This is a genomic window from Arminella tubonensis (assembly GCF_003240585.1).
In the GTDB taxonomy this organism is placed as follows: domain Bacteria; phylum Pseudomonadota; class Alphaproteobacteria; order Rhizobiales; family Rhizobiaceae; genus Rhizobium; species Rhizobium tubonense.
Window position 1 is genome coordinate 339,121 of record NZ_PCDP01000035.1, and the last position, 57,671, is coordinate 396,791.

Annotated in this window: 53 protein-coding genes (2 of these 53 only partly in view); 29 read left to right on the forward strand and 24 right to left on the reverse strand. The window is 60.4% G+C overall.

Annotated elements, in window-relative coordinates; genetic code table 11:
• Positions 1-544, forward strand: partial view of a DUF2076 domain-containing protein gene (locus CPY51_RS13310; protein ID WP_111160988.1) — the 3' portion only. 233 nt of this gene lie to the left of the window's left edge; 544 of the gene's 777 nt are visible here — the last part of the coding sequence; its start codon lies off the left edge, out of view; the stop codon is at positions 542-544.
• 72 nt (positions 545-616) lie between these two features.
• Here the strand turns inward: CPY51_RS13310 and queF are convergent, their stop codons facing one another.
• The 5 genes from queF to CPY51_RS13335 form a co-directional block, all read right to left on the reverse strand.
• Positions 617-1,081 carry a preQ(1) synthase gene (queF, locus tag CPY51_RS13315; protein ID WP_111160686.1) on the reverse strand — a complete coding sequence of 155 codons (465 nt, stop codon included), beginning with the start codon at positions 1,079-1,081 and terminating at the stop codon, positions 617-619.
• Positions 1,082-1,083: 2 nt separating this feature from the next.
• Entirely contained in the window at positions 1,084-1,998 is a 915-nt protein-coding gene (locus CPY51_RS13320; RefSeq protein WP_111160687.1) for a cation diffusion facilitator family transporter, read from the reverse strand.
• Positions 1,999-2,378: 380 nt separating this feature from the next.
• Positions 2,379-4,568: an anthranilate synthase gene (locus tag CPY51_RS13325; RefSeq protein WP_111160688.1), complete on the reverse strand. Its 2,190-nt coding sequence runs from the start codon at positions 4,566-4,568 to the stop codon at positions 2,379-2,381.
• Positions 4,569-4,967: 399 nt separating this feature from the next.
• Positions 4,968-6,497 (reverse strand): ABC-F family ATP-binding cassette domain-containing protein, encoded by a 1,530-nt coding sequence (locus tag CPY51_RS13330; RefSeq protein ID WP_111160689.1) that lies wholly within the window; start codon positions 6,495-6,497, stop codon positions 4,968-4,970.
• Positions 6,498-7,033: 536 nt separating this feature from the next.
• Positions 7,034-9,253 (reverse strand): TonB-dependent hemoglobin/transferrin/lactoferrin family receptor, encoded by a 2,220-nt coding sequence (locus tag CPY51_RS13335; RefSeq protein WP_111160690.1) that lies wholly within the window; start codon positions 9,251-9,253, stop codon positions 7,034-7,036.
• Between the two features lie 266 nt (positions 9,254-9,519).
• On the opposite strand from CPY51_RS13335, the gene CPY51_RS13340 reads away from it, so the two are divergent.
• The 3 genes from CPY51_RS13340 to CPY51_RS13350 all read left to right on the forward strand — a co-directional run bounded on the left by CPY51_RS13340 (position 9,520) and on the right by CPY51_RS13350 (position 11,054).
• Positions 9,520-10,428 (forward strand): extensin-like domain-containing protein, encoded by a 909-nt coding sequence (locus tag CPY51_RS13340; RefSeq protein WP_420820693.1) that lies wholly within the window; start codon positions 9,520-9,522, stop codon positions 10,426-10,428.
• A gap of 114 nt (positions 10,429-10,542) precedes the next feature.
• Positions 10,543-10,767, forward strand: a complete 225-nt coding sequence (locus CPY51_RS13345) for a CopG family ribbon-helix-helix protein (protein WP_195909526.1) — start codon at positions 10,543-10,545, stop codon at positions 10,765-10,767.
• Positions 10,764-11,054: a type II toxin-antitoxin system RelE/ParE family toxin gene (locus CPY51_RS13350; protein WP_111160692.1), complete on the forward strand. Its 291-nt coding sequence runs from the start codon at positions 10,764-10,766 to the stop codon at positions 11,052-11,054. Before CPY51_RS13345 ends, CPY51_RS13350 begins: the two co-directional genes overlap by 4 nt.
• A gap of 38 nt (positions 11,055-11,092) precedes the next feature.
• Here CPY51_RS13350 and CPY51_RS13355 read toward each other — a convergent pair whose 3' ends face one another.
• On the reverse strand, positions 11,093-12,772 hold the full coding sequence (locus tag CPY51_RS13355) for a formate--tetrahydrofolate ligase (protein ID WP_111160693.1): 1,680 nt from the start codon (positions 12,770-12,772) through the stop codon (positions 11,093-11,095).
• Between the two features lie 206 nt (positions 12,773-12,978).
• On the opposite strand from CPY51_RS13355, the gene CPY51_RS13360 reads away from it, so the two are divergent.
• Positions 12,979-13,509 carry a TIGR00645 family protein gene (locus CPY51_RS13360; RefSeq protein ID WP_111160694.1) on the forward strand — a complete coding sequence of 177 codons (531 nt, stop codon included), beginning with the start codon at positions 12,979-12,981 and terminating at the stop codon, positions 13,507-13,509.
• On the opposite strand, the gene CPY51_RS13365 is transcribed toward CPY51_RS13360, so the two are convergent.
• Together CPY51_RS13365 and putA are read right to left on the reverse strand one after the other, a co-directional pair.
• Positions 13,493-14,554, reverse strand: a complete 1,062-nt coding sequence (locus tag CPY51_RS13365; protein WP_111160695.1) for a COG3904 family protein — start codon at positions 14,552-14,554, stop codon at positions 13,493-13,495. The two genes, CPY51_RS13360 and CPY51_RS13365, sit on opposite strands and share 17 nt — an antisense overlap.
• Before the next feature lie 85 nt (positions 14,555-14,639).
• Positions 14,640-17,759 carry a bifunctional proline dehydrogenase/L-glutamate gamma-semialdehyde dehydrogenase PutA gene (gene putA, locus CPY51_RS13370; RefSeq protein ID WP_111160696.1) on the reverse strand — a complete coding sequence of 1,040 codons (3,120 nt, stop codon included), beginning with the start codon at positions 17,757-17,759 and terminating at the stop codon, positions 14,640-14,642.
• Between the two features lie 112 nt (positions 17,760-17,871).
• Here putA and CPY51_RS13375 point away from each other — a divergent pair, with 112 nt between their 5' ends.
• Both CPY51_RS13375 and CPY51_RS13380 read left to right on the forward strand, forming a co-directional pair.
• Positions 17,872-18,333 (forward strand): Lrp/AsnC ligand binding domain-containing protein, encoded by a 462-nt coding sequence (locus CPY51_RS13375; RefSeq protein WP_111160697.1) that lies wholly within the window; start codon positions 17,872-17,874, stop codon positions 18,331-18,333.
• A gap of 155 nt (positions 18,334-18,488) precedes the next feature.
• Positions 18,489-19,220: a helix-turn-helix transcriptional regulator gene (locus CPY51_RS13380; RefSeq protein WP_111160698.1), complete on the forward strand. Its 732-nt coding sequence runs from the start codon at positions 18,489-18,491 to the stop codon at positions 19,218-19,220.
• A 12-nt stretch (positions 19,221-19,232) separates the two neighbouring features.
• Here CPY51_RS13380 and CPY51_RS13385 read toward each other — a convergent pair whose 3' ends face one another.
• The 3 genes from CPY51_RS13385 to CPY51_RS13395 form a co-directional block, all read right to left on the reverse strand.
• Positions 19,233-20,363 (reverse strand): DUF2333 family protein, encoded by a 1,131-nt coding sequence (locus tag CPY51_RS13385; RefSeq protein ID WP_111160699.1) that lies wholly within the window; start codon positions 20,361-20,363, stop codon positions 19,233-19,235.
• A gap of 120 nt (positions 20,364-20,483) precedes the next feature.
• Positions 20,484-21,497 (reverse strand): hypothetical protein, encoded by a 1,014-nt coding sequence (locus tag CPY51_RS13390; protein WP_111160700.1) that lies wholly within the window; start codon positions 21,495-21,497, stop codon positions 20,484-20,486.
• An 86-nt stretch (positions 21,498-21,583) separates the two neighbouring features.
• Positions 21,584-21,973, reverse strand: coding sequence for a c-type cytochrome (locus CPY51_RS13395; RefSeq protein ID WP_111160701.1), 390 nt, complete (start codon positions 21,971-21,973; stop codon positions 21,584-21,586).
• Positions 21,974-22,228: 255 nt separating this feature from the next.
• Between CPY51_RS13395 and CPY51_RS13400 the strand changes: the two genes are divergently transcribed.
• From CPY51_RS13400 to CPY51_RS34080, 9 genes are all read left to right on the forward strand, one after another.
• Positions 22,229-23,173, forward strand: coding sequence for a choline ABC transporter substrate-binding protein (locus tag CPY51_RS13400; RefSeq protein WP_111160990.1), 945 nt, complete (start codon positions 22,229-22,231; stop codon positions 23,171-23,173).
• A 180-nt stretch (positions 23,174-23,353) separates the two neighbouring features.
• Entirely contained in the window at positions 23,354-24,196 is an 843-nt protein-coding gene (gene choW / locus CPY51_RS13405; protein WP_111160702.1) for a choline ABC transporter permease subunit, read from the forward strand.
• Positions 24,193-25,248, forward strand: coding sequence for a choline ABC transporter ATP-binding protein (choV, locus tag CPY51_RS13410; protein WP_111160703.1), 1,056 nt, complete (start codon positions 24,193-24,195; stop codon positions 25,246-25,248). Before choW ends, choV begins: the two co-directional genes overlap by 4 nt.
• Positions 25,249-25,301: 53 nt before the next feature.
• Positions 25,302-26,051, forward strand: coding sequence for a HugZ family pyridoxamine 5'-phosphate oxidase (locus CPY51_RS13415; RefSeq protein ID WP_111160704.1), 750 nt, complete (start codon positions 25,302-25,304; stop codon positions 26,049-26,051).
• Between the two features lie 137 nt (positions 26,052-26,188).
• Positions 26,189-26,506 (forward strand): ArsR/SmtB family transcription factor, encoded by a 318-nt coding sequence (locus CPY51_RS13420; RefSeq protein WP_111160705.1) that lies wholly within the window; start codon positions 26,189-26,191, stop codon positions 26,504-26,506.
• Positions 26,507-26,841: 335 nt separating this feature from the next.
• Positions 26,842-28,170: an omega-aminotransferase AptA gene (gene aptA, locus CPY51_RS13425; RefSeq protein WP_111160991.1), complete on the forward strand. Its 1,329-nt coding sequence runs from the start codon at positions 26,842-26,844 to the stop codon at positions 28,168-28,170.
• Positions 28,171-28,371: 201 nt separating this feature from the next.
• A complete protein-coding gene (gene ade, locus CPY51_RS13430; protein ID WP_111160706.1) occupies positions 28,372-30,069 on the forward strand; it encodes an adenine deaminase in 1,698 nt (565 codons plus the stop codon).
• Between the two features lie 120 nt (positions 30,070-30,189).
• Positions 30,190-30,390 (forward strand): hypothetical protein, encoded by a 201-nt coding sequence (locus tag CPY51_RS13435; RefSeq protein WP_111160707.1) that lies wholly within the window; start codon positions 30,190-30,192, stop codon positions 30,388-30,390.
• Positions 30,387-30,641, forward strand: coding sequence for a ParE family toxin-like protein (locus tag CPY51_RS34080; protein WP_111160708.1), 255 nt, complete (start codon positions 30,387-30,389; stop codon positions 30,639-30,641). The genes CPY51_RS13435 and CPY51_RS34080 overlap by 4 nt, the downstream gene beginning before the upstream one ends.
• Positions 30,642-30,647: 6 nt before the next feature.
• On the opposite strand, the gene bglA is transcribed toward CPY51_RS34080, so the two are convergent.
• A complete protein-coding gene (bglA, locus tag CPY51_RS13445) occupies positions 30,648-32,291 on the reverse strand; it encodes a beta-galactosidase BglA (RefSeq protein WP_111160709.1) in 1,644 nt (547 codons plus the stop codon).
• A 295-nt stretch (positions 32,292-32,586) separates the two neighbouring features.
• On the opposite strand from bglA, the gene CPY51_RS13450 reads away from it, so the two are divergent.
• From CPY51_RS13450 to CPY51_RS13480, 7 genes are all read left to right on the forward strand, one after another.
• Positions 32,587-34,167: a peptide ABC transporter substrate-binding protein gene (locus CPY51_RS13450; protein WP_111160992.1), complete on the forward strand. Its 1,581-nt coding sequence runs from the start codon at positions 32,587-32,589 to the stop codon at positions 34,165-34,167.
• A 48-nt stretch (positions 34,168-34,215) separates the two neighbouring features.
• Entirely contained in the window at positions 34,216-35,139 is a 924-nt protein-coding gene (locus CPY51_RS13455; RefSeq protein ID WP_111160710.1) for an ABC transporter permease subunit, read from the forward strand.
• On the forward strand, positions 35,136-36,053 hold the full coding sequence (locus CPY51_RS13460) for an ABC transporter permease (RefSeq protein WP_111160711.1): 918 nt from the start codon (positions 35,136-35,138) through the stop codon (positions 36,051-36,053). The genes CPY51_RS13455 and CPY51_RS13460 overlap by 4 nt, the downstream gene beginning before the upstream one ends.
• 1 nt (position 36,054) lies before the next feature.
• On the forward strand, positions 36,055-37,062 hold the full coding sequence (locus tag CPY51_RS13465) for an ABC transporter ATP-binding protein (protein ID WP_111160712.1): 1,008 nt from the start codon (positions 36,055-36,057) through the stop codon (positions 37,060-37,062).
• Entirely contained in the window at positions 37,055-38,041 is a 987-nt protein-coding gene (locus CPY51_RS13470; protein WP_111160713.1) for an ABC transporter ATP-binding protein, read from the forward strand. The genes CPY51_RS13465 and CPY51_RS13470 overlap by 8 nt, the downstream gene beginning before the upstream one ends.
• A gap of 88 nt (positions 38,042-38,129) precedes the next feature.
• Entirely contained in the window at positions 38,130-39,053 is a 924-nt protein-coding gene (locus CPY51_RS13475; protein WP_111160714.1) for a sugar kinase, read from the forward strand.
• A 161-nt stretch (positions 39,054-39,214) separates the two neighbouring features.
• Positions 39,215-40,279: a glycosyltransferase family 4 protein gene (locus tag CPY51_RS13480; protein WP_244598676.1), complete on the forward strand. Its 1,065-nt coding sequence runs from the start codon at positions 39,215-39,217 to the stop codon at positions 40,277-40,279.
• Positions 40,280-40,338: 59 nt separating this feature from the next.
• Here the strand turns inward: CPY51_RS13480 and der are convergent, their stop codons facing one another.
• The 3 genes from der to CPY51_RS13495 form a co-directional block, all read right to left on the reverse strand.
• Positions 40,339-41,763: a ribosome biogenesis GTPase Der gene (gene der, locus CPY51_RS13485; protein WP_111160716.1), complete on the reverse strand. Its 1,425-nt coding sequence runs from the start codon at positions 41,761-41,763 to the stop codon at positions 40,339-40,341.
• Positions 41,764-41,778: 15 nt separating this feature from the next.
• Positions 41,779-42,462 (reverse strand): tetratricopeptide repeat protein, encoded by a 684-nt coding sequence (locus CPY51_RS13490; RefSeq protein WP_111160717.1) that lies wholly within the window; start codon positions 42,460-42,462, stop codon positions 41,779-41,781.
• Positions 42,463-42,581: 119 nt separating this feature from the next.
• On the reverse strand, positions 42,582-43,169 hold the full coding sequence (locus tag CPY51_RS13495; protein WP_111160718.1) for an NnrU family protein: 588 nt from the start codon (positions 43,167-43,169) through the stop codon (positions 42,582-42,584).
• Between the two features lie 125 nt (positions 43,170-43,294).
• Here CPY51_RS13495 and CPY51_RS13500 point away from each other — a divergent pair, with 125 nt between their 5' ends.
• Entirely contained in the window at positions 43,295-44,308 is a 1,014-nt protein-coding gene (locus tag CPY51_RS13500) for a polysaccharide deacetylase family protein (protein ID WP_111160993.1), read from the forward strand.
• Positions 44,309-44,528: 220 nt separating this feature from the next.
• Here CPY51_RS13500 and sbmA read toward each other — a convergent pair whose 3' ends face one another.
• Entirely contained in the window at positions 44,529-45,794 is a 1,266-nt protein-coding gene (sbmA, locus tag CPY51_RS13505; protein ID WP_111160719.1) for a peptide antibiotic transporter SbmA, read from the reverse strand.
• A 428-nt stretch (positions 45,795-46,222) separates the two neighbouring features.
• On the opposite strand from sbmA, the gene CPY51_RS13510 reads away from it, so the two are divergent.
• Positions 46,223-46,795 carry a PadR family transcriptional regulator gene (locus CPY51_RS13510; RefSeq protein WP_111160720.1) on the forward strand — a complete coding sequence of 191 codons (573 nt, stop codon included), beginning with the start codon at positions 46,223-46,225 and terminating at the stop codon, positions 46,793-46,795.
• A gap of 14 nt (positions 46,796-46,809) precedes the next feature.
• Here CPY51_RS13510 and map read toward each other — a convergent pair whose 3' ends face one another.
• From map to CPY51_RS13545, 7 genes are all read right to left on the reverse strand, one after another.
• Positions 46,810-47,562 carry a type I methionyl aminopeptidase gene (map, locus tag CPY51_RS13515; RefSeq protein WP_111160721.1) on the reverse strand — a complete coding sequence of 251 codons (753 nt, stop codon included), beginning with the start codon at positions 47,560-47,562 and terminating at the stop codon, positions 46,810-46,812.
• A gap of 43 nt (positions 47,563-47,605) precedes the next feature.
• The gene (locus CPY51_RS13520; RefSeq protein ID WP_111160722.1) at positions 47,606-48,667 is read right to left on the reverse strand and encodes an LLM class flavin-dependent oxidoreductase; all 1,062 of its coding nucleotides are present in this window, start codon (positions 48,665-48,667) and stop codon (positions 47,606-47,608) included.
• A gap of 142 nt (positions 48,668-48,809) precedes the next feature.
• Positions 48,810-49,223 (reverse strand): DoxX family protein, encoded by a 414-nt coding sequence (locus CPY51_RS13525; RefSeq protein WP_111160723.1) that lies wholly within the window; start codon positions 49,221-49,223, stop codon positions 48,810-48,812.
• Between the two features lie 29 nt (positions 49,224-49,252).
• A complete protein-coding gene (locus tag CPY51_RS13530) occupies positions 49,253-49,729 on the reverse strand; it encodes an SRPBCC family protein (RefSeq protein ID WP_111160724.1) in 477 nt (158 codons plus the stop codon).
• A 103-nt stretch (positions 49,730-49,832) separates the two neighbouring features.
• Positions 49,833-51,092, reverse strand: coding sequence for an RNA polymerase sigma factor (locus CPY51_RS13535; RefSeq protein WP_111160725.1), 1,260 nt, complete (start codon positions 51,090-51,092; stop codon positions 49,833-49,835).
• Entirely contained in the window at positions 51,089-51,463 is a 375-nt protein-coding gene (locus CPY51_RS13540; protein WP_111160726.1) for a YciI family protein, read from the reverse strand. The genes CPY51_RS13535 and CPY51_RS13540 overlap by 4 nt, the downstream gene beginning before the upstream one ends.
• 83 nt (positions 51,464-51,546) lie before the next feature.
• Positions 51,547-52,416 carry a sigma-70 family RNA polymerase sigma factor gene (locus tag CPY51_RS13545; protein ID WP_111160727.1) on the reverse strand — a complete coding sequence of 290 codons (870 nt, stop codon included), beginning with the start codon at positions 52,414-52,416 and terminating at the stop codon, positions 51,547-51,549.
• A 147-nt stretch (positions 52,417-52,563) separates the two neighbouring features.
• Here CPY51_RS13545 and CPY51_RS13550 point away from each other — a divergent pair, with 147 nt between their 5' ends.
• A complete protein-coding gene (locus CPY51_RS13550; protein ID WP_111160994.1) occupies positions 52,564-53,022 on the forward strand; it encodes a carboxymuconolactone decarboxylase family protein in 459 nt (152 codons plus the stop codon).
• 72 nt (positions 53,023-53,094) lie between these two features.
• A complete protein-coding gene (locus CPY51_RS13555) occupies positions 53,095-54,303 on the forward strand; it encodes a TIGR03862 family flavoprotein (protein ID WP_111160728.1) in 1,209 nt (402 codons plus the stop codon).
• Between the two features lie 60 nt (positions 54,304-54,363).
• Here CPY51_RS13555 and glpK read toward each other — a convergent pair whose 3' ends face one another.
• The gene (gene glpK / locus CPY51_RS13560) at positions 54,364-55,857 is read right to left on the reverse strand and encodes a glycerol kinase GlpK (protein WP_111160729.1); all 1,494 of its coding nucleotides are present in this window, start codon (positions 55,855-55,857) and stop codon (positions 54,364-54,366) included.
• Between the two features lie 206 nt (positions 55,858-56,063).
• Here glpK and CPY51_RS13565 point away from each other — a divergent pair, with 206 nt between their 5' ends.
• On the forward strand, positions 56,064-56,837 hold the full coding sequence (locus CPY51_RS13565) for a 3-hydroxybutyrate dehydrogenase (protein WP_111160730.1): 774 nt from the start codon (positions 56,064-56,066) through the stop codon (positions 56,835-56,837).
• A gap of 66 nt (positions 56,838-56,903) precedes the next feature.
• A protein-coding gene (gene xdhA / locus CPY51_RS13570; RefSeq protein WP_111160731.1) for a xanthine dehydrogenase small subunit crosses the window boundary here: on the forward strand, positions 56,904-57,671 show its 5' portion. The gene runs 699 nt beyond the window's last position; 768 of the gene's 1,467 nt are visible here — the first part of the coding sequence; the start codon lies at positions 56,904-56,906; its stop codon lies off the right edge, out of view.

Below are 57,671 nucleotides of genomic sequence, written 5' to 3' on the forward strand. Positions count from 1 at the left end.
CAACCAGCCGCAGCCGCAGGGCGGCGGCAGTTTTCTCGGCGGTCTCGGCTCGTTGTTCGGCGGCGGCCAGCCGGCCCAGCCGCAACGCCCCGTCCCGCAGCAGAATTATGCGCCCCAGCCAGGCTACGGCGCCCAGCAGGGATATGCACCGCAACAAGGCTATGCGCCGCAACAGCAGCCGGTGGGTCCCTGGAGCCAGCAGCCAGCCGCCCCGTCCGCCGGCGGCAGCTTCCTGCGCGGCGCGCTCGGCACGGCAGCGGGCGTTGCCGGCGGCGTGATGCTGGCGGAATCGCTGAGCAGCCTGTTCAGCCCGCATCTCGGCGGCCTCGGCGGCCTGACAGGAGCCTCGTCGCTCGGCGGCCTGGCCGGCAATACCACGCCGGCAGTCGAAGAGACCGTCGTCAACAACTACTACGGCAAGGACGACAACAAGGACCAGAACGACAACGACGCCAACGACCAGACCCTGGTCAGCGACGACGACAATGACGACGACAATTTCGACGACAGCTCAAACGACGGCGACGACAGCTTCAACGTTTGAAGCGTCTTTGGAATTCAAAGTAAAAACGCCGCGTTTCCATTTGAAAACGCGGCGTTTTTATTGAATGAAAAGCTACCCCCGCCCACGATAGGGCTGGACACCCTGATCCGGCAGCCACACGCCTTCGGGCGGCTTGCCGGTCTGCCAGAAGACGTCGATCGGGATGCCGCCACGTGGATACCAGTAGGCGCCGATCCGGAGCCATTTCGGCTGCAGCAGGTCGACGATCCGCTTGGCGATATAGATCGAGCAATCCTCATGGAAGGCGCCGTGGTTGCGGAAGGAATGCAGGAAAAGCTTCAGCGATTTGGATTCGACCAACCATTCCTGGGGGATGTAGTCGATGACGATGTGGGCGAAATCGGGCTGTCCCGTCATCGGGCAGAGCGAGGTGAACTCCGGCGCAGTGAAGCGAACCACGTAGTCGGTGCCCTGGTGGCCGGATGGCACTTTTTCCAGGATCGCATCTTCGGGGTTGGTCGGAGCGTCCGTGTGACTGCCGAGCATCGACAGGCCGGAAACATCGGTACTTGGCATGGTCAAGCCTCCTTGATCACTTTGACGCGGATACCATGGGCCTTGGCGCCCTCAGGTTCCACATGGATGGTTATTTCGGCGCCCGCATGGATCGCCCGTATGGCATCTTCAAGGCGGTCGCAGATATTGTGCGCATCGCCGACCGGCATGCTCGACGGTACGACGAGGTGGAAATCGACGAAAGTCACCGATCCGGCAATCCGGGTCTTCAGGTCGTGCACCCCGAGCGACCCGGCCGCGTGATGGGCGATTGCTTCCTTGATCGCGACTTCCTCACTCGGCAGCACTGCTTTGTCCATCAATCCGTCGATCGAGTGGGAGATCACGGCATATCCTTGATAAAGGATATTCAGCGCCACGAAGATAGCAAGGATCGGGTCGAAGATCGGGTATCCGGTCCAAAGCGCCAGCAGAAGTCCGGCCAGAACGCCGACCGAAGTCACGACGTCTGACATGATGTGCTGCCCGTCGGCCACCAGCGCCACCGACCGGTGCATACGGCCCTCGCGGATGAGGATACGGGCCCAGAGCAGATTGATGATGCCCGCCACAAAATTGATAGCCAGACCGAGAGCCGGCGCCTCCATCGGCAGCGGATGACTGAGATGGCCGACAGCCGCCTGAACGATCAGCAGCGCCGCCACGACGATCAGCACCCCCTCTGTCACCGCCGACAGATATTCCGCCTTGTGATGGCCGAATGGATGGTCGGCATCGGCAGGCTTCTGCGCATAGCGGATGACGAAGAAGGCAATGAATGCCGCAACGACATTGACGAAGGACTCAAGCCCGTCCGAAAGCAGCGCGACCGAACCGGTCACCCACCATGCGGCCATCTTGATACCCATGACGCCGAGCGAGATCGGAATGCCCCAGAACGCCAGTTGCTGGATGCCCTGATTGCCTGTCGCGGCCATGCCATTCTCCATGCGGATGCGAATGAATTGCAGAAAAGCAGCCCTTTAATGCAAAACCGCGTGCCCGAAATTTCGGGCACGCGGTTCATTACGCGTCATATCGGACAAAACTCCGCATCTGTCAAAGATTCTCTGCAACCACTCCATTGCAGTTCTCCCGAGCGACCGGCAAACACCGGGGCCACCTTCTCCCCTCGGGGAGAAGTGCCGAGCAAAGCGAGGCGATGAGGGCGCGGCACGGCGGGAGGGTTCCGCGTTCGCCGCGCGCGTCCATCAGGTTGTACGCTGCCCGGGCGAGGTCCCCTCATCCGCCTCCCGAGTTAATCGCGGGGCGGGCACCTTCTCCCCGAGGGGAGAAGGGGGCCAACACACACACCTCCTCAAGCCGCCTTCGTCTTCGCCCGCCGTGCCAGATGCGCCACAACATTTTCAATCATCCGCATTCCGGCGTCGCCTCCGAGCGTCATGATCGATTCGGGGTGGAACTGGACTGCTGCGACCGGTTCCTTGACGTGCTCGATGCCCATGATCGTGCCGTCTTCGCTTTCAGCCGTGATCATGAAGTCTCGCGGCAGGGTCGAGGGGTCGGCGAAGATCGAGTGGTAGCGGCCGACGGTGACCTCCTTGGCAAGGCCCGAAAACACGATGCCGGGTTCGAGCACGCGAATGCGCGAAGGCTTGCCGTGCATCGGGATCGCCAGCTGGCGCAGATCGCCTCCGTACGCCTCGGCGAGCGCCTGAAGGCCGAGGCACACACCGAAGATCGGCAGGTTGCGTGCCCTCGCCTTCTTGATCGTCGCCTTGCAGTCGAAATCCTTGGGATTTCCAGGACCCGGAGAGAGCACGACCAGATCTGGATCGAGCCGATCGAAAATCTCCTCGGACACCGGCGAGCGAACCGTCGAGACCGTTGCCCCGGTCTGGCGGAAATAATTGGCGAGCGTGTGGACGAAGCTGTCCTCGTGGTCGACCAAGAGGATCTTCACGCCATGGCCGACGGCCGCGACGTCGCGCACGGTCTTGGCTGAATTTCCGGCCTTGGCGTCACGAATGGCAGAGAGCATGGCAGAGGCTTTCAGTTCGGTCTCGGCTTCTTCTTCCTCGGGAATGGAGTCGTTCAACAGAGTAGCACCGGCGCGCACTTCGGCAATGCCGTCCTTGATGCGCACCGTGCGAAGCGTCAGGCCTGTGTTCATGTCGCCGTTGAAGCCGACCATGCCGATCGCACCGCCATACCAGGCGCGCGGACTCTTTTCGCGGGATTCGATGAAGCGCATCGCCCACAGCTTCGGCGCGCCGGTCACCGTCACGGCCCATGCGTGGCTGAGGAAGCCGTCGAAGGCATCCATGTCATCGCGAAGCCGGCCCTCGATATGGTCGACGGTGTGGATGAGACGGGAATACATCTCGATCTGCCGGCGGCCGATGACCTTGACCGAACCCGGTTCGCAAACGCGGCTCTTGTCGTTGCGGTCGACGTCGGAACACATCGTCAGCTCGGACTCGTCCTTCTTCGAGTTCAAAAGCTTGAGGATCTGTTCGCTATCGGCGATCGGGTCGTCGCCGCGCTTGATCGTGCCGGAGATCGGGCAGGTCTCGATGCGACGGCCGGAAACGCGCACGAACATCTCAGGCGAGGCGCCGACCAGATATTCCTGATTTCCTAGGTTGATGAAGAAGGAATACGGCGACGGATTGATCGCCTTCAGCCGCTTGGAAATATCGGAGGGCTTGCTGTCGCAGCGCTCCATGAATTTCTGCCCCGGTACCACCTCGAACAGGTCGCCCTTGCGGAAGCTCTCCTTTGCCTTGGTCACCAGCTCGGCGAACTCGCCCGGGCGGTGATCGCTCTTCGGCGGGATGGCGTCGGTATGATGGAATGGCTCGGCGGGAATGTCGCCTGCCTTTCCTTCGGTAGAGGCTCCGCCCTTTGCGAAATCGTAGCGGTCGATCCAGGCCTTGGCGGAATAGTTGTCGACGACGAGAATCTCGTCCGGCAGGTAGAGCACCATGTCGCGTTGGTCGGAGGGACGCGTCAGCTTCAGGTCGATCGCGTCGAACTGGAAGGCGAGATCGTAGCCGAAGGCGCCATAGAGCCCGAGACTGGCGTCCGCCTGCGAGTAGAAGAGATCGGTAACCGCACGAAGCACGGTGAAGACGGTCGGCATCTTCGAGCGCTCTTCCTCGGTGAAAACGCGGTCCGGTGTTTTCACCGTCAGATCCAGCCGGCGCGGCGTCGATGCGTCGAGCGAAATCTCCGAAACCGTCTTCAGCCGGGCTGCGATGAAACCGAGGATCACCTCCCCGCGCTCGTTATAGGCCTCGATCCAGACATTCCGGCCAAAGCAGGAAATGCCGATCGGCGGATCGACGACGGCGGTATCCCAGCGGGTGTAACGGCCCGGATATTCGTAGTTCGACGAAAACACCGCGCCGCGGCGCTCGTCGAGCTTGTCGATATAGGACGAAACGGCATCGGCGTAAGGAATAGGCCGGCGCTGGCGGGTCACTGTGATGCCGCCCCTGGTCTCGTAGATTTCCGCACCGTCATCCCGAAGGATCGTTACCATGACTTGTCTCTCCGCTCTCTCCATGCCCGGATGACAGGCGCTTTAAAAACAAAAAAAGCCGCCTGAAAGTTTCGGGCGGCTCACTCGTCGTCTTTGAACACGATTGGTCGAGGCCGCTTTTAGCGTGCCCACCACCAGGAAGCATTGTTCGAAGACTTGTTCATGGACGGAATTGTTACCGTGAGATGTAGCGATGCGCAAGCGGCAATTCAGGGGGAATTATGGGTCGGGATGTGGCGACGATTGGAACACCTGGAGACACACCCCCCTCTGTCACTTCGTGACATCTCCCCCACAAGGGGGGAGATTGGAGTATGCCGCACTCTCCACATGTTGATCTCCCCCCTTGTGGGGGAGATGTCGGCCCAGCCGACAGAGGGGGTGAAGCGGCGGATTCAGTCATGCCATCTGTCCCACAGCCGACGCAAAAAACTCCTCGGGTCCATCGACCTCGACCAGACGTCGTTTCTCAATCACCCAGAAGCGATTGCCGATCGCCCTCACGAAGCTGCGATCGTGCGAGACCAGCAGGCAGCTTGCCTCTTGTGTCAGGAGCTCGTCCTCCAAAGCCTCCTGCCCGTCGATATCGAGATGGTTGGTCGGTTCATCCAGCAGGTAGAAATTGGGAGCCTGAAGACGCAGGACCAGCATCGCAAGTCTCGCCTTCTGTCCACCCGACAATCGGCCGATGGCCCGGCTCTGCATGTCGACGCCGATCCCCGCACCGGCGAGAAGCGTGCGAGCGCGTTGCTCGCCAAGCTCGAACAACCGCGTGATGGCGGCAAGCGGCGTGTCGTCGTCGGCAAGGCTGGAGAGGTTCTGGTCACTATGACCAAGCACCAGCGACGGCGTCAGCCTGATGGCCTCTGGCACGCCGTTCTGGCCGATGATCGCTCTCCTGATCATCTCGACGAAGCGGGATTTTCCGGCGCCGTTTTTCCCAAGCAGCACGATGCGATCGCCCTGGCATATCCACTGCTTTCCGCTCTTGAAGAGCAAGGTCCCGTCTGATGTTTCGACCGAGGCATCATCAAGCGCGATCAGGACCTTTGCGTTGACGCCCCGGTTGGCAAGCCGGATCGCGCCGGCCGAACGCTCCAGAAAGCCCGGCCGCGCGGCGTCTTCCAGACGATCCGCCCGCTGTTTCAGCTGCTTCGTCTTGACGGTCAGGAGATCGCTGCCGGAATTGACGCCGATGTTGTTGAGCTTGGCCGCCTGCCGCCGCAACTGCTGCGCCGCCTTCATATCCCTATGATATCGACGCTCGTCGGACGCATCAGCCTGTTCGAGCGCTTCCCGCGCCCTGTTATAGGGCAGCGAAAAAACCTGGGACTGCTCCAATCGCAGAAAAAGCGTCCGATTGGTCGTGGCATCGAGAAATGCCCTGTCATGGCTGCAGATCAATACGGGGACATCCCGGGGAAGTGCGTTGAGCCAGTCCTCAAGCCGCGCGATCTTGGCAATGTCGAGATGGTTGGTCGGCTCGTCGAGAAGCAGCACATCGGGATCGGTTACCCATACGCGAGCAAGAAGGGCAAGCCGCTGCCAGCCACCGCTCAATTGAGAAAGCGGCCTCTGGCGCAATACCTCCGGCACGTCGAGCCCGTCGAGCACGACATCCGCGCGCCAGCTTTCGCTGGCAGCTTGTTCCGCAGACAAGACCTGACGGACCACATCGGCGAACGGCAGTTCCATAAGCGCGATCGGGACATTCTGTTCGACGTAGCCGACACGCAGGCCACGCGACCGCGTGACCTCGCCGACCGTCGGATCCAGCCTGCCGGCGATGCAGTTGAGAAGTGTCGACTTCCCCCGGCCGTTTGGAGCAACAATGCCGACGCGGTCTCCGGCGCCGACGGTCAAATTGAGATTGGAGATAACCGGCCCACTCAGGGTGACGCCGAGATTGCGCAAAGTGATCAGTGCCATCATCGTTCTCTGGTCTGTCCGAGCAGACAGCATCGATCCGCGATCCCCAGGGGATTGCCATGGAATTCGGATGCTGGCGGCCAAACCCCGTCAAGGGCGTAACGTTTGGCCATTCGGCTCGGTGATTGTCATGAAGCAGTCGCACGAACGCGACGGTTCGGCGCTGCATGCCTTAAGGGGCAGACCAGGAAGGAGATAAGCGAGCTACAGCCTCTGATCAGCCCTGCAAACGCATCCGCAGGGCATTGTTCGGGCCGAACTGGCGATTGCGCCAGACATAAATGATCATGATACGGCCCTCCTTTCTCGCTTGAGAGACGCATATTGTTAACATCGACGACATCGCAAGACAACGCGGTGCGCTCGGCAAAAAAGAGCCCCCCACTTCTTGTCATCATGCTCGGGCCTGTCCCGAGCATCTGCAACTGTTCGATGTTACGCAGATAAAGCAGATCCTCGGCACAAGGCCGAGGATGACGACGGGTGGTCTAAGCGGCGCCGAAGCGCCGCCTTTTGTCTCGACGTGTAGCTGACGATCAGAAGGTCTGCGTCAGCGATACCTTGAAGGTGCGGCCCGGCTCCGAATAGTAGGAATAGGGCTGGGTCAGGGTGCCGTTGGTGTTGGTTGCGTTGTAGTAGGTCTTGTCGAAGACGTTGTAGACGCCGGCACGCAAGGTCATTCCCTTTACCTGTTCCGGCGCCGCCCATGCCGTCAGGTCGACGATGCCGTAGCCCGGAGTGCTGAGCTTGTCGCCTGACCTTTTCGGTTCGCTTGTTGCCGTGATGAAGGCAAGATCGGTGCCCCACGTCTCGGTGGCATAGCCGATGCCGAAGGCGGCCTTCGCCGGAACATCCGAGCTGATAAACTCGCCCGTTTCCGTGTCCTTGCCGTTCGAATAGGCGAACGCTCCATTGATATGGATGCCGTTGTCGAAGGTCTTGTGGATGTTGGCCTCGATACCGTAGATGCGGACGCTGGCCCGGTTGAAATACTCGGTAATCCCCAGCGGATATGTCCCCGTCGGATCGGCGTAATTCACAGAGTCGATGAAGTTCTTGTATCTGTTATAGAATACGCCGATATGCCCGCCGAAATCCTTGTCGCCGAGGTTCGTGCCTATTTCGATGCCGTTGCTGGTTTCCGGCTTGAGGTCGGGATTGCCGTAGCTGACATAGCCGCCGGGAACGCCGTAGTTCTCATAAAGCTCCGTGACATTCGGCGCGCGAAACGCCATCGCCCACTGCGCATAAATCTCGACGTCGTCCTGTGGCTGGAAGGCAGCCCGCAACTTCGGCGAGAATCGGCTGTCCGATTGCCCGGCGGGCATGCTGCTATAATTGGCGCTGCGGGTGTAGGCGTCGGTACTCTGAGGTGAATAATCGTACCAGTCGAAGCGTATACCAGGTGTCAGCGAGAAGGCGCTTGAACCGAGCGTGATCTTGTCATCGACGAAGCTGCCGACACGCTTGCCGTCGACGTCAGGCATATCGGACTGGTTGGTGTGAAGGAAGTTGCAGCTATAAGTGAACCGGACGTCGCAACTGTCTTCACCGGCGGAATACTGGTGCGTCTTGTCGAAGGAGACTGCCAGGCCAGCGGTTACCTTGTGATGCAGACTGCCGGTGTCGAAGGATTTTGAAACGTCGCCGCTGAAGCCGAATCCGCGATCCTCGATCTCGTTCCGACGCCAGTAGTCGCCGATGACGGAGGTATAGCGGTAACCGGAAGACCCGTTTTCCCGCAGAAGGTGCTGCCAGTAGAACACGGCATTTGCGCTGTCGAACAAGGCATCGTCGTCTGTCGCCTCGAACTTGTAGTCGAGCGAGACGCGGTCGCGCTTGGTGTCGTTGCTGCCGTCGTAATTTCCCGGGCGGAAGTTTCCTCTCACGCTCTCGAGCGTCTTGAGATCGGTGTCTATGTCCTTGGCGAAATGTTCCGCCGTCAGGCCGAAGGTGCTGCCGGAATCCGTGTACTGGCGGATCTTGAAGAGCATGTTCTTCTGGTCGTAGTCGGCCGGGTTCGGCTCTGTGCGCGTGGTGGAATAGCCGCCGACGTCGCCGTTGTTTTCGGTTTCATGGCCCTTGCGGTAACCGCCCTGGAACAGAACGGCGGTGTTCTCGATCCGTTTGGCGACGGCCGCCGATGCTCCAATGCTCCTGTCGTCGCCATCATAGTCGAGCTTGAACACGCCGCCCCAGGTGGCGCCAGGCTTGATCAGGTCGCCAGGCTCCAGCGTGCGCAGAACCACCGCGCCGCCGAGCATGCCCGAGCCGCCACGGCTGGAATCCGCCCCGCGGACGATATCGACGGTCGAGAGCGTGTTGAAATCGAAGCTGTTTGTGCCGCCGTCGGCATCGCGCGCACCGTCCAGCAGGAATGGAATCTGAATGCCGTCGATCGTCGTCAGGACACGATCGTCGTCGAGGCCACGAATGTTGGTACTGCCATCAGTGCGATTGAACCCGACGCCGACCTCGGTGCTGCGCCCCAGATCCTCGATGCTGTTTATCTGCTTGTCATCGATGGTCTTCGCCGTGGTCTCGGAGGCGAGCGGCGTATCAGCCAGCACGTCCTTGGACGGCTTGTCGCCCTTGACGACGATCTTCTTCAGCGTTGTAGCGGCATCGTCTTTTTGGGACGCGACGTCTGTTGAACTATCCTGTTTTGCCGTCTGCGCCAGGGAAGCTGTGCCCATTCCCAAGACCATAAACGCCGTGCACGCCAAGAGAACCGAGCGGGATCGCCGGAGAACCATAACCATTCCTTTCGAGTGATGTCACCGGGCTGGCTGGTTGGCGCGCTTTGATGCACCCAAGGGGCTGGCTGGGTCTTACTATCAGCAAGGCGGCTCGATCACCGCCTTCTTTCTGCCGCATAAAAAACATGACTAAGATTGTCAATATATACGCGCGATATAATCATGAATATTTCATTCAAGTTTATACACAGCCGCATTTCGTGGCTGAATTGCAACGAATTGCACCCTGAGCGCGTTTCCCCCGGACCTGATACCTAAAACGGGTGAACCGCTTGATATGTTTCCGGATTGCTTCCGCCGCTGCCTGCCTCTGCTTTTTGACTGCAGCATCCCTGCCGCAAACCGGCCCTCTGCCGGAGACAAAACCCGCACGGGAACAGTCCGACGCACCGGCCAACCTGCCGACGCCTGCGCCGAAGCCGACAGAGCCGGAAGTGAAAAGCCCGGCGCCCGACAACAAGCAGCCGGAAGCCGAAGCGCCGAAGGCCAGCAATCCGGCCGAACCCGAAACGGAAAAACCGCCGAAATTGAACGACGCATCCAAGCCGGAAACCGAGCCATCGGATGAGAGCGCCAAGCCGCCCGAACCGCCGCTGACGATCGAGCCTGAATCAGACCAGGATCATCAGGCCTGCATGAAGGACCTGCAGGCGATGGGCGCCGTCTTCAAGGATGCACCCCGGATCGACGACGGCAATGGTTGCGGCATCGACAAGCCGATCACGCTGACCGAGGCCCTGCCCGGCATCAAGTTCAAGCCAGAAGGTACGATGCGCTGCGAGGCCGCGCTGGCGCTCGCCCACTGGATGAAGCAAAGCGTCATTCCCGACGCGTCGGCGGCACTCAAGGACGCGGGCCCGATCACCACCATCAACCAGGCCTCCACCTATATCTGCCGCCTGCGCAACAATGCGACGACGGGCAAGATTTCGGAACACGCCCGCGGCAACGCCATCGACGTCGCAAGCTTCACTTTTCAAAACGGAACGACAGTCGCCGTCGAGCCACGACGCGAAGATGCCACCCTCACCGGCGCCTTTCAGCGCAGCGTCAGCGCCGCCGGCTGTCTCTACTTCACGACCGTACTCGACCCCGAAAGCGACGCCGCCCACGAACACCACTTCCATCTCGACGTGATGAAGCGATCAGGCGGTTTTCGCTATTGCCATTGAGACAAATTTCCAGGCATCGCCAACGCCTTACGATTCCGACTTGAATCAAATCGCTAAGGTCTTAAGCTCCTGGTTGAGTGTGAGATTTGATCCGTGACCGTATTCAGCTTTCAAATGCGTGAAACGACCGCTTCCCGATTGGCTCGCCTAGCCAAACGACGCGAGCTGTCATCTGTGGAGATGGCGGAACTCGCGATCGAGGAATTCGTCGAACGTGAGGAGTGGCAGCTCGCTGAGATCGAAGCTGCGGTCGCAGAGGCCGACAACGGCGAATTTGCTTCCGACAACGAGGTTGCTGCGATTTTCCGCAAGTATGCGATCGCCAAGCCCGCCAGATGAATTTACGTCTCCGGTGGACGGCAAGGGCATTGTCTCGGGTCGAGTATATCGGCAGCTACATTGCCGCCCAGAACCCGTCAGCCGCCGGCAGCGTCTTGGCTCGGATAGAAGCCCCAGCGTCTCTCATCTGCGATCATCCCGACAAAGGACGCGCCGGGCGCGTGGCGGAAACGCGCGAGCTCGTGCTTGCCGACATTCCCTACATTATCGTCTATCGTAGGGTTGGAAACACGATCGAAATCCTCACCGTCATGCACACTTCACAAAGGTGGCCCCTGACGTTCTGAAAGAGTCGATGGCACTCATCGACCTCCCGATTCAACCTCTAAAACAATCCCTCGATATATCCGGAATCATTGACGAAGATTCGTTCGGCCGCGGGGGATCTCGGCAGGCCGGGCATTGTTCTGATGTCGCCGGTTATGGCAACGACGAAGCCGGCGCCTGCAGAGAGGCGCACTTCGCGGACATGAACGACATGCCCCGCCGGCGCGCCGAAAACGGTGGGATCCGTCGAAAACGAGTACTGCGTCTTGGCGATGCAGACCGGCAGATTGCCGTAGCCCTGTTCCTCCCAGGCAAGCAGCTGCTCGAGCACTGCCTTGTCGGCTGTCACCTCCCCGGCGTTGTAGATTTCGGAGGCGACGATTTCGATCTTCTCGATGAGGGGAACATCGTCGGGATAAAGCGGCTTGAAGCGAGCCTTGCCAGAGTCTGCAAGCGCCACCACCTTGTGTGCAAGTTCCTCGATGCCGGCCGAGCCTTCCGCCCAGTGACGGCAGAGAATGGCCTCTACGCCGAGCTTTGCCACGTAGGACTTGACCGCCCGCACCTCCGCGTCGGTATCGGAGGTAAAGTGATTGATCGCGACCACCACGGGAACACCGAACTTTCGGACATTGTCGACATGGCGCGCGAGATTGGCGCAGCCTTCGATCAGCGCGGCAACGTTCTCCCGCGCAAGGTCCTCCTTGGCAACGCCACCATTCATTTTCAACGCCCGGATGGTGGCAACGATGACGGCCGCGTCGGGAGAGAGGCCGGCCTTGCGGCATTTGATATCGAAGAATTTCTCGGCGCCGAGGTCCGCCCCGAAACCCGCCTCGGTTACCACATAGTCCGCAAGCTTCAATGCCGTTCGCGTGGCGACGACCGAATTGCAGCCATGCGCAATATTGGCAAACGGGCCGCCGTGCACGAATGCCGGATTGTTCTCCAGCGTCTGCACAAGATTGGGCTGCATCGCGTCCTTGAGCAATACCGCCATCGCGCCGTCTGCCCCGAGGTCGCGGGCAAACACCGGCGTCTTGTCATAGCGGTAACCCACGATGATGGCGCCGAGTCTTTTTTCGAGGTCCTTCAAATCGTCCGCCAGGCAAAGGATCGCCATGACTTCGGACGCGACAGCGATGTCGAATCCGCTTTCGCGCGGAAAGCCGTTGGCAACGCCGCCGAGCGAGACGACGATGTCGCGCAACGCCCGGTCGTTCATATCCATTACGCGGCGCCAGGTTATGCGACGGATGTCGATATTCTGCGCGTTGCCCCAGTAGATGTGGTTGTCGACCAGTGCCGACAGAAGATTATGGGCGGAAGTGATCGCATGGAAATCGCCGGTGAAGTGCAGGTTGATGTCTTCCATCGGAATGACCTGCGCGTATCCGCCGCCCGCGGCACCGCCCTTCTGCCCGAAACAAGGCCCGAGCGACGGCTCGCGAATGCAAATGACCGCCTTCTGTCCTATGCGGTTAAGCCCGTCGCCGAGCCCAACGGTGGTCGTCGTCTTGCCTTCGCCCGCCGGCGTCGGATTGATGGCGGTGACCAGGATCAGCTTGCCGTCTTTCTTGGACGATTGCGCCTCGATGAATGCGGCGCTGATCTTGGCCTTGTCGTGGCCGTAGGGAACCAGCTCTTCCCGCGGGATGCCCAGCCTGGCGCCAATCTCGGCGATCGGCATCTTTGTTGCGGCACGCGCGATTTCAATGTCGGATTTTACCGTTCCCATTCGATCACAATCCCCTTTGCTCGGCACGACAGGCTGTTCGGGCTTTAGCGTAACGGTAAAGGACTGTGAATAGAAATGGCGCAAAGAGACGATCCAACGTCGATTTTCCACCAGGAACGTTGGTCATGTTTTCACGGGGACCACCCTTTCCCATTGACAGCAGGCGATCTATCTATGTGCGCTGCAGCAGCAACTTGGAGTGACGCATGAAGAGCCTGGAACTGATTGTCGAACGCATCATCTTGTCCAGCCGCTGGATATTGGTGGTCTTCTACCTCGGCCTCGCCGCAGCGTTGGCTCTTTATGGCGTGTCGTTCGTCTACAAGTTCTACAAGGTGGCGATCAGCGTCTTCAAACTCGAAGAGGACGACATGATCCTGGCCATGCTTGGCCTCATCGATGCGGCCCTGGTCGCAAGCCTGATCGTCATGGTGATGATCTCCAGCTACGAAAATTTCGTCAGCCGCTTCGACGAAGCCGACGACGAGGTTTCCTTCCTCGGAAAGCTGGATTCCGGCAGCCTCAAGATCAAGGTCGCCTCTTCGATCGTGGCAATTTCGTCGATCCACCTGCTGCAGGTGTTTCTCAACGCCAATCAGTACGAAAACGGCAAGATCATGTGGCTGACGCTGATGCATCTGGCCTTCGTCGTCTCGGCGCTGATGCTCGGCTATCTCGAACAGATCATGAGCAAGGCCAAGGGCAAGGACGCCAAGGAAATCAGGCAGCCCGAGTGATTTTTGCAAATGGGCCGGCCGCGGGAATTGCGGCCTGCTGTTCGCTCGGCTGCGGCATGCCCGGTTCCGGGGTATCCGGCAATGGTGGCGACGGAGGCGCAACGAAGGGCGGCGGCAGGACGGCGGGGGCGACCGCTGGAATGCAGCTTGCAAGCGTCTTTCCCGCCGGACAATTTCCCGCCATCACCAGCAGATCCGCTGTCGACATTTCCGTCGTCATTCCGAGATTAAGTGCCTCGACGGGAGACAGGATGCGGATCGATTGAGGCGTCGCGCTCATCATCAGGTCGAATAGAGAAGGATCAACGCCCATATTCTTGAGATAGGCGATCAAGGCAGACTTCTGCCGTGCGCCAAGCTTCGTCGTGTCGCGCTTACCGACCATCTTGCGGCCGACCTCGTGCTTGGACAGGATTTTCTTCTTGCCGTTCAGTACCTCGTATTCGGTGCGATACTGGACGCGCACCTCGCGATAGGTCGTGGTGATCTGATGCACGCCGATCGCCGCCCAGGAACTGGCGATCCTTCTGACGCCACCGGCCAGGATCAGCGGACATGCCGAAAGGCACACGGCGCCACTCGAATAGCTTTCGCCCTCGACCGAGCCATCTTTCTGGCGCGCCGCCTTGCAAAGAGGATCGGCATAGGGGCAATCGTCGGCCCGCGTGCCGCCGACGGCAACTGACAGGCCCCGCTTCCTGATGATCAGCCCCATCTGAATGGCCGCGGCAACGTCGCCACCTGGGGAGCGCACCAATATCGGCAGCTTCCGGTCGCCCAGACGCTTCAGGAGCTTCTGCAATTTTCCGGGCGAATCGGCAAAGATCTGCCCTTCTGCCGAGATCCAGTCGGCACAGGTTCCGTCCCCGCGACAATATCCGCTGTCGCCGTGAACCAGCAGGAACTCCATCGGCCGATCGAGCACCGGCGTCTCTGCAGCACGTGCCGGCACCATTGAAAGCAGGGCGAGAACAGTCGCCGCGACCAAGCCTGCGGCCCAAGTCGACCACCATTGCAGATGCTGTTTGAAGTACGCCAACGACATGAACCGGATAAGTCCGAAAGTGACTGCTAATCATGAATCGATAGCAACCGCAGGCTCTGATGGCAAGGCATCCAAAGTCGCAGGCTCAGCCGTCTCCCATGGCGATCAGGCTGGCATTGCCGCCGGCAGCCGCCGTATTGATCGAGATCACCTGCTCCTGCGCGAAGCGTTGCAGATAGGCCGGGCCGCCCGCCTTGAAGCCGGAACCGGACAGGCCGGAGCCGCCGAATGGCTGCGTCCCGACCACGGCACCGATCATGTTGCGGTTGACGTAGACATTCCCCGTGTCCAGCGCATCCGTGACCTTCCGGATTGTCGCTTCGATCCGGCTATGGACGCCAAGCGTCAAGCCGTAGCCAGAGGCCGTGATGTCGGCAAGCACGGATGGCAGGTCCTTCGCCTTCCAGCGCACGATATGGAGTACCGGGCCGAAAACCTCCTTGGTGAGCGCGCCAGGGCTGTCGAGTTCGACGATATGCGGCGCAAAGAAGCTGCCTCCATCAGGCGCCTTGCCTGAATAGCGGACCTTCTGCGTCTCGCGCATGTCGGCAATATGGGCCTCCAGCATCGCCTTCTGCTTGTCGTCGATGATGGGGCCAACATCGGTGGTGACAAGGCTCGGATCGCCGAGCTGCAGCTCACGGGCGGCGCCCTCGATCATCGTCGTCATGTTGTCGGCGATATCCTCCTGGAGGAACAGGAGACGCAGCGCCGAGCAGCGCTGGCCGGCAGACCGGAACGCCGAAAGCACGACATCGTCGGCAACCTGCTCGGCCAACGCCGTCGCATCGACGATCATGGCATTGAGCCCGCCGGTCTCGGCGATCAACGGCACGATCGGGCCGTCTTTTGCGGCCAGCGCCCGGTTGATACCCCAGGCAGTCCTCGTCGAGCCCGTGAAGGCAACGCCGGCAAGCGCCGAATGCGCGACGATCGCCGCGCCCACCTCGGGACCGCCGGGAACGAACAGCAGCGCATCTTCCGGAATGCCGGCCTGATGGAACAGCCTGATGGCTTCATAGGCAATCAGCGGCGTCTGCGGCGCGGGCTTGGCGATGACGGCATTGCCGGCAACCAGAGCGGCGGAAATCTGGCCGAGGAAAATCGCCAGCGGAAAATTCCACGGCGAGATGCAGGCAAAGACCCCGCGACCGCGCCAGAGGTAACGATTGTCCTCGCCGGTCGGCCCCGGCATCTTCGTGGCCGTGCCGAACAGGCGGCGGGCCTCGACGGCATAGTAACGGCAGAAATCGACAGCCTCGCGGATTTCGGCAATACCGTCGTCCAGCGTTTTGCCGGCTTCAGCCGCCAATAGCGCCAGGACGCGGTCGCGGTTTTCCTCAAGCAGATCGGCCATGCGCTCAAGGCAGGCCGCACGCGCGTCGACCGGCGTGCGCGACCACGTTCGAAAGCCCTTTGCGCCGACCGCAAACGCCTGTTCGACATCGGCAGCCGTCGCATTGCGCACCGATCCGACTTTCACGGCGTGGTTGGAGGGCGACTGCACCGGCACCTCGGCGCCCTTTGAGGAAACGCCTGGAATAAGTGGCACCGCCTGAACCGCAGGCACGCCCTTGACGACATTCGCCATCAGCTTCTCGAGACTGTCGCGATGACCGAACTCGAACCCGGCGCTGTTCTTGCGCCTGCCATAAAGATCGTTCGGCATGGGAATCTTCGAATTGCGGGCACCGCTACCGTGATCGAGCCCGAGCTTGACCGCCGGACGCTCCAGCAGCGCCTTGACCGGCACATTTTTGTCGCCTGCCATCGCCACGAAAGACGAATTCGCACCATTTTCCAGCAGTCGTCGAACGAGATAGGCGAGCAGATCACGATACCCGCCGACCGGCGCGTAGATGCGGCAGGCGACGCGGTCGTTGCCCGAGAGCAGATGATTGTAGAGCGCTTCGCCCATGCCATGCAGGCGCTGGAATTCGAAGCCGGAGCGGTCGTTACCGGCAAGTTCCAGGATGGTGGCCACCGTCAGCGCATTATGCGTGGCAAATTGCGGGAAGATGCGCGCGCGCTTGTCGAGAAGGCTCTGAGCGCAGGCAAGATAGGAGAGATCGGTCGCCTGCTTCCGGGTCCAGACCGGATAGTCGGCCAGACCCCGCTCCTGTGCGCGCTTGACCTCCGTATCCCAATAGGCGCCCTTGACGAGCCGCACCATCATCCGGCGCCCATGGGTGGCGCACAGCTGGTCGATGTAGTCGATCACCTCGATCGATCGCTTCTGGTAAGCCTGGATCGCCAACCCAAAACCATCCCAGTCAGCAAGCGACGGGTCGGCGAAGACGGCGGCAATGACATCGAGCGACAGTTCCAGTCGATCGGCTTCTTCGGCGTCGACGGTGAAATTCAGCTGGTGAGCCTTCGCCATCTGCGCAAGCTTGAGCAGATCGGGTACGAGCTCGGCCATCACCCGGTCGCGGTGGGTGGCAAGATAGCGCGGATGCAGTGCCGAGAGCTTGACGGAGATGCCCATCCGGTCGGGCAGCTGCTTGCCCTTGGCATTCTTGGCCATCCAGGAGCCGATCGCTTCGATCGCCATCGCATAGGACTGGAAATATCGCTTCGCATCTTCGGCGGTCCGAGCGCCCTCGCCCAGCATGTCGAAGGAATGGCGATAGCCCTTTTCCTCGCTTTTGCCGGCGCGGGAAAGTGCGTCCTTGATGGTCTCCCCGAGTACGAAATGGTGGCCGAGGAAGCGCATCGCCTGTTTCGTCGCATTGCGAACGGTCGGCAGCCCAAGCCGCTTGACCAGGCCTCGCACAACGCCCTCCGGCGTATCCCCGGGCTTGAGGATGCGTGCCGAAAGCCCGAGCGCCCAGCCTGACGCCGAAACGAACCACGTATCGCCCCGCGCCTCATGCTCGCTCCAGCCGCCCTCCTTGAGCTTATCCTCGATCAGCTTGTCCTGTGTCAGGGAATCCGGCACGCGCAACAGTGCTTCCGCAAGCACCATCAAGGCCAGCCCCTCTCGGGTCGAAAGCCCGTACTCCCTGAGGAAATCCTCGACACCGCCCATCGAGCCCGAATTGTTTCGGATGGCCTCGATCATGGCGCCGGCGCGCTTGTCGATGGCTGCATCCTGGCCGCTGTCGAGAGAAAGCCTTTCGACGAAAGCATGCAGAAGACGGTCATCGTCCCCGGCAAAGGCAGCGTTGAACGGAGGGCATGCGGAAGAAAGCTGGCTTGTCATGGGGACCTCTCTGTGATGCCGGCAACATAGCCACTAGTCTCTGGTGTTTTTCGCCAAAATAAGACAGGCTCTCCGAATGTTCCCCTATCCAGATTTACAATGACCGTGGAAAATGAAAGATCTTGATCGTCTCGACCGCAAAATCCTCCGCGCCCTCCAGAAGGATGGGCGATTGTCGAACACTGAACTCGCCGACGGCGTCCATCTTTCGCCCACGGCGACCGCCGAGAGGGTGAAGCGCCTGACGCGCGACGGCTACATTACCGGCTATATGGCGATCCTGTCGCCGGAGAAGCTTGGCCGCTCGCTGCTTGTCTTCGTGCAGGTGAAGCTCGACCGGACCACGCCCGACGTCTTCGATTCATTCTCCGAAGCCGTCAAGCGCAGCGACGATGTCATGGAATGCCACATGGTGGCAGGCGGCTTCGATTACCTGGTCAAGGCGCGGGTGGCGGGAATGGAAGCTTATCGGCAGTTCCTGTCCGAAGTGATCCTGCCGCTTCCCGGCGTCCGGGAAACCCACACCTATGCCGTCATGGAGGAGGTGAAAGGCACCGCGTTTCTGCCTGTTTAAGCGGCATGCCGCCTCTTAAAAAAGCGATTCTTCCCATAAAGACGTGAGAATATGTGGAGATACAACTATTTATATTCAAATACGAATTTTCCAGCTAGTATTCTCCGATTATTTCGGTATTTGATATCGGTAACACTCATGGGCGCCGACGATAGATGTCCTATATGATTACCGCTGAAAGACAGTCCTTGCTGGCCGCGGAATTTGCCGCAGCCAGAACGCATACGGCATTGGTCCAGGCTTTGGAGCGGACCACGCAGGCGTTCGGAATGAGCCATTTTTCGTTCATTCACGCGCCCACGCCGAAGGATGTCGTGCTCGCCCCGCTGATCATCCATACGTCGATGTCGCTTCAGTTCCTGCGTGACTTCGACCGTAACCAGATGCTGCAAAGCTGCCCGATCCTGGCCCGCATGCGTGACTCTGTGCTGCCGCAGACATGGCACATGATCGAAAAGAGCCACGTTCCCGCCCTGGATTTTCCGCGCGAGCTTCGTGCCATGCTGCCGGAGCATCAGCTGCCGATGGGCGTCGCCATTCCGATCAACGCCACGCACGGCCAGCGGCTGGTGTTCTGGTTCCTGGGCAATCGCAGCGGCCTCAGCCAGGTCGAGCTCAATGAGCTCTGCATGATCATGCTGCAGGCACTCGACAGCTACAATTCCATTGTGCGGAGCGATGGCGCGATACAGCAGGCGCTATCCGCTCGCGAACTCGAGATCGTTCGCTGGACCGCGCAGGGAAAGACGTCCATCGAGATCGGCCAGATTCTCTCCCTCTCCGACCACACTGTTAACGCCTACATGACCAACGCAATCAAGAAGCTCGACTGCGTCAACCGGACCCAGCTGGTTGCCAAGGCCATCAGGTTGAAGCTGATCAACTGACGCCGACCTAAATTAGCGCCCGCCGAGAACCGCCCGGGTCTCCACCAGGTTGGAGCGCACCCTCAGGATATAGAAGCCCATCGTCGCCAGATGGCTCGGCATGATCCAGCCGTCCTCGCGTCCATTCGAAATGATCGACGGCTGAATCCGAAGTGCGGCCTGGAACTGCTTCATGGTATCGGCCCAGAGAGTGCCGACATTGCGCTCGGCCAGAACCTTGGAGAAATCCGAGCCGGCGGCATCGAGTATTCCGTAGTAGCCGTAGAGCTGGCCGTAGGCGAACCAGAACCGATCGTCGGCGCGCATGTCGAACCAGCCGTAGTTGTGCTTTTCGGAGCGCTCGGCCAGCACGTCGGAGGTGCTGCCGAGATCGTTGGTGATCCGATCGATGAATTCGATCAGGTTGTCGGCACGGCTGTCGAAGGTGGCGTTGCATTTGCCAAGATCGGCGTTGAACTTCCTGAGGCTTGTGGCGGCAGCGCGATAATAATCAGGGGTCGGTGTCTTGGGACCGAAAGGCCTGAAACCGAAATACCAGCTCGACTCGTCGAATTGCAGATTTCCGCGCGCGCTCTGGAGGTCGCCGTTGATACCGGAAGTGCCGCGAACACGGCCAAGCGAGTCGACCAGCTCGACGGAGGTCCGTCGTATCGCCTGGTTGACGCCGCGCTGGAACGCCGCCTTGTTATCGAAGAAAGGCGTGTCGTCCCAGTCCAGCCCGAAAAAGCCGAGCTTGAACAGCACCATCGATGAAATCCAGGCGTTTTCGTTGACGTTGAAGTCGATGAGGTTGGCCGTCACGTCGACAAGCGCGGAGGGCTCGCAGACCTTTGCAGCCGTCGCCTGGCTGGCATCGACAGGTGGGAGCTCTTGGCCTGCCGGCTTGCGATCCGCAAGTTTGTAGCTGTCGATATAATTCGGATTGAAGCCGGTCCAGGCCTGGGTCTGCCAGATGAAATAGACGTAGAGGCAGGCAAGCAACAGCACAAAGGCAGCCACCGGCAGCTTGATGAACCAGTTGCGCCGGCGATACCATCCGTGTGCCGCCAGAAACGGCCAGGTGGCCCAGACCACGAACAAGCCCAACGCACGCCCGATGGCGCGGAAAATCCGCTCGAAAAACGCAACGATCGGATCAAGCATGGGTTTCTCCCTTTACGCCCCCGGACGAAACACGCCCGTGACAAGTAGCTGCCTGTGCAAATATGGGCTCCCCACCATAAGGGCAACCTGCATTCGTGATATTTTGGGCGGCAACCGCGTTCAAGCCCCTGGCGCAGTCTCGTTTTCCGCGTCCTCAGGCTGTTGAACCGTCTCCGGCCTTGCGTCCAGCCGGCGCGCAAAGGCCTGGTCGGCAATTGCCTTGCGATCAAAAAGATCATGTCCCGCCAGCACATTAGCATCGAAGGCGGCGATCAGCGCCGCGACTGGCGCCGGTGCCTCACCAGGTGGACCGTCAAGTTGGGCCTGCGCGGCCTTCAGAAGCGTGATGCGCTGCTCATTGTCGACGGCAAGCTTGCCCGTCATCGCGTTGACGGAAGCAATATGCCCGTTCAGAGCGTCGACGAAATCCTCGTAGATCGAGATGAGCCGCTGCAAGGTCTCGCGCTCCGGCTTGAATTCGAGCTCCTTTGCATGGAGAGCTTCACGCTCGGTGACAAATACCTTGCGTTCCTCTTCGAGCGCCGCGAGCGCGACACGATCGCCTCCCGAGGCAATCCCGCTGCGTCGATCCGCGATCTGGAGCAGCAGCACGTCCGACCGACGCTGCAGATCCTCGATGTCGAAATCGACCCGCTGTCGCTGCTCGATGATGCGCAGAAGATGATCCTCGCATTCGCGATAGTGCTTGAGGAGAGCGGGGCGCAATGTCCTAAGCATTTCATCCAGAATTGCCGCGGCCGCGAGTTGATCTTCCAGTTCGCCGGCTATTGCCGACGGGCTGGGATTGTTCAAGTGCATCCGGCGCTTGAAGTAGCCTCGAGATGGCTGCCCGATGGTCTCGTCGAACAGACGACCGAACTCCTGCCCAGTCGCAAGCGTTGCGGCATCCAGCGTCCTCAGCAACGTGGCAGTCTGCAACTTCCACCGCTCCATCAGCCGGACCGTTTCGCCGACAAGCGCCTCCTCGGCGGGAAAATTGATCGCACCGCGTCGTGCGGCGCCCCTGGAGTGGTCCGCAAGTATTGCGTCGGTGGCGGCGAGCCCTTCGAGCACGTCACCCAGCGTCGCGCGCGCCTTGCCGGCATCGCTCTCCAACGGTTTGGACTTCGCCATGCCAGGTTCCTCCGATTGCCGACACTGTAGAGACTAACCGCTTAAACTCACAAAGAAAATGTCCATAGGCCCAGCGAAGCTGGTTCTTATTGGGCAGCGCCCGGATTTTTCAGATAGGCGATGACGTTGTCGAGATCCTTGTCGCTCTTCAACCCCGGAAACGTCATCCGCGTTCCCTTGACGATAAATTGCGGGCTGGGGAGATATTTCCGCAGCAGCGCCTCGTCCCAGACTTTCCCACCTTGAGAAAACGCCTTCATGGCAGGCGAGTAGCTGTAGCTGGCAACCGAAGCGACCGGGCGCCCGACGACCCCCATCAGCGACGGACCCACCTTGTTGACCGGCTCGGTGGCAGTATGGCAGGCGCCGCATTTCTTGAAGACCTGCGCCCCCGCGACCGCATCGCCGTCGGCAAAGGCCGCCGCCGCGGAGAGCGCAAGCAACGCCACCGCGGCTGTCAAACAGTGCCATTTCATCGTCTCGCCCTTCCGACCGAACAATTGCCGTCAACCCGACCGCAATTGCACCGACCATAAAGCAGCCCCACTAGGCTTTGGCGATGACCTAATGACGCGGCCGAACCCTAATCAAATTTCCGTTATAACGGGTCGACGTCGCAATCGGCCCCTCCAAACCGCCGCAAATGCACTGAGGTCGCTTGTAAATGTCGAGTATTGGTGATTGCTTGGGAACGTTAGACTGGGAGTCACACAATGAAAAAAATGAGTGCAATGACACTGACCCTGACGACAGCTCTTACCGCGCTGGCGCTGGGTATCTCGACTACTTCGGTTTCTGCTGCTGAGCCCGCCAGCTGTAACACCGTTCACTTCTCCGACGTCGGCTGGACCGACATCACCGCTACGACGGCAACTGCGTCGGTCATCCTGAAGAGCCTTGGCTACGAGCCGGACTCAAAGGTCCTGTCCGTACCCGTGACCTACACGTCGATGAAGAACAAGGACATCGACGTTTTCCTCGGAAACTGGATGCCGTCGATGGCAGCCGACATCAAGCCCTTCGCCGACGACAAGTCGGTTGAAACCGTTCGCGCCAATCTCGAGGGTGCCAAGTACACGCTTGCCACCAACGAAAAGGGTGCCGGCCTCGGAATCAAGGACTTCAAGGACATCGCCGCCCACAAGGAAGATCTTGACGGAAAGATCTACGGCATCGAGCCTGGCAACGACGGCAATCGCCTGATCATCGGCATGGTCGACAAGGACCAGTTCAGCCTCAAGGGCTTCGACGTCGTCGAATCCTCGGAACAGGGCATGCTTGCGCAGGTCGCCCGCGCCAACAAGGAAGGCAAGCCGATCGTCTTCCTCGGATGGGAACCTCATCCCATGAACACGAATTTCAAGCTGACCTATCTCTCCGGCGGCGACGACACCTTCGGCCCGAACTATGGCGGCGCAACCGTCTATACCAACGTCCGTGCCGGCTTCACGCAGGAATGCCCGAATGTCGGCGCCCTGCTCAAGAACCTCGTCTTCTCTCTGAAGATGGAGAATGAGATCATGGGCAAGATCCAGAACGATGGCGCCGAGCCGGAAGCCGCTGCCACCGCATGGCTGAAGGCTAACCCGACCGTCGTACAGCCCTGGCTCGTCGGCGTTACCACGAAGGATGGCGGCGACGCCGCCGCCGCGGTCAAGGCAAAGCTTGGCCTCTGATCATAACGGAGGGGCGGGACGACCGCCCCTTCCTCGTTGTGACGAATTGGTGCACCAATCATCAGATCAAAGACGGTCTGGTGACAAAATTCGTGTATCAGTTCAAAGTGCTACGGCATCCGTTGCCTTCCCTAAAGGCGCGGTGCTGTGACCGGTTCCTTCTAATCGCGGGCGAGCAATGTGACCTGGATAACCGATTATCGCATTCCCATCGGCGCATGGGCGAAACAATTCGTTGATTGGCTGACTACAAGCGGCGGCTGGTTCTTCGACTGGCTGGCCTTCGTGCTGTCGCACGTGATTGCGGGACTTCTGTACGTCCTGCAGGAGCCGAACCCGTTTATCGTCATCCTGGCCATCACTGCCATCGCCTACTGGCTGAGGCGCTCCCTCCTCGTCGCCGTCCTCACCTGTCTGGGCCTGCTGCTGATCATGAACCAGGGCTACTGGAAGGAAACGACCGAGACGCTGGCGCTGGTGCTCGCGTCCACCTTCGTCAGCATGATCGTCGGCGTGCCACTCGGCATCGCCGCTGCCCGCCGCGCCTGGGTCTATTCCTTCATGCGGCCGATTCTCGACCTCATGCAGACCATTCCGACATTCGTCTATCTGATTCCAGCACTTATCCTTTTCGGCCTTGGCATGGTGCCCGGCCTGATCGCCACGGTGATCTTCGCCATCCCCGCCCCCATTCGCCTGACCCGTCTCGGCATCATCTCGACGCCACCGTCGCTCGTCGAGGCCGCCGAGTCCTTCGGCGCCACGCCGATGCAGGTCCTGCGCAAGGTCGAGCTTCCGTTCGCGACCCCGCAGATCATGGCCGGGCTGACCCAGACGATCATGCTGTCGCTGTCCATGGTGGTGATCTCCGCGCTGGTCGGTGCTGCAGGTCTCGGCGTTCCCGTTGTCCGGGCGCTGAACACTGTCAATGTCGCCAAGGGCTTCGAGTCAGGTCTTTGCATCGTCATTCTGGCGATTATCCTCGATCGAATGTTCCGCACCTCGGCAGGAGACGGCGTATGAGCACTGCAGTCACCTTCAAGGACGTCAACATCATTTTCGGCGATCGTCCGGAAAACGCGCTGATGATGGTCGATCAGGGCAAGACCCGCGACGAGATCGGCACCGCGACCGGCCTGGTACTCGGTGTCGCCAACGCCTCGCTCGATATCGAGGAAGGCGAAATCCTCGTGCTGATGGGCCTCTCCGGCTCCGGCAAGTCGACGTTGCTGCGTGCCGTCAACGGGCTTGCCCCGGTCGTGCGCGGCGAGGTCTCCGTGCAGACCGTGAACGGCGCTCTCAACCCCTACAAGTGCAACGCCAAAGCTCTGCGCGATCTGCGCATGCATACCGTCTCCATGGTATTCCAGCAATTCGCGCTGCTACCGTGGCGTACCGTCGCCGACAATATCGGCTTCGGTCTCGAACTCGCCCGCGTGCCCGAGGCCGAGCGCAAGAAGCGCGTGGGTGAACAGCTCGAGCTCGTCAACCTGACCCAATGGGCGAACCGCAAGGTCAACGAACTCTCCGGCGGCATGCAGCAGCGCGTCGGCCTCGCCCGCGCCTTTGCCACAGGCGCGCCGATCCTCTTGATGGACGAGCCGTTTTCAGCACTCGATCCACTGATCCGAACCCGACTGCAGGACGAACTGCTGGAATTCCAGCGCCGCCTGAAGCGCACCATCCTGTTCGTCAGCCACGACCTGGACGAAGCCTTCCGGATCGGTAATCGCATCGCCATCATGGAAGGCGGCCGCATCATCCAGTGCGGCACGCCGCAGGAGATCGTCAAGAACCCAGCCGACCAGTATGTCGCCGATTTCGTGCAGCATATGAACCCGATCAGCATGCTGACGGCACGAGATGTCATGCAGCCGGGTTTGGGCCATGCTGCCTCCGGCAGCACAGTCACCGCCACCGCGCGTGCCACGACCCCTCTGATCGACATTCTCGACGCCCTCGCCCGCCAGCCGGGCAGCATCGGTGTCGTCGACAACGGCGCGATCATCGGCACGATCTGCGCCCAGGATATCGTGACGGGCCTGACCAGCCACCGGCGGAAAGAACAGGCCTGAGGGCAGGCCTGTCACCTCGCCTCTGGTTCGAGACCGCACGACCGGGAGACCGCATGAGCGACAAACCCTCGGTGTTGCGCGAAACCGACGAGGAAGCACGCAAGCTTGCCCGCATGCTGTTGCGTTCCGCGGGTTACGCAGCACTCGCCGTTATTGATCCGGACAACGGTTTTCCGGCCGCAAGCCGCGTTCTGCTCGGCACCGATATAGATGGTGTTCCGGTCATTCTGGTGTCGGCGCTTTCCGCCCACACGAAGGCATTGTCAGAGGACCCGCGAGCATCGTTGCTGGTTGGAGAACCCGGCAAAGGCGATCCCCTCGCTCACGCGCGACTAGCGATACGATGCCGCGCCGAGAGAGTAGACCGCGCCACGACGTTGCACGACCGGATACGCACCCGCTTCCTCGGCGAGCACCCGAAGGCGAAGCTTTATATTGACTTCCCGGACTTCGGCTTTTATCGCCTTCTGCCTCTATCGGCGAGCCTCAACGGCGGCTTCGGCAAGGCCTATCTGTTGCCCGGCGAGGACCTCGAGATTCGTTCGGTCTTTAGTGAAACGATTGCACGAGATGCCGAAGCCATAGTGCGAGAATTAGTATTGAGGCGTCCCGGCGCAGTCGCCAAATTCACCGATAAGTTGAAGACACGTGCAAGCCGGAGTTGGCGCATATCAACCGTCGATGCAGCAGGTTTTACCGTAATTGTTGGTGAAAATAGGCTTAGATATGACTTTTCCAGCCCAATTGATTCCTATGAGAACTTACAATCTTACATATCTAAAGTAACATACTCGATACCTTAAATTTAGGTATATACAATCTTCTGGTTAAGTTGGTATTTTTCATCATCAGTTTAGTTCAGCAACTGAGCAGCTAGATTTCGCGACCGAGATGCCTCCCTCACCCTTGATGTCGCAATTGCATTGGGAAGATTGAAATTATGAAAACACAAAATTTGTCCGACCATTCCACCGTTGCCGCAGCCCTGCTTTCCGCAATGGCCAACCCAAAGCGCCTGATGATCCTCTGCAGCCTCGTCCGCGGAGAAGTGCCCGTAGGCGTCCTCGCCAACCATGTCGGGCTCAGCCAATCCGCCCTTTCGCAGCACCTTTCGAAGCTTCGCGCACAGAAGCTCGTGAAGACGCGCAGGGACGCTCAAACGATTTACTACTCAAGTACATCTGAGCATGTAATGAAAGTTCTATCAACTTTAGAAGGTATCTATTGCGATCAGGAACAGAACAAGTCTGCCGCCTGATATATTGATTTCCGGCATCAGGTTTTGATGTTGTCCTACAATTTAAGATGCATCCTTTAAGTGTGCATCGACCTATATTTTCATTACGAATTAATTGCGTTGAGGGGTCGGCAAGCTTTCGGGCTTGCCGACCTTTCTCCGTGAGACCAGCCTTTGTGCCGAACTGTCACATCTGCCTCGAGCACGTAGTCCGGAGCCTCTACCCGTATCGCTCCCGCATAATTTGCGTCCTTGTCTTGACGCCCCTCGTTCGACTGATAATTTGACCGGGCAGTAAATAATCAGGCGCCAAGCCGCGACCGGGAACTGGCCCCCGCATGGCCATGGAGAACATCATGTCCGACCGTTTGAATGCCACGCCCAATGATTTGAGGGCGTTCTGGATGCCGTTCACCTCGAACCGGCAGTTCAAAAAGGAACCGCGCCTGTTCGTCGGCGCCAAGGACATGCACTATACCACCCACGACGGTCGGCAGGTGCTGGACGGTACGGCAGGCCTCTGGTGTGTCAATGCGGGCCATTGCCGCCCTAAGATTACGGAAGCGATCCGCCAGCAGGCAGGCGAACTCGATTACGCACCGGCCTTCCAGCTCGGCCACCCCAAGGCATTCGAATTGGCGAACCGCCTGGTCGACATCGCGCCCGAAGGTATGAACCACGTTCTCTATACCAACTCCGGCTCCGAATCCGTCGAAACCGCGCTTAAGGTCGCTCTCGCCTATCACAGGGTGAAGGGCAACGGCTCACGCTTCCGCCTGATCGGCCGCGAGCGCGGCTATCACGGCGTCAATTTCGGGGGCATCTCCGTCGGTGGCATTGTTTCCAACCGCAAGATGTTCGGCACCCTGCTGACCGGCGTCGACCACATGCCGCACACCCACGTTCCCGGCAAGAACGCCTTCACCAAGGGCGAGCCAGAGCACGGCGGCGATATCGCCAGCGAACTGGAGCGCATCGTCACGCTGCACGACGCCTCGACCATCGCCGCTGTTATCGTCGAGCCCGTCTCGGGATCGACAGGCGTCCTGATCCCGCCAAAGGGCTACCTGCAGAAGCTTCGCGAAATCTGCACCAAGCACGGCATCCTGCTGATCTTCGATGAAGTCATCACCGGTTTCGGCCGTTTGGGAGCCCCGTTCGCCGCGCAATATTACGATGTCGTCCCCGACATGATCACCACTGCCAAGGGCCTGACCAACGGCGTCATCCCGATGGGCGCCGTGTTCGTCACCTCTGAAATCCATGATGCCTTCATGCAGGGTCCCGAGCACATGATCGAGTTCATGCATGGCTACACTTACTCGGGCAACCCGATGGCCTGCGCCGCAGCGCTCGCGACCCTCGACACCTACAAGGAAGAGGGCCTTCTCACCCGCGCCGCCGAGCTCGCCGATTATTGGGCCGATGGCCTGCATTCTCTGCGCGACTGCCCTAATGTCATCGACATCCGCAACACCGGCCTCATAGGCGCCATTGAACTCGACCCGATCGCCGGAGAACCCACCAAACGCGCCTTCACCGCATTCCTGAAGGCCTATGAGAAGGGCATCCTCATCCGCACGACAGGCGACATCATCGCCATGTCCCCACCCCTGATCATCGAGAAGCACCACATCGACGAGCTGTTCGGCAAGCTGCGCGAGATTTTGCAGAACAATATCTGATGTCATAGTTCCCTTTACCTAAAAGAGCCCCTCACCCCAGCCCTCTCCCCGCAGGCGGGGAGAGGGAGTCCGCTAAATTTGGTCGTGAAAAGAAAAACGCACCATCAGCACCCACAGAGCAGTCCCCTCTCCCCGTAAAACGGGGAGAGGGTTAGGGTGAGGGGCAACTCCGCAATCACCGCGACCGCAAGGACAGACCCCATGACCGAAAAACTCGAGCGCTTCATCGACCAGGGCGTCGGGCGCGAGCCTGCCGATATCGTGCTCAAGGGCGGGCGGTTCTTCGATCTGGTGACCGGCGAACTGATCACCTCCGATATCGCCATTTCAGCCGACCGCATCGTTGGCACCTGCGGCGATTATGTCGGGCGACAAGAGATCGACATCTCCGGCAAGATCGTCGTCCCAGGCTTCATCGACACCCATCTCCACATTGAGTCCTCCCTGGTGACGCCGCACGAGTTCGACCGCTGCGTGCTGCCCTACGGCGTGACGACGGTCATTTGCGACCCACACGAAATCGCCAACGTGCTCGGATCAGAGGGCATCCAGTTCTTTCTGGATAGTGCCCTCGAAACGATCATGGACATCCGCGTGCAGCTCTCCTCCTGCGTTCCAGCCACGCATCTGGAAACCTCTGGCGCCGATCTTCCGATCGAGAAGCTGCTGCCCTTCCGGCACCACGAGAAGGTCATCGGTCTCGCCGAGTTCATGAATTTTCCCGGCGTGATCCACAAGGATCCGATCTGCATGGCCAAGCTTGAGGCCTTTCAGGGCGGCCATATCGACGGTCACGCACCGCTTCTGCGCGGCAACGACCTCAATGGCTATCTGGCTGCAGGCATCCGCACCGAGCACGAGGCAACGACTGCCGACGAGGCGATGGAGAAGGTCCGCAAGGGCATGCACATCCTCGTCCGCGAAGGCTCGGTCTCGAAGGACCTGCACGCCCTGATGCCGATCATTACCGAACGCCTGTCGCCCTTCATCGCGCTCTGCACCGACGACCGCAATCCGCTCGACATCGCCGAACAAGGCCACCTCGACTATATGATCCGCACTGCAATCGCCCACGGCGTCGAGCCGCTGGCAATCTACCGGGCCGCATCGATCTCGGCTGCCCGCGCCTTCGGTCTTCGCGACCGCGGCCTAGTGGCTCCGGGCTGGCGTGCCGACCTCGTTGTCATCGACAGCCTGGAAAACTGCAAGGCCGAAATGGTTTTCGCCGCCGGCCGGCTTGTCACCGACGCGCTCTTTGCCACCCGCAAACCGGTCGCCCCCGTTGGGCTCGACAGCGTCAAGGCACGCACGGTCAACGCGGCCGATTTCGGCGTGCCCGTGGCCGAAGGCGAGACCTCCGTCATCGGCGTCCTTCCGGGCAAGATCATCACCGAGCACCGCCGCTTCCGCCTTCCGGCCATCGGCAACCAGACCACGGTCGATCTCGCCCGCGACATCATCAAGGTCGCCGTCATCGAGCGCCACGGCAAGAACGGCAACCACGCCAACGGCTTCGTCCAGGGCTTCGGCCTGAAGAAAGGCGCCATCGCCTCGACGGTCGGCCACGACAGCCACAACATCTGCATCGTCGGCGTCAGCGAGGACGACATGGCGCAGGCCGCCAATAGGCTCAGTGAGATCAAGGGCGGCTTCGTCGTCGTCGAGGACGGAAAGGTGACCGGCGAAATCTCCCTGCCTGTCGCCGGCCTGATGAGCCTTGAGCCCTACGAGAGCGTCCGCGACACGCTCCACCATCTCCGCCAGGCAGCGCTCGCCCTCGGCTCCACGCTGCAGGAACCCTTCCTCCAACTCGCCTTCCTGCCCCTCCCCGTCATCCCCCACCTGAAGATTTCAGACAAGGGCATGGTGGATGTGGACAAGTTCATGCTGATCGGGTGATGGATGCCGACGATCATCACGCTACTTCGCAACGCTTTGATAAGCGGGGCCACGATGTTATATCTGGAGAAACGGACTTGACGCGACAATCGAGGCACTGCTGGACCCAGAGGACTAGCCATGACCAAACTAGAGCAGATCGAGAAGACGGTCGCAGAACTCGACAGCGCGGAATTCGAGGCATTCAGTGCTTGGTTCGAATCGCTGCAGGCAAAGCGTTGGGACAGCCAAATAGAAGCCGATTCGACGAGCGGTAAGCTAGATCGGTTCGGCGAAAAGGCCCTGGCTGATTTTCGCAACGGGAAGACCAAACGCCTGTGAGGCATCACGCCACTGCGGACTTCTGGCAAGCTTATCGAACGCTTCCAGCACAGGTTCAAAAGTCAGCTGATCGAAACTTTGAACTATTGAAATTAAATCCGAAACATCCTTCGCTTCATTTTAAACAGGCCGGTAGCTTCTGGTCGGTTCGAGTCGGCATATCTTGGCGTGCTCTCGCCGTGCAAGACGGCGAAGATTTCGTCTGGTTCTGGATCAGCTCCCATGCCGACTACGACAAATTGCTGCGATAGGCTCGCCTAAACCCGCCCGCAAAACGCATCAAGCCCATCCAACTTGACGCTCGTGACCGCCGTCGCAGGAACGAACCCAGGAACCGGCACGACCTCCTTGACCGTCAATCCCTTCGGCAGATGCACGTCCACCGGCTTCCTTCCCAGGTTGAAGACGAAGAGCAGCGTTTCGCCGCGCTTCTCGCGGGTGAAAGCGAGGACATCTTCCTTGGTGTCGACGAATGTCAAGTCGCCGTCGTAGAGCGCGGGGTGCTGTCTGCGGAAGGCAAGCGTCTGGCGATAGTGCAGCAGAACGGAATCAGGCTCAGCCTCCTGCTTGTCGACGGCAAGCGCAGCATGCTGATAGGGCACCGGCAGCCAGGATTTCTCGGCCGTCGTGAAGCCTGCATGTACCCTGCCCGCTTCCCAGGGCATCGGCGTGCGGCATCCGTCGCGACCCTTGAAGGCCGGCCAGAAACGAATGCCATAGGGATCGCGCAGGTCTTCAAAGGCCAGATCAGCCTCCGGCAGGCCCAGCTCCTCGCCCTGGTAAAGGCAGATCGAACCGCGCAGCGTCGACAGCAGGGATATCGCCAGCTTGGCAACGCGCGGGCGTTCTTCTTCCGTCTCGGCGAAGCGGCTGACGTGGCGGTTAACGTCGTGGTTCGAGAACGCCCAGCAGACCCAGCCATCGGTGACGCTTTCCTGGAACGAACTAACGCAGCGGCGGAAATGCGCCGGCGTGAACTCAGGCCCGAGCAGATCGAAGGTGTAGCACATGTGCAGCTTGTCGCCGCCACTGGTATAGGCAGCGAGCGTCTGCAGCGATCGAGCGCCGTCGCCGACTTCGCCGACAGTCGCCCTGTTCTCGTAGGTATCGAGCAGCGCGCGCAGCCGCTTCAGGAATGCGAGGTTTTCCGGCTGCGTCTTGTCGTAGAGATGGTTCTGCATGCCATAGGGATTGGTATCAGGCGCATCGAGCCCGCTCGCCTCGTCACGCGGCTCGACCGGCGGATTATCTCGCAGGAGCTTGTCGCAGAAATAGTAATTGACGGTATCGAGCCGGAAGCCATCGACGCCACGTTCCAACCAGAACTTGATAGCCGAAAGTACGGCATTCTGAACATCGGGATTGTGGAAATTCAGGTCCGGCTGCGAGATCAGGAAATTATGCTGGTAATACTGGCGGCGAACCCCGTCCCACTCCCATCCCGGCCCGCCGAAGATCGACAGCCAGTTGTTCGGCGCAGTCCCATCCGGCTTCGGCTCGGCCCAGACATACCAGTCAGCCTTGGGATTTGTCCGGCTGGAACGGCTTTCGATGAACCAGGGATGCTTGTCGGAGGTGTGGGAGATGACCTGGTCGATGATGACCTTGAGCCCGAGCGCATGCGCTGCATTCAGCATCTCGTCAAAATCGGCAAGCGTCCCGAAGATCGGATCGACGTCGCAATAGTCGGAAACGTCATAGCCCATATCGGCCATTGGCGAGGTAAAAAACGGCGCCAGCCAGATTGCGTCGACGCCGAGAGAGGCGATATGCGGCAGGCGACGGGTGATGCCCTTGATGTCGCCTAGGCCGTTGGCATCCGTATCCTGAAACGATCGGGGATAGACCTGATAGATCACCGCACCGCGCCACCAATCAGCGCCCCTGCCCTCTGATTCCATGAAACAATCCGCCTTCGCTCGAAAAATTCTTGAGATCGCACACTAACCGCCGGGCCGCAAAATACAAACCGAAAGCGAGGAAAGCTTGCGTGGTTTCGACGCACGGTATCCATTCCGAAAAGATGGGCGGCGCTTGTAGGTAACTATCTGTCGTTTTGCCACCTACCCCTTTTGGGGGTTGAAACAGCCGCGTTAATCAATAGGCTACTAATTGACCTGCACGTACAGGTCACCTGCGGGAAAAATGAACGACCTTGAAAACAAGGCGAAAGACTCCAGAAAGGAAGGGGCTATCATGACATTTTTGACGAAGCGATTCCTGGCATCCGCGTTGGCCGGATCATTTATTGCCTTCTCGGCGCATGCTGCAACGCTCAATATCCAGAACGGCGGCGACCCAATGTCGCTTGATCCACAGAAGCTTTCGAGCGACTACGAAAACCGGATCGCAGGCGACATCTTCGAAGGCCTCGTGACCGAGGATCCGAAGGACAATCCGGTCCCCGGCGAGGCTGCCAGCTGGACGATCTCGCCCGACGGCAAGGTTTACACGTTTAAGCTCCGCGACGGCATCAAGTGGTCGGACGGTCAGCCGGTGACAGCAGGAGACTTCGTCTTCGCCTTCCAGCGCCTTGTCGATCCGAAAAAGGCAGCCGAATACGCCTATCTTCAGTTCACCATCAAGAATGCCGAGAAGATCAACAAGGGCGAGATCACGGATTTCAACCAGCTCGGCGTCAAGGCGATCGACGACAAGACGCTTGAGATCACGCTCGAAAATCCGACCCCCTATTTCCTCAGCGCTCTGATGCACTACACGGCCTATCCGCTGCCGAAGCATGTCGTGGAGGCCAAGGGCGACGACTGGGTCAAGATCGGCAATATCGTCACAAACGGTCCCTATAAGCCAACCGAATGGGTACCGGGCTCGCACGTCACGACGGTCAAGAACGACCAGTACTGGGATGCCAAGGACGTCAAGATCGACGGTGTCACCTTCTACACCCTGGAAGACCAGTCGGCGGCGCTGAAGCGTTACCGCGCGGGCGAGTTCGACCTACTCACTTCTTTTCCGGCCGACCAGTTCGATTGGCTCCAGAAGAACCTCCCGGGTCAGGCGCATGTCGTACCGTTCCTCGGCACCTATTATTACGTCATGAACGCGACCAAGCCGCCCTTCAATGACAAGCGCGTCCGCCAGGCGTTGTCCATGGCCGTCAATCGCGAGGTCATCGGTCCCAAGGTTCTCGGCACCGGCGAATTGCCCGATTATTCCTGGGTTCCGCCAGGCACCGCCAATTATGGCGAACCGGCTTACGTGAGCTGGAAGGATCTGCCTTATCCCAAGAAGGTCGAGGAAGCGAAGAAGCTCCTGAAGGAGGCCGGCTTCGGCCCTGACCATCCACTGCACGCCCAGCTTCGCTACAACACAAACGACAACCACAAGCGCATCGCTGCCGCGATCGCCTCCATGTGGAAGCCGCTTGGCGTCGAGGTCGAGCTCTACAACACCGAAACCAAGGTGCATTATAACGAGATGCAGCATGGTCAGGTCGAGATCGGCCGCGCCGGCTGGCTCGCCGACTACAACGATCCGATCAACTTCCTGAACCTGCTCTCGACCGGCGTCGACATGAACTACGGACGCTGGAGCAATAAAGATTATGACGCCCTCTTGGCCAAGGGCAACGCCGAGACCGACCTGAAGAAGCGTGCTGAATTGTTCAAGCAGGCCGAACAGATCGCGCTCGACGACAGCGCCGCGATCCCGATCTACTATTACGTTTCCCAGACAGTCGTTGCGCCTAAGATCAGCGGCTACGAGGATAACGTGCAGGACATCCATCGCACCCGCTGGCTCACCATCAAAGAGTAAGGGACACGGGCTCTTTCCGGCACTGTCGGAAGGAGCCTATCCACGCCCATGATCCGATATGCACTCCGTCGTCTGCTGTCGACAATCCCTGTCCTGTGGATTGCCGTGACACTCAGCTTTTTCGTTTTGCGCCTGGCGCCCGGTGGGCCCTTCGATGGCGAACGGCCCTTGCCGCCGGTCATCCTGAAGAACCTCGCCATCCACTACAATCTGGATAAGCCGCTGATCCAGCAGTACCTGATCTACATGGCCGACGTTGCACGCGGCGATCTCGGTCCGTCCTTCGCCAACCAGGATTTCACCGTCACCCAGCAGATCATGGTCGGCCTGCCCTATACCTTCACCATCGGCACCAGCGCCTTCATTCTCGCCATCCTCATCGGCGTGATCGTCGGCTGTCTTGGCGCGCTCTACCAGAACCGCCAGGCGGATTATTGGCTTGGCGGCATCCTGCTGATCGGCCTGGTGCTGCCGAACTTCCTCATCGCGCCGATCCTGCAGCTGGTCTTCGGCATCCAGCTCCATATCCTGCCCGTCGGAGGTTGGGGCGACGGTTCGATCAAATATCTGATCCTGCCGGTGATCGTGCTTGCACTCCCGCATGCGGCCCGCATTTCCCGGCTGATGCGCGGCTCGATGATCGAGGTGATGAACCAGAACTTCATCCGCACCGCGAAAGCCAAGGGCATCGGCCCGCGGCTGGTCGTCATGCGGCACGCTTTGAGACCGGCTCTGATGCCCGTCGTCTCCTATCTCGGCCCCGCCGCAAGCTATCTCCTGACCGGCTCGCTGGTCGTCGAAAGCATCTTCGGCCTGCCCGGCATCGGCCGCTATTTCATCAACGCCGCCCTCAACCGCGACTACGGCATGGTTCTCGGAACGGTCATCTTCTACATGGTGCTGATCGTCTTCCTGAACCTCGTCGTCGATATCGCCTATGCATGGCTCGACCCGAAAGTGAGGGCAAGATGATCCTGAACCCCGCAAGAAAAGAGCTGCTGGCCGAAGAATTGCTGGCAGCAGAAGGCCTTGCTCCGGAAGGGCGTTCGCTCTCGAAAGACGCGCTACGCCGGCTGCTGCGCAACAAGGCCGCGGCGATCTCGCTTGTCGTCATCACCCTGCTGGTGCTGGCAGCGATCATCGGCCCGAGCCTCATTCCAAACGGATACGAGGACCCGGATTGGGCCGCCTTCCGCGCACCGCCCACCCTTGAGGGCAGCCACTATTTCGGCACCGACGCAAATGGCCGCGACCTGCTTGCCCGCGTTCTCTTCGGCACCCGCGTTTCGCTGACGGTCGCCCTCGTGGCCACCTTCGTCTCGGTAGTGATCGGCGTGCTCTACGGCGCCGTGTCGGGCTATTTCGGCGGCAGGCTCGACACCATCATGATGCGCTTCGTCGACATCATGTATGCGCTCCCCTACATCCTCTTCGTCATCCTCCTGATGGTGATCTTCGGGCGTAACGTCTACCTGCTCTTTGCCGCCATCGGCGCGCTGGAATGGCTGACCATGGCCCGCATCGTTCGCGGCCAGACATTGTCGCTGAAACACCGTGAATTCATCGAGGCCGCGCGCGCCTCCGGCCAGCGGCCGTTCAAGATCATCATCAAGCATATCGTGCCGAACCTGATCGGACCGGTGGTCATCTACGCCGCTCTCACCGTGCCGGAGATCATCGCCACCGAGAGCTTTCTCTCCTACCTAGGCTTCGGCGTGCAGGAGCCGTTGACCTCGCTCGGAACGCTGATTGCCGACGGCACCAACGTTATGGAAACCATGCCCTGGCTTTTGGCATTCCCAGCCGCCTTTCTTGTCGCCCTGCTGATGAGCCTGCTGTTCATCGGCGATGGCCTGCGCGACGCATTCGATCCGAAGGACCGCTGACATGTCTGACGAATTGAAAAACGATACCCTCCTCGAACTCAGGGATTACTCGATCACCTTCCGCACGCCGGGAGGGGATGTCGCCGCCGTCTCGAAGATGAACCTGAAAATCCGTCGCGGCGAACGCGTCGCCATCGTCGGCGAATCCGGGTCGGGCAAGAGCCAGACCTTCCTCGGCATCATGGGACTGCTCGCCAAGAACGGCAGCACCAGCGGCCAGGCGCTGCTCGAAGGCAGGGACGTGTTGGCGCTGAAGCCGCGCGAACTCGACCAGGTTCGCGGCAAAGACATGGCCATGGTCTTCCAGGACCCTATGACGGCGCTCAACCCGACCCTCAAGATTTCCCGCCAGCTGAAGGAACAGCTCGAGGTCCATCGCGGCTTCACCGCTCGCGCCGCATCGGCAGCCGCACTCGACATGCTGAAACGCGTCGGCATTCCCGACCCGGAGCGACGCTTCAACCTGTATCCCCACGAACTATCAGGCGGGATGCGCCAACGCATCGTCATCGCGATGGCCCTGCTGACCAAGCCGAAGCTCCTGATCGCCGATGAGCCGACGACCGCGCTCGACGTCACCATTCAGGCCCAAATTCTCGACCTTTTCAATGATTTGACGGCTGAAATGAACACGGCGCTTGTGATGATCACCCATGATCTCGGTGTTGTCGCGGGCCTCGCCGATCGCGTCGCGGTCATGTATGCCGGGCGCATCGTCGAGGAAGCCCCGGTCGACGAATTGTTCGAGAACCCGGCGCACCCCTATACAGCCGCATTGCATGCCTCGATCCCGAGACCCGATCAGGACGTCGACGACTTGGCGGTCATTCCCGGCCGCCCGCCGAACCTGCAGCATCTGCCACGCGGCTGCAGCTTCTCCCCACGCTGTTCGATCGCGCAGGATGATTGCATCGACGCTTCGCCAAAACTTGAAACACTGGCGATACGCCACTGCGCGGCCTGCTTCCATCCATTCCCCCGCCGCGAGGAGGTCTTGAGCCATGTCTGAACGGACCCTCCTGAAGGTCGATCACCTGACCACGCAGTTCGAGCTGCCGTCGAAATCCTTCTTCAAGCCGCCGCTGATGCTGACTGCCGTCAACGACGTCTCCTTTGAGCTGAAAGAGGGCCGCACGCTCGGCATAGTCGGCGAATCCGGCTGCGGAAAGTCGACGCTCGGCCGCTCTATCCTGCGATTGATCCACGCCCAGAAGGGGCGGATCATGTGGCAAGGCAGCGACCTGCTGAAACTTTCGGACGAGGACATGCGCGCCGCCCGCCGCGACATGCAGATCATTTTCCAGGATCCGATCGCCTCGCTCGACCCGCGCATGACCGTCGGCGACATTATCGCCGAGCCGCTGACCGTATTCGAGCCGAAACTCACAAAGGCCCAGCGCCAGGAGCGTGTTCACGAGATCATGGCGGCGGTCGGGCTCGTGCCCGAGATGATCAACCGCTATCCGCACGAATTCTCGGGCGGCCAGGCCCAGCGTATCGGCATCGCCCGCGCCGTCATCACGAGACCAAAACTGATCATCTGCGACGAGCCGGTTTCAGCTTTGGATGTCTCGATCCAGGGTCAGGTGATCACGCTTCTGCGCAAGCTCCGCAAGGAATTTGGCCTGACGCTGATATTTATCAGCCACGACCTCTCCGTCGTGCGATTGATCTCGGACGACGTGCTGGTGCTCTATCTCGGACGGATCGTCGAGGCCGGCGACTGCGCCACCGTTTTCCAGCATCCGGCCCATCCCTATACGCAGGCCCTATTCTCAGCGGCTCCCGTGCCGGACCCCAAGGCTGCCCGCGCGCGAAAACGCATCCGGCTGCAGGGCGACCCGCCCTCGCCGCTAAACCCGCCGCCCGGTTGCGTCTTCTCTCCCCGATGCTGGAAGGCGACGGATATCTGTCGGAGCGCAATGCCCGAGCTGGAGGATGTACGCGCCGCGCAGAGAGCCGCGTGCTATCATATGGACCGGCCTTAAACTTGACTCTCGACGGGCGGGGGAACCTTGTTTCCTGCGGTCGCATTGCGTATCACCCATCGAAAGCTGGATTTGTGGGAGCAGATGCGTGGGCGGAAAATTCTTGTCGATCGGTGAGTGCATGGTGGAGCTGTCGCAGGCGCATGACGGCTATTTGCGCAAGGGCTTTGCCGGCGACACGTTCAATACCGCCTGGTATGCGCGCGCTTGCCTGCCAAAGGATTGGTCCGTCGACTATTTCACCGCGCTCGGCGACGATCCGATGTCTGACGAGATGCTGGCATTCATGACCAAGGCCGGGATTGGCACTTCGCAGATCCGCCGCATCCGCGGCAAGACCCCCGGCCTCTACATGATCAACCTGAAGAACGGCGAGCGCTCCTTCAGCTATTGGCGCGACAGTTCGGCCGCCCGCCAGCTCGCGGTCGACGGCGATCGGCTTCGCGAGGCAATCGAGGCTGCCGACGTCGTCTATTTCTCCGGCATCACGCTCGCTATCCTCACCCATGAGGACACCGAAACGCTCCTGTCGGAGCTCCGGCGCGCCAGGGCCATCGGCAAGCTCGTCGTCTTCGATCCGAACCTGCGGCCTCGCCTCTGGAACAGCTTCGATGCCATGCATACGACCATTGGCGAGGGCGCCCGCGCCTCGACCCTGGTCATGCCGAGCTTCGACGACGAGGCCAGCCATTTCGGCGACGACAGCGTCGAGGCGACGATCCACCGCTACCGGGCACTCGGCGCACATATGGTCGTAGTCAAGAATGGCGCCGACGGAGCGATCGTCCACACCGATGCCGGCGACACACAGGTTCCAGCCGAGAAGGTCGAGCAAGTGGTCGACACGACAAGCGCCGGGGATAGCTTCAACGGCGCGTTTCTTGCTGAATACCTGACGTCGCACGATCCGATCGCCGCTGCCCGTTTTGCGGTAAAGATCGCCGCGAAAGTCATCAGCGAGCACGGTGCGCTCGTCGCTCCGGAGCGCTTGGGCGTTGGGAACGACGTCTGAAGTCGATCTGTAATAATTCCATCATGGACGACAACGACAATAGCTAGGCGCGAGAATCATTCTCGCGCTGCCGGACGGCGTCACGCCTGACAAACCGGCGGCGCGGATGGAACCTTTTGGACATGTTGCAACGCTTGTCGGACATCGACCACAGGACCTGGATGCAGGAGGCCACCCCGACCGTCACGCCCGAACGGCTGCTCATCGTGACGGATGCCTGGCATCCACAGGTCAACGGCGTGGTCCGTTCGATCGAGAATACCAACCGCGAACTCGCGCGCATGGGTGTCGACGTCACGATGCTCACCCCGGAAGGTTTTCGCAGCATACCCTGCCCCACCTATCCGGAAATCCGACTTTCGATCGCCAGTTATCGGCGTGTGGCTGCCAGGATCGCCAAGGCCAAGCCATCTTACGTCCATATCGCCACCGAAGGTCCGCTTGGCCTGACCGCCCGCCGCTGGTGCAAGAAAAACGGCATGCCATTCTCCACGACCTATCACACCCGTTTCCCTGAATATGTCTCGGCAAGGCTGCCGATTCCGAAATCCTGGCTTTATGCCTTTGTCCGCTGGTTTCACAATGCCGGCTTCGGCTGCATGGTGGCCACCCCGAGCCTTGCGAACGAACTCAAGGCAAAGGGCATCCGCAATCTCCTGCCATGGACCCGCGGCATCGACCATGAGCTGTTCCGGCCACAGGCGCTTGAGGCCGAGCCTTTCGGCCTTAAGCGGCCGATCTTCATGACAGTCGGCCGGGTGGCGCTCGAAAAAAACCTTCCCGCCTTCCTCGATCTCGATCTGCCGGGATCGAAGGTCGTAATCGGCGACGGCCCGGCTCTTGCCGAACTGAAGAAGCTCTACCCCGACGTACTTTTCACCGGTCCAAAATTCGGCGAGGAACTGGCGACGGCTTATGCCCAGGCCGACGTTTTCGTCTTTCCATCAAAAACGGACACCTTCGGCAATACCATCCTCGAAGCGTTGGCCAGCGGCGTGCCCGTCGCCGCCTATCCGGTGACCGGCCCGGCCGATATCCTGGGCGGCTATGAGAAGGCGGGTGCTGTCCATCACGACCTGACCGAAGCCTGCCTGACCGCGCTCACCTGCTCGCGGGAGGAAGCACGCGCGCTCGCGCTGACTTATACGTGGGAGGCTGCGACGAAGCAGTTCATCGGCAATGTTCGGGTGGCCAACTATCGCGGACGGATGATCCGTAGGGCCTGAACGCAAAAATCCGCCTGCATTTCTGCCAGGCGGATTTTGAAGCTGACGATCAACCGATATCAGCGCTTTCTCTTGGTCTCGTAGGGGTTTTCCGATGTCCTGAAGTGGATGCGGATCGGCACGCCCGGCATCCCGAAATCTTCGCGCAACCCGTTCGTCAAATAGCGGACGTAGGATTCCGGCAGCGAGTCGGAACGCGTGCAGGAGATCATGAAGGCTGGCGGACGAGCTTTCACCTGCGTCATGTATTTCAGCTTGATGCGGCGACCGGAAACGGCGGGTGGCGGATGCTGGATCTGCCGAGATTCAAGCCATTTATTGAGCTTGGCGGTCGCGATGCGCTTGTTCCAGACCATGTCGGTATCGACGATCGCCTGCATCAGGCGGTCCAGCCCCTCGCCGGTCTGCCCGGCGATCGGCACGGCGCGGATACCCCGCGCCTGCGGTAGCAAGCGGTCCGTCTTTTCGCGCAATTCGGCAAGCACCGCCTGCCGGTCCTCGATCATGTCCCACTTGTTGAACGCAAGCACCGCCGCACGTCCCTCGCGGATGACCAGATCGACGATCTGCAAATCCTGCTTTTCGAACGGGATCGTCGCATCGAAAACGATGACGACAGTCTCGGCAAAGCGGATGGCCCTGAGCGCGTCTGCAACGGAGAGCTTCTCGAGCTTCTCGGTAACCCTCGCCTTGCGGCGCATGCCTGCCGTGTCGAACATTCGAACCATGCGGCCGCGCCAGGTCCAATCGACTGAGATCGAGTCGCGGGTGATGCCCGCTTCCGGGCCGACCAGCAGACGATCCTCACCCAGAAAGCGGTTGATCATTGTCGACTTGCCAGCATTCGGACGACCGACGATGGCAATGCGAAGCGGACGAGTGTCGTCATAGGCTGGCTCTTCGTCGATCTCCTCGTCTTCGCCATCGGCACGCGGCAGCGAAACATCGGTCTCAGCGACGTCCTCATCTTCCTCGGGATAAGCGCGGTCCTCGCCGATCGCTTCCACGATCGCGTTGTGAAGATCGATCATTCCCTGGCCATGTTCGGCCGAGATCGGGCAAGGCTCACCGAGCCCAAGCGTGAAGGCATCGTAGAACCCGCCTTCGGAACCCTTGGCTTCCGACTTGTTGGCAACGAGAACGACAGGCTTGCCGCTTCGGCGCAACATCTCGCCGAATGTCTTGTCGAGCGGCGTCAGGCCGGATTTGGCGTCGACCACGAAGAGCGTCAAATCCGCCTCCTCGATCGCCGCTTCCGTCTGGGCGCGCATGCGGCCCTCGAGCGTATCCTCGTGGGCCTCTTCGAGACCCGCCGTGTCGATAATGCGAAACTTCAGACCCATCAGCCGGGCATCGCCCGGCCTGCGGTCGCGGGTGACGCCGGGTGTATCGTCGACAAGCGCCAGCTTCTTGCCAACCAGACGGTTGAAAAGAGTGGACTTGCCGACATTCGGGCGACCGACGATGGCGACCGTGAAACTCATTGGATTGTTTTTCCTTTAGCCCTGGGCTTTGGGGGCTTTGCCGGAGGCGATGATGTTATCAAGCATCATCTGCGCGCGATTGGCAACGTTGCGCGGCGATTGCGCGTCGTCGGCGATGGCCTGATACCACTGGCGAGCCTTGACGAAATCGCCGGCCTTGAAAGCGGCAAGACCGAGAACCTCGCGCGCCGAATGGCGGAATGCATTGCCGGGAACGGCAAGTTCTTCAGCCTGTGCCGAAACCTGATCGTAGGTGCCCGTGTCGACCAGCAGGAAGGCCGCACGAAGACGCGCCGCATCACGGATGACGGGTGGCACGCCGGATTGCTTGCTGATGGCGGTGAACTGGGCGACGGCGCCCGCAACATCACCCTTCTGCGCCTGCAACGTCGCCGCGCGCATGCTGGCCAGCAGCGGATACGAGCCGTGGCCGGTCTTCTCGATAGCGCTCAACGCGGCAAGCGCATCGTCGGTCTTGTTCTGGTCCGCCAGCGTCAGGGCGGCGATGAACTTGTCGCCCGTGTCGCCGGCCTGGTGGCTGGCCCAGTAACGATAGCCGCTGAAGGCAGCCGTGGCGACGACGATAAGTACGGCAAGGCCAAGGAAGACGCGGCCAAACCGGCGCCATACGAACCGAAGCTGGTCGGAACGAAGTTCCTCGTTGACTTCACGGATGAAGCTATCGTCGTTGAATGCCATTCTCGTCTCCGGCCCGGGCCAAGCTCAATCTTTAAAAGCGGGATCACGCCAGCTGGATGCAGCGCGTGAACGGGCCTTCTACTCTATTTTGCCGCCGATGTAAGGGGGAGCTGCTGAAATCATGCCATGGCCAACGGCGAAACTCCGATAATCCATTCGTGCAGCTTCCAGATGATCAAGCCCCAGAGCACGAAGCCGAGGACCACAGCATAGAGATCGTATTTTGCCGACACGAACGGCCGCGTGTTGATCTCGCCGGCGCGAGCCCGCCTCTTCAGCGAAATCCTGAGGATCACACCCCAGGCAAGGAAAGAGACGAATAACAGCACCGAAGCGCTGTCGCCATTGGCGATCAGATGCGCCAGCGCCCAGATCTTCACCGACAACACCATCGGATGCTTCGTCTTCGCGGCGATGTGGCCAGCCGGAAGAAGGCTGGCGGTGAGACAGATCGACGCCAACAGCATCAAGGCTATGGTGATGTGCGAGGCCCAGCCGGGCGGCGAATAAAGCACCGTCGTCTGCGTACGCGCGACGCTGAAGGCATAGGCGAGGAAGACAAGCGCCACGATGCTGGCGACCGAATAGGCTGCCATCCAACCCGATTTTCCGAGCCGGGAGATCATCGATTGGCGAAAGCCGGGTGCAAATGTCCGGATCAGATGGATCCCGAGAAAGAGAATGATGCCGACGACAAGCAATGCCATGAATAAGATCCTGTTTTACCGCGTATCAGCCATCCATGACCGGTTTGTCCGGAAATTGCCACAGCGATCCCAGCTTTGCCTCATTCCTGCGGCATCAAACCCCGAAGCAAATCGTCGCGGTGCCCATGTTTCGTTTCTTGTCTCCTGCAAATCTCATCTCGTCAGCCTTCACCTTTTCTCTTTTGCTCTCCCCGGCAGCCAACGCGCAGGAAAAGCCGAACGAGAAACCGAAGCAGATCGTCCTCATCTCCTTCGACGGCGCGCATGACAATGCGCTCTGGACGAAAAGCCGCGAGATCGCGACGCGCAACGGCGCTCATTTCACGTTCTTCCTCTCCTGCACCTTCCTGATGAACCACGATCAGGCGAAGGCCTATCAGGGTCCAGGCCAGAAGCAGGGAAAGTCGAATGTCGGCTTCGCCAGAAGCGACGACGAAATCCGCACCCGCATTGCCAATATCTGGGGTGCACACCAGGAAGGCGACGATATTTCTAGCCACGCCTGCGGGCACTTCGACGGCAAGAAATGGACGGAAGCCGAATGGAAGCAGGAATTCCTGGCCTCCCGCGTCGCGTTGCGCGATGCCTGGAAGAATGTCGGGGAGACCGCCCAAGAACCGCAAGGCTGGGAAGACTTCGCCACCAACGACGTCAAGGGCTTCCGCGCGCCCTATCTCTCGACCAGCGACGGCCTAGTGCCGGCGGAAAAGGCCATGGGCTTCCAGTACGACGCCAGCCTGGTTACCAGAGGCCCGATGTTGCCGCAAAAGGTCGATGGCCTATACCGCTTCGGCCTGCCGCTGATCCCGGAGGGTCCGGACCACCACCTCGTCATCGGCATGGACTATAATCTCTATGTCCATCATTCGAAGGGCGTCGAGGACAAGCCCGACTCGAAGTCGTTCGAGGACCGCAGCTTCGAGGCCTACGAGGCCGCCTTCGACAAGCAATACAACGGCGACCGCATCCCGCTCCAGCTCGGCTTCCACTTCGTCGAGATGAATGCCGGCGCCTATTGGCGCGCCCTCGACCGCTTCGTCAGCGATGTTTGTCATAAGCAGGACGTCGCCTGCGTCAGCTATTCGGAAGCCCTCCCGATGATTGCAGCACGGGGAAAACCGCAGGCATCAGGGCTTTGATGGGCGCGTAATTTAGCTCTCACCAAGTCACCCCCCTCTGTCAGCTTCGCTGACATCTCCCCCACAAGGGTGGAGATTGCTGGAGCACCCCCTCGCGGCACATTGATCTCCCCCCTTGTGGGGGAGATGTCGGCCCGGCCGACAGAGGGGGGTGCCACTTGCTCCCAACTGAAAAAGGCTCCGTCACCGGAGCCTCTTCTTAGTCTGTCGCTAGCAGCCCTCAAGCATCCACATTCACGTTTTCCGCCTGCCGTTCGAGATAATGCCGATCGATCGCCGGCAACGGCTCGTTATCGATTGCAGCCTCGAAGGCTTTCAGGCGCTTATGGATCGACAGCAATTCGATGATCGTCGTCCAGGAATTGACGAGATACTGGAACGAGTTGCTCACCTGTCCGAAGGCGGTCGAGATCTGCTGAAAGATACCGTAGGTGATTACGCCGGCAACGATGGTCGGCACGAGCATGAAGATCACAAAAAGATTGTCGGCCTGGAGGTAGAAATAGCGGGCGACGTTGAAATACATGTAGTGAAAATACATGCGGAAGTAGTTGCGGCGGACATTTGCGAAGAGCTCGACGACAGTAGCCGGTTGAGCCCGGTCCGCATGATCTTCGCCATAGACCAGCTCCTTGCGATAGGCAGCCTCGACGCGCTGGTTGCGGAAATTCAGTCCAGGCAATTTGATGCCTGCAAATGCCAGCAAAAGCGTCCCGAATATGGACCAGAAGAGCGCGAGCCAGAACAAGGAATTTGGCACCTTGCCGATGAAGGGTAGCTCGGTGACGTAGGTCGACAAAGCCAGAAGAATTGGCAGGAAGACGACCAGCGTCATGACCGAGTTGATCAGGTTGATGCCAAGGCCTTCGAGCGTGCTCGAAAAGCGCATCGTATCCTCCTGAACGCGCTGCGAGGCGCCTTCGATATGCCGCAGCTTTTCCCACTTCGACATGTAGAAATTGTTCATCGCCATGCGCCAGCGGAAGATGTAGTGGCTGGTGAAAAAGTCGGTCATGATCGAGACGAACATGCTGAGAAAGGCGATCTGCGCAAAGACCAGCATCAGCTCATAGAAGTTTTCGACGGAAACGCCCGGCTTCTTTACCAGCGCGTTCTGCAACAGATCCCCGAACGGACGGCGCCAGTTGTTGATCACGACCGAAATTTGTACGCTGAAATAAGTGACGAAGATGATCAGCGCCGAACCCCAGACCGACCAAACCTTCCAGGGATGGTTCGCTGCCCTTATGTGCCAGGCGCCGCAGAAGATGACCGCGCTCAGCAGGAAGTAGCCGTAAAACCAGATATTTTCGCGAAGTAAGAAGAATGAAAGGTCGATCGGCTGCTGATCTTCCGGAACCGATGCAAAACCGTGCGTCGCTCCAAAGCCGGCAGCGAAGAGGTACCAGCCTGCTATGGCAACCAGCGTCCAGACGATAAGCGAGGTAAAGAACAGCCTGGGCTGTGGGAAAAAGGAATGAAACACGGGCGGCGGGGCTTTCTTCTACTTGGTCTCTCGACCGTGGGCTTCGTCTCTAGGCCGCCATTGGCGACGATTTGCGGCGAACCTAAGACAGTTCCAAAGACGCGGCAACCGGCTTTATCCCATTGTTACGCAATTGTAACTGCGCTTGATCTTGGCCTCGCACCCGCTCTTTTTCACAAAACACCACGCTATCCTCCCGTAATTCCTGTCCCATGCAAAATTACTGAAAGGCCATCTTGCATCTAATTATCTTACGATATATATCGTACGACATTACGAACGATATTGTTCGTGCAATCGGAAAAAGGATAAAAATCATGAGAGGTTTCAAACACGGAATGTGCGGCGGTGGCTTTCATCGCGCAGAAGAGTATATCCTGCGACACGGCGAGCACCACGATCGACGCTTAGAGCGGGGAAGAGAATTCATGAGAGGCTTCAAGGGCGGTATGTTTGGCGGCGGTTTCCGCACGGGCCGGAAGTTCGATGCCGCCGACCTGCAGCTCATCATTCTCGCACTGCTCGCAGAGCAGCCGCGCCATGGCTATGAGCTGATCAAAATACTCGAAGAGCGGTCCGGCGGCTTTTACGTGCCGAGCCCGGGCGTCATCTACCCTGCCCTCACCTACCTTGAAGAAACGGCGCTTGCCGAAGTCGAGGTCAGCGGCACCAAGAAGCTCTATCGCATCACCGAGGCCGGCCAGAAGCGCGTCGATGAAAACCGGGCGCTGATCGAGGTCACCCTCGCCAAGCTCGGCCACATCGGCGAGAAAATGGCGCATGTCAGGCGGATGTTCGGTAGCGAGGATGAGAACGGCGAAGGCAACGATGACAGCGCCTTCGAGCGTGACGCTGGCGAAGTCCGCGCCGCGCGGCAGCTGTTGCGCTCGGCACTCAGGATGAAACACCCCTGGACCAAGGCCGAGGGTACCCGCATCGCCGCCATCCTCGAACAGGCTGCCGCCGATATCCTGCGCCCAAGATCCGATCCGGCCGACTAAAGCCGGCTCGGATCTCACTCGTCGGCAAGCGTCAGGATCATAGGCCCGTTGCGCGTCGCAACGACGGTGTGCTCGAACTGCACCGTCGGCGCGCGCGGATCGCTATAAAGCGTCCACGCGTCATCCCCACCCTCGGCCCAGGTGGCGCCGAGCGACAGGAACGGTTCGACGGTAAAGACCAGCCCGTCTTCCATGATGCGAGTTTCGCTCGGATCGGCCCAGGTGGAAACCTCGGCCGGCTCCTCGTGCAGCGAGCGCCCGATGCCGTGGCTGGCAAGATTGGCGACCAGCGTATATCGGTTCTTCTGAGCGAAGGCGCCCACCGCCTTGCCTATCTGCAAAAACGGCGCACCGCTGCGGACCTGGTTTAGCCCGACCCAAAGCGCCCGCTTGCCGTCGCGGCAGAGGCGCTCCACCTTCGGCTTGACCGGCGGCACGGTGAACGACGCGCCGGTATCCGAAAAGAACCCGTCCTTCTCCGCCGACACATCGAGATTGACCAGATCCCCGGCGAGGATGACGCGTGGCCCCGGAATGCCGTGGGCCACTTCCTCGTTGACGCTGATGCAGGTGGCCCCGGGAAACCTGTAGCAGAACTCAGGCGCAGACCGGGCGCCGGCATCCTCCAGCACTTTACGCCCGATAGCGTCCAGCTCAAGCGTAGTAATGCCGGGCTCGAGAGCTGCCGCCATCGTCTTCAGCGCATTGGCGCAGATGCGGCCGATCTCTTTCAGCTTTGCCAGTTCGTCATCGTTGGAAATGATCATTCGCTGCTTCCGGTCAGTTCCCGGCAGCACCGGGCGGATAAGATCAAGCCGTCGCTTTCGCCTCTCCTTGAGCCTCAGTCAATGCCTTTCTGACCAGCGGCGCCACTTTCGTGCCGTAGAGCTCGATGCCGCGCATGATCTGCGCATGCGGCATCGTGCCGATCGCCATCTGCAAAAGGAAGCGATCGTTCTTGAACAGGCGATGGTGCGCGACGATCTTCTCGGCCACCAATTCTGGGTCGCCGACGAACAGCGCGCCGTGCGGGCCACGCGACAGATCGAACTGCGCCCTGCTGGTCGGCCCCCAGCCTCGCTCACGCCCGATCCGGTTCATCACTTCCGACTGCGGCCCATAGAACTGATCGGCCGCGGCCTCCGTGGTATCGGCGATGAAGCCATGAACATTGATGCTGGTCTTGAGCTTCGCCGGATCCTGATCGGCGCGCCGCGCTGCCTCGCGATAGAGATCGAGCAACGGCGCGAAACGGCGGGGCTCGCCGCCGATGATGGCGATGGCCACCGGCAGTCCGAAAGCGCCGGCGCGTGCGACCGATTGCGGCGTTCCACCGACGGCGATCCAGACCGGAAGCGGCTCCTGCAACGGACGCGGATAGACGCCCTGGCCGTTGAGCGGCGCACGCATCGCGCCCGCCCAGTTCACGTGCTCGCCATCGCGGATCGCCAGAAGCAGATCGAGCTTCTCCTCGAACAGCTGGTCGTAGTCTTCGAGATTATAGCCGAACAAGGGAAAGGACTCGATGAACGACCCCCGCCCCGCCATGATCTCGGCCCGACCGTTCGACAAGAGATCGAGCGTCGAGAATTGCTGAAAGACGCGAACCGGATCGTCGGAACTCAACACGGTGACCGCGCTGGTAAGCCGGATATTCTTCGTCTTCACAGCCGCCGCAGCCAGGATCATTGCTGGCGCGGACGCCGCATAGTCCGGCCGATGATGCTCGCCGAGGCCGAAGACATCCAGCCCGACCTGATCGGCAAGCTCGATTTCCTCGATAAGGTTCCTGACCCGCCGCGCCGCTTCCGGCCCCTTGCCGCCTTGAGGATTGGGGTCGACGTCAGCAAATGTGTAAAGCCCGAGTTCCATGGTGTCCGTCCATCTGGTTATGAACCCGCAGATAAGCAGCCACCAGCCGGATCGCAAACAGGAATGTTAGAACGATTTGTTCGAGAAAGTTGATGAGTTGCGTCCCACTGCTCATACCGTTTCGATTCCAAAATCAATCACATCAGAGCTTGAACGGAATCATTCTGCGAACGGCTTCATATCTCAGATAAAGCCCGCCCCAGGCGATGATGCCGAGATAGGCTCCGAAGAGCAGGTGCGAGAAAACAGGGCTGCCGACGCGCAGATGGGTGGCGATGGCGCCGCCCAACAGCCCGGTCAGCAGGATCGCGCCAAGCACCGATGTCCGCGGGATTGCATAGAGCAGCGCGCAGATGAGTGTGACGATGCCGAGACCACGGGCGAGCATCGGATCGCCGGAATAGCCGAGCGCCGTCATCGTCTCGGTCACCGGCGCGATCGGGACCAGCTTGATCGCGCCGTCGAAGACGAGGAAGGCGACGATCAGGCCGCTGAGGGCGATGCCGGCGACGCGCTGGGCGCGCGATACCGACGTTGAATCGATTGCGTAGGTCATTGTGGTATCCCCCTGAATGCAGAGTGAAATCAGAGTTTGGCAACCAGCGCCGCGAGCTGGTCGGTGCACTGTCCCCAGCCTTCGTAGAAGCCCATCTTCTCGTGCGCCTGACGGTCTTCTTCGCTCCAGTGCAGCACGGTCGCCGTGTATTTCGTCCTGCCGCCACCAAGGTCTTCAAGAGTGATCGTCCCGACCATGAACGCCTTTGCCGAGGGAACCCAGGCGCTGGTGAAGGCATCGGTGAAGACAAGCTTCTCGTTTTCGACGACCTCGAGATAGACCCCGCGGTTGGGGAACTCGTTACCGTCAGGATCGCTCATGACAAACAGGTTTGCACCACCTGGCCGCACGTCCATCTCGACATGCGGTGTCGTCCACGGCAGAGGCGCGAACCATTGCTTGACGAGCTCCGGCGTGGTCCAGGCCTTGAATATCTTGCTCCGAGGCGCGTCGATCACGCGGGTCAGCGACAGTTCGTATTTCGGGGCGGCATTCTGCTCTATCATGATCTTCGTCCTTCCTGTTGTTGAAACCCTGCCTTTGCAGCGCGTATCCCAAGGACGTTGAGACAGTGCTCGTCCCGACAGGACGAAGAGGAAATTCCTGAAATTATTTGACCAGCGACGCCACCGCATCTTCTTCGAGACGGTCGAGCTGCTGGCGAATATGCGCGGCTTCGGCGGAAGAATTTGCGAGCGCGACGGCCCGGTTGAAGGCCTCGCGGGCCTCGCCGTTCCGCTTGAGCTGCATCAGCAGACCGCCCCTGAGACCATGAAAATAAAAATAGGCCGACAGACGGTCCGCCAGCGGATCGATCAAATCAAGCGCTTCGGCCGGCCCCTTCAGCTTGGCAACTGCGACGGCGCGATTGAGGGTAACCACCGGTGATGGCTGCAGGCGTTCGAGGCCCTGATAAAGCAAGTCGATCTCCTCCCAGTCGGTGTCCTCCGCGCGCCGCGCCCGCGCATGCAGTGCCGCGATCGCCGCCTGCAGTTGATGGGGACCGGGCCGGCGATGGCGGATCGCCTTGTCGAGCAGCGCCAGCGCCTCGTTGATGAGCTCGCCGTTCCAGAGCGAGCGATCCTGATCCTCCAGCAAGACTAATTGCCCACGGCTATCGAAGCGCGCGGCCCTGCGCGACTGCTGCAGCAGCATCAGCGCAAGCAGAGCCATGGTCTCCGGCTCCGAGGGAAAGATGCGCAGAAGCAGCCGCCCCAGCCGGATCGCCTCGTCGGTAAAGGCGGATGCGTCGCGCGCCTCCTCGCCGCTCGAATAGCCCTCGTTGAAAACGAGATAGATCATCGCCGACACGATCGTCATACGCTCGCTGCGCTCGACAGCTCCGGGGGTCTCGAAGGCGACGCCGGCAGCCGCGACCTTGGCCTTTGCCCGAGTGATGCGCTGCTCCATCGCGCTTTCGCCGACGAGGAACGCCTTGGCGATCTGCGCTACCGACAGCCCCGAGACGATCCGCAGCGCCAGCGCGATCTGCTGGGTCGCCGGCAAATCAGGATGGCAGCAGATGAACAGCAGCCGCAGGATGTCATCGCGATAGTTCGCCCCGTCGAGGCGATCGGCCATCTCGGCCTCGGCGTCGCCGGTGTCCGAGAACGCCTCCTCCTCCGGCAGCGGGTCGGTCTTGCCGCGCCGGCGGACGACGTCGATGCCGCTGTTGCGCCCGACGAAGATCAGCCAGGCCACAGGATCGCGCGGCGGCCCCTTATCCGGCCACGTCTTCAGTGCCCGGAGGCAAGCCTCCTGAAACGCCTCTTCTGCAATGTCGAGATCGCGGAAATACCGGAGCAGTGCCCCGAGCGCCTGGGGCCTCGCCGATGCGAGAGCCTTGTCGATCCAGAGGATATCGGTCATGTCGCGATGGTTCCCGGCCTGAAGACGTAGAGCGGCCGGATCTCATAGGCGCCGGCGCCGGGATTGGCGATCGCGAGCTCCTTTGAGAACTCGACCGCCTCATCGAGCGTATCGAAGTCGACAATGAAAAACCCGAGGAACTGCTCCTTGGTCTCGGCGAACGGCCCGTCGAGGATCAAGGGTTCATTCTTTCCCTTGCGTAGCGTGGTCGCCGCTGTCGTCGGCATCAGCCGCGCCACCGGCCCGAGCTTGCCCCTGTCGGCAAGCTTCTTCTCGACCGCGTGCAGCCGCGCCATCGTGCTCTCCTCCTCATCCTTGGACCAGGAAAACACGGCATTCTCGTCGTTGTAGCACAGGATTGCATAGAGCATCGGTAGCCTCCCATCTTGAACAAGACGTAGAAGTAGCGCCGCATCCGACAGGCCGCATCAAAAAATTGAATCGGGGCCCAAGCTCAATCGCGATCAAAAACCGAATAGGAAATTTCACCAAGCCGCTCGCGATCGGCAATTGCGTGAATTTCGCTGATCCTGTTGTCTTCGATCGTCAGAATGAGCACGACATGGAGAGCGCGGCGGATCACGACGACCAAGCCAAGCTCGCCATCCACAAGAGCCGGTTTCGCACCCTGCGCCCTTCCCTTGAAGGTGTTGGCGACGGCTGCGGCGCCACGAATTTCCGCCAGCGCTCCCAACTGAACCGCCGCCGCATCGGACCTGAAGACGACATCCGGATCGAGAACCGCCAGCAAAGCCTCGAAATCCCCACCCCGTGAAGCGGCAAGGAAAGCCTCGACGATTTTCCGTTGCCGGGTACGATCGGCACTGGGCGCAGCATCCGCTCCCTGGACACGACGCCGGGCCCGGCTTGCGAGCTGCCTGGCCGCTTCCGGCGAGCGCCCGACGATCGGGGCGATATCGTCGAACGGCACGGCAAACATGTCGTGCAGCACGAAGGCGAGCCGCTCGGCCGGCGCCAGTTTCTCCAGCACGACAAGCAGCGCGGCACCGACCGAATCGGCCATGACAGCTTCCTGCTCGGCATTCTCGCTGTCCGCGACCGGCTCGGGAACGTCGGCGCCCCACGGCTCCTCGCGCCTGGACCTGCGCGACCGCAGCATGTCGAGGCAGACGCGCCCGACGACGGTGGTCAGCCATCCGGTCAGGTTCGCAATTTCTCCAGTGTCGGAACGGCTGAGGCGCAACCAGGCTTCCTGCACGGCGTCATCAGCCTCGCTTCGCGAACCGAGCATGCGATAGGCAACGGCTCGCAGATGGCCCCGATCGGCCTCGAATGCCTCTGCCAGAAATTTTTTCTCGTCCATCGGTCACATCTCCCCGTCGCGTTCCGTCATCCCTTTGACGAACGAGGCGCGATCGATGTGACAGGAAAATATCGATCGGCCATCAAGGCCGTCAAGTTCGCTCGGAGGTTCGTCCGGGCTTCGAAGCACAAAGCAAGGAGATGCAAAATGAAAGCAAGAATGAACCACCCCGCGGTCATGATCCCGGATGCCATGCAGGCGCTACAGTCTTTGGCAACCGTAACCGCCAGTGGCGGCCTGCCGACCAAGACGATTGAGCTTGTCAATCTGCGCGCGAGCCAGATCAACGGCTGCGGCGCCTGCGTCGACGCGCACCCGCGGATCGCGAAGAAAGCGGGCGAGACCGATGAGCGCCTGTTTGCCGTCGCCGCCTGGCGCGAGACGCCCTACTTCAGCGATGCCGAAAGAGCAGCGCTCGCACTGACGGAGTCGCTGACACGTCTCAACGATCGGGCAAATCCTGTGCCTGACGACGTCTGGGACGAAGCTGCCCGTCAATTCGACGAGCCCGATCTTGCTCTGCTGCTTCTGGCGATCGCCAACATCAATGTCTGGAACCGGCTCAACGTCGCGACCCGACAGATTGCCGGCGCCTGGAAGCCCTGACGCGGCAGTTACCTTGCATAGCGCATCGCCGCGGTCCAAGACTGCGGCGATGATTCTGGCATAGGTGCGGACGTGGACAAAAGACAGATCGCAATTATCGGCGGCGGCCCCGCAGGGCTGATGGGGGCGGACGTATTATCGCGCGCCGGCCACGCCGTGACGATCTACGACAGCATGCCGACCGTCGCCCGCAAATTCCTGCTCGCCGGAAAATCCGGCCTCAACATCACACATTCGGAAGACTATATCAGCTTCACGGAGCGCTTTGGCGCCGCATCGGAGCGGCTAAGCCCAGCGCTGGATGCATTCAGACCTGGCGACATCCGCGCATGGGCCGAAGAACTGGGCACCGAAACCTTCATCGGTTCCTCGGGCCGCGTCTTTCCAAGGGCAATGAAGGCGTCACCGCTTCTGCGCGCCTGGCTTCGACGGCTGGATGCGCAAGGCGTCAAGTTTCTGACCCGCCACCGCTGGACCGGCTTCGACGATCGCGGCTATGTCTTCGAAACACCGGAGGGACCGAAGACTGTCCAATCCGACGCCGCCTTGCTTGCCCTTGGCGGCGCCAGCTGGCCGAGACTGGGCTCCGACGGCAACTGGATGCAATGGCTGGAGCAAAAAGGCGTCGCCACAGCCGAGTTCCGTCCGGCCAATTGTGGCTTCGACGTTGCCTGGAGCGATGTCTTTCGCGAACGCTTCGCCGGCGCGCCGCTGAAATCGGTGACCGCCACCTCCGACGCCGGCACTATTCCGGGCGAATTCGTCATTTCGCGAAACGGCATCGAGGGTAGCCTGGTCTATGCTCACGCCGCCGCCCTGCGCGATCGCCTGGAGAAGCACGGAAGCGCCGCACTCACCCTCGACCTGACACCGGGTCGAACCGAGAACAGATTATCGAAGGACCTCGCTCGCCAGAGCGGCAAGGCGAGCCTGTCCAACCGCCTGCGCAAGGGTGCCGATATCGACGGCGTCAAGGCCGGCCTGCTGCGCGAAATCGCAGGCCCCACCGATCTCGCCGATCCGGATAATCTCGCTCACATCATCAAGGCGCTGCCGCTTCCGGTTCTCCGGCCACGACCTATCGCCGAGGCGATCTCGTCGGCGGGCGGCGTCGAGTTTGAGGGCGTCGATGACCACTACATGTTGAAAGCCCTTCCCGGCGTCTTCGTCGCCGGCGAAATGCTCGACTGGGAAGCGCCGACCGGCGGCTATCTCCTCACCGCCTGCTTTGCCACAGGCCACGCCGCCGCACATGGAATGGACGCCTGGCTCAAGCGCTGAATGAAGCGCCTGCGAATCATTGTGAGCACACGAGGCCAAGCTACTGGAGAGACTCTCTGTTCAAGCCTCGCTCAGCGTGCGCCTGACCGCGTTTCTCCAGCCCTTGAGCTTTGCCGACCGCACCTTCTCATCCATTTCAGGTGCAAACCGCCGGTCCCGCGACCAGGTCTTGGCGAAGGTCTCCCGATCCGGCCAGACCCCTGCCCGACTACCGGCGAGCCATGCGGCACCGAGCGCAGTGGTCTCGAGAATATCGGGCCGGTCGACCGGCGCGTCGAGCAGGTCCGCCAGGCACTGCATCGTCCAATCCGAAGCGACCATGCCGCCATCGACGCGCAGCACCGTATCGTCGGCTCCGTTCTTCCAATCCTTGTGCATCGCGTCCAAAAGGTCCCGCGTCTGGTAGCAAACGGCCTCCAGAGCCGCGCGGGCAAATTCCGCCGGCCCCGTATTGCGGGTCATGCCGAACATCGCGCCGCGGGCGTTGGCGTCCCAGTGCGGTGCGCCGAGCCCGGTGAAGGCCGGAACCATGTAGACCTCCTGCGTCGGGTCGGCGTGCCCCGCAAGATCACCTGAGTCCGAGGCGCGCTTGATGACCTTCAGGCCGTCGCGCAACCATTGTACCGCAGCCCCGGCGATGAAGATGGAGCCCTCCAACGCATAGGTCGTTTCGCCGTCGAGGCGATAGGCGATGGTGGTCAGCAGCCGGTTCTTCGAGCGGACGATATCGGCACCAGTGTTGAGCAGCGCGAAGCAACCCGTGCCATAGGTCGATTTCATCATGCCCGGCTCAAAACAGGCCTGGCCGATAACCGCCGCATGCTGGTCGCCGGCAACACCCGATATTGGAATAGCGGCGCCGAAAATGGCGGGGTCGGTGACACCGAAATCGGCAGCGCAATCCTTCACCTCGGGAAGCATCGCCGCGGGCACGCGCAGGATTTCCAGAAGGTCCGCATCCCACTCGTTGCGGGCGATATTGTACATCAGCGTCCGCGATGCATTCGTCGCATCGGTAGCGAAGTATTTGCCCCCTGTCAGCCGCCAGATGAGGAAGGTGTCGATCGTCCCGAAGCAGAGCTCTCCCTTGGCAGCCCGGGCACGAGCGCCCTTGACGTTTGCCAGCATCCACGAAAGCTTGGTGCCGGAGAAATACGGATCGAGCAGCAGGCCCGTGCGGCGCGTGAAGAGCTTTTCGAGATCCTGCCGCTTCAGCTTCTCGCAATAATTCGCCGTCCGCCGGTCCTGCCAGACGATGGCGTTCTGGATCGGCTTGCCGCTCTCGCGCTCCCAGACGACAACAGTCTCGCGCTGGTTGGTAATGCCGATCGAGGCGATGTCCTTCGCCTCGATACCAGCAGCCTTGATCGCCTTGCGCACCGTCCACAGCACGCTTTCCCAGATATCCTCCGGATCATGCTCGACCCAGCCGGACTGTGGGTAGATCTGCGGAAATTCCTTCTGCCCGACACCAGCGACTTTCATCTTGCCGTCGAAGACGATCGCCCGCGTCGATGTCGTTCCCTGGTCGATCGCCAAGACATAACCGCTCATCCCATCCTCCCCGGATACTTATGCGTTGCCAAATCAATAGGGCAGACAAACGAATGTGAAAAGAAACCAAAACGAAAATTTATGCAAAGCCATGACATCCCAGAGATGACTTATACAAAACTGAATTGCTCTAGGCCGCGATTTGGGACTAACCTTCCAGTTGGTTTGCGCTGCAGCAGAAGCGGGCGCCGAGAATGGAGTTGCCCATGACCAGGACAGTCGTCGTCACCGGTTCCACCAGCGGTATCGGTCTTGCAATCGCGACGGCCTTTGCCGCCAAGGGCGAAAACGTCGTCATCAACGGCTTCGGAAGCGCCGACGAGATCGGAACCATCAAATCCGGCCTTGAAGCCGCAGGCGGTAAGGTCATCCACCATCCCGCCGACATGACGAAACCTGATGAAATCGCCGACCTGATCGCGACCGCAGCCAGCACTTTCGGCGGCGTCGATGTCCTCGTCAACAATGCCGGCATCCAGCATGTCGAGAAGATCGAGGATTTCCCTGTTGATAAATGGGACCAGATCATCGCCATCAATCTGTCCAGCTCGTTTCATACCATGCGGGCGGCAATACCGCTGATGAAAGAAAAGAAACACGGGCGGATCATCAACATCGCCTCGGCACATGCGCTGGTCGCCTCGCCCTTCAAGTCAGCCTACGTGGCGGCAAAACACGGCGTCCTCGGATTGACCAAGACAGCAGCGCTCGAGGTCGCCGAATTCGGCATCACCGTCAACGCGATCTGCCCCGGCTACGTGCTGACACCGCTGGTCGCGCGCCAGATACCTGATACCGCCAAGGCGCGCGGCATGACCGAGGAGCAGGTGAAGTCGGAAGTGCTGCTGAAAGCCCAGCCAACGCGCGAATTCGTCAAGGCCGAGGAAATAGCCGCACTTTCGCTCTATCTCGCCAGCGACGATGCGAGACAGGTGACCGGAACTCACGTCTCGATTGACGGAGGCTGGACTGCGGCATAACGATTGACGGTTGGACCAGGATAAGAACCTAAAATAAGAATAACGGGCCAAGAATACGGGAACGACATGAACGACACCATCCGCTTCATCCTCAACGGCGAGGATATCTCGCTTTCCAGCCTGCGGCCCACGGACACGCTGCTTGATCTGTTGCGGATCAACCGGCATCTGACGGGCACCAAGGAAGGATGCGCGGAAGGAGACTGCGGCGCCTGCACGGTGCTGGTCGGCCGCCTCATCGACGGCGGACTGCATTACGAATCGGTCAATGCCTGCATTCGCTTCGTCGGCTCGCTGCACGGAACCCACGTCGTCACCGTCGAGCATCTGGCCGCCAAGGACGGTACGCTGCATCCCGTCCAGCAGGCAATGGTCGACTGTCATGGCTCGCAATGCGGCTTCTGCACGCCGGGCTTCGTCATGTCGCTCTACGGTCTCTGGCTCTCGAACCCGAAGCCGAGCCGGGCCGAGATAGAAAAGGCGTTGCAGGGCAATCTCTGTCGGTGCACCGGCTACGAGCCGATCGTCAAGGCAGCCGAGCAGGTCAGCCGGATGCGGCCAAGCGCACTGTTCGACCCTTTGGAAAAGACCCGCTCCGATATCAGCTCCCGCCTCTGGGCCTTGCAGAAACGTGAGACGATCGTCGTCTCTTGCGGCGATGAGCGGACGATCCTGCCGGGCTCCATGGCGGCCCTTGGCCGAATTCTTGCTGACGAACCCGACGCCACCATCGTTGCCGGTTCCACTGATGTCGGCCTCTGGGTCACCAAGCAGATGCGGGCGCTCAATCCTGTTGTTTTCATCAGCCATCTGACCGAACTGCAGGCGATGATA

Coding starts and splice junctions, on each gene's coding strand:
- queF (WP_111160686.1), bottom strand. CDS start 1,081: ATGCCAAGTACCGATGTTTCCGGCCTGTCGATGCTCGGCAGTCACACG.
- CPY51_RS13320 (WP_111160687.1), bottom strand. CDS start 1,998: ATGGCCGCGACAGGCAATCAGGGCATCCAGCAACTGGCGTTCTGGGGC.
- CPY51_RS13325 (WP_111160688.1), bottom strand. CDS start 4,568: ATGGTAACGATCCTTCGGGATGACGGTGCGGAAATCTACGAGACCAGG.
- CPY51_RS13330 (WP_111160689.1), bottom strand. CDS start 6,497: ATGGCACTGATCACTTTGCGCAATCTCGGCGTCACCCTGAGTGGGCCG.
- CPY51_RS13335 (WP_111160690.1), bottom strand. CDS start 9,253: ATGGTTCTCCGGCGATCCCGCTCGGTTCTCTTGGCGTGCACGGCGTTT.
- CPY51_RS13345 (WP_195909526.1), top strand. CDS start 10,543: ATGCGTGAAACGACCGCTTCCCGATTGGCTCGCCTAGCCAAACGACGC.
- CPY51_RS13350 (WP_111160692.1), top strand. CDS start 10,764: ATGAATTTACGTCTCCGGTGGACGGCAAGGGCATTGTCTCGGGTCGAG.
- CPY51_RS13355 (WP_111160693.1), bottom strand. CDS start 12,772: ATGGGAACGGTAAAATCCGACATTGAAATCGCGCGTGCCGCAACAAAG.
- CPY51_RS13360 (WP_111160694.1), top strand. CDS start 12,979: ATGAAGAGCCTGGAACTGATTGTCGAACGCATCATCTTGTCCAGCCGC.
- CPY51_RS13365 (WP_111160695.1), bottom strand. CDS start 14,554: ATGTCGTTGGCGTACTTCAAACAGCATCTGCAATGGTGGTCGACTTGG.
- putA (WP_111160696.1), bottom strand. CDS start 17,759: ATGACAAGCCAGCTTTCTTCCGCATGCCCTCCGTTCAACGCTGCCTTT.
- CPY51_RS13375 (WP_111160697.1), top strand. CDS start 17,872: ATGAAAGATCTTGATCGTCTCGACCGCAAAATCCTCCGCGCCCTCCAG.
- CPY51_RS13380 (WP_111160698.1), top strand. CDS start 18,489: ATGTCCTATATGATTACCGCTGAAAGACAGTCCTTGCTGGCCGCGGAA.
- CPY51_RS13385 (WP_111160699.1), bottom strand. CDS start 20,363: ATGCTTGATCCGATCGTTGCGTTTTTCGAGCGGATTTTCCGCGCCATC.
- CPY51_RS13390 (WP_111160700.1), bottom strand. CDS start 21,497: ATGGCGAAGTCCAAACCGTTGGAGAGCGATGCCGGCAAGGCGCGCGCG.
- CPY51_RS13395 (WP_111160701.1), bottom strand. CDS start 21,973: ATGAAATGGCACTGTTTGACAGCCGCGGTGGCGTTGCTTGCGCTCTCC.
- CPY51_RS13400 (WP_111160990.1), top strand. CDS start 22,229: ATGACACTGACCCTGACGACAGCTCTTACCGCGCTGGCGCTGGGTATC.
- choV (WP_111160703.1), top strand. CDS start 24,193: ATGAGCACTGCAGTCACCTTCAAGGACGTCAACATCATTTTCGGCGAT.
- CPY51_RS13415 (WP_111160704.1), top strand. CDS start 25,302: ATGAGCGACAAACCCTCGGTGTTGCGCGAAACCGACGAGGAAGCACGC.
- CPY51_RS13420 (WP_111160705.1), top strand. CDS start 26,189: ATGAAAACACAAAATTTGTCCGACCATTCCACCGTTGCCGCAGCCCTG.
- aptA (WP_111160991.1), top strand. CDS start 26,842: ATGTCCGACCGTTTGAATGCCACGCCCAATGATTTGAGGGCGTTCTGG.
- ade (WP_111160706.1), top strand. CDS start 28,372: ATGACCGAAAAACTCGAGCGCTTCATCGACCAGGGCGTCGGGCGCGAG.
- CPY51_RS13435 (WP_111160707.1), top strand. CDS start 30,190: ATGACCAAACTAGAGCAGATCGAGAAGACGGTCGCAGAACTCGACAGC.
- bglA (WP_111160709.1), bottom strand. CDS start 32,291: ATGGAATCAGAGGGCAGGGGCGCTGATTGGTGGCGCGGTGCGGTGATC.
- CPY51_RS13450 (WP_111160992.1), top strand. CDS start 32,587: ATGACATTTTTGACGAAGCGATTCCTGGCATCCGCGTTGGCCGGATCA.
- CPY51_RS13455 (WP_111160710.1), top strand. CDS start 34,216: ATGATCCGATATGCACTCCGTCGTCTGCTGTCGACAATCCCTGTCCTG.
- CPY51_RS13460 (WP_111160711.1), top strand. CDS start 35,136: ATGATCCTGAACCCCGCAAGAAAAGAGCTGCTGGCCGAAGAATTGCTG.
- CPY51_RS13465 (WP_111160712.1), top strand. CDS start 36,055: ATGTCTGACGAATTGAAAAACGATACCCTCCTCGAACTCAGGGATTAC.
- CPY51_RS13470 (WP_111160713.1), top strand. CDS start 37,055: ATGTCTGAACGGACCCTCCTGAAGGTCGATCACCTGACCACGCAGTTC.
- CPY51_RS13480 (WP_244598676.1), top strand. CDS start 39,215: ATGCAGGAGGCCACCCCGACCGTCACGCCCGAACGGCTGCTCATCGTG.
- der (WP_111160716.1), bottom strand. CDS start 41,763: ATGAGTTTCACGGTCGCCATCGTCGGTCGCCCGAATGTCGGCAAGTCC.
- CPY51_RS13490 (WP_111160717.1), bottom strand. CDS start 42,462: ATGGCATTCAACGACGATAGCTTCATCCGTGAAGTCAACGAGGAACTT.
- CPY51_RS13495 (WP_111160718.1), bottom strand. CDS start 43,169: ATGGCATTGCTTGTCGTCGGCATCATTCTCTTTCTCGGGATCCATCTG.
- CPY51_RS13500 (WP_111160993.1), top strand. CDS start 43,295: ATGTTTCGTTTCTTGTCTCCTGCAAATCTCATCTCGTCAGCCTTCACC.
- CPY51_RS13510 (WP_111160720.1), top strand. CDS start 46,223: ATGAGAGGCTTCAAGGGCGGTATGTTTGGCGGCGGTTTCCGCACGGGC.
- map (WP_111160721.1), bottom strand. CDS start 47,562: ATGATCATTTCCAACGATGACGAACTGGCAAAGCTGAAAGAGATCGGC.
- CPY51_RS13520 (WP_111160722.1), bottom strand. CDS start 48,667: ATGGAACTCGGGCTTTACACATTTGCTGACGTCGACCCCAATCCTCAA.
- CPY51_RS13525 (WP_111160723.1), bottom strand. CDS start 49,223: ATGACCTACGCAATCGATTCAACGTCGGTATCGCGCGCCCAGCGCGTC.
- CPY51_RS13530 (WP_111160724.1), bottom strand. CDS start 49,729: ATGATAGAGCAGAATGCCGCCCCGAAATACGAACTGTCGCTGACCCGC.
- CPY51_RS13535 (WP_111160725.1), bottom strand. CDS start 51,092: ATGACCGATATCCTCTGGATCGACAAGGCTCTCGCATCGGCGAGGCCC.
- CPY51_RS13540 (WP_111160726.1), bottom strand. CDS start 51,463: ATGCTCTATGCAATCCTGTGCTACAACGACGAGAATGCCGTGTTTTCC.
- CPY51_RS13545 (WP_111160727.1), bottom strand. CDS start 52,416: ATGGACGAGAAAAAATTTCTGGCAGAGGCATTCGAGGCCGATCGGGGC.
- CPY51_RS13550 (WP_111160994.1), top strand. CDS start 52,564: ATGAAAGCAAGAATGAACCACCCCGCGGTCATGATCCCGGATGCCATG.
- glpK (WP_111160729.1), bottom strand. CDS start 55,857: ATGAGCGGTTATGTCTTGGCGATCGACCAGGGAACGACATCGACGCGG.
- CPY51_RS13565 (WP_111160730.1), top strand. CDS start 56,064: ATGACCAGGACAGTCGTCGTCACCGGTTCCACCAGCGGTATCGGTCTT.